The 55,451-nt window shown below is 50.6% G+C and carries 70 protein-coding genes and 1 other annotated feature (1 of these 71 running past the window's edge); of the genes, 3 read left to right on the forward strand and 67 right to left on the reverse strand.

Annotated elements, in window-relative coordinates:
- Positions 1-257 precede the first annotated feature (257 nt).
- Together PXY01_RS18000 and PXY01_RS18005 are read right to left on the reverse strand one after the other, a co-directional pair.
- Entirely contained in the window at positions 258-479 is a 222-nt protein-coding gene (locus PXY01_RS18000; RefSeq protein WP_127571837.1) for a hypothetical protein, read from the reverse strand.
- Between the two features lie 119 nt (positions 480-598).
- Positions 599-1,216 carry a stage II sporulation protein M gene (locus tag PXY01_RS18005; protein WP_127571839.1) on the reverse strand — a complete coding sequence of 206 codons (618 nt, stop codon included), beginning with the start codon at positions 1,214-1,216 and terminating at the stop codon, positions 599-601.
- A gap of 104 nt (positions 1,217-1,320) precedes the next feature.
- Between PXY01_RS18005 and pdaB the strand changes: the two genes are divergently transcribed.
- The gene (pdaB, locus tag PXY01_RS18010; RefSeq protein ID WP_127571841.1) at positions 1,321-2,091 is read left to right on the forward strand and encodes a polysaccharide deacetylase family sporulation protein PdaB; all 771 of its coding nucleotides are present in this window, start codon (positions 1,321-1,323) and stop codon (positions 2,089-2,091) included.
- A 37-nt stretch (positions 2,092-2,128) separates the two neighbouring features.
- Here the strand turns inward: pdaB and PXY01_RS18015 are convergent, their stop codons facing one another.
- Complete coding sequence (locus PXY01_RS18015; RefSeq protein WP_127571843.1) at positions 2,129-2,761, reverse strand: KinB-signaling pathway activation protein; 633 nt, start codon at positions 2,759-2,761, stop codon at positions 2,129-2,131.
- 232 nt (positions 2,762-2,993) lie between these two features.
- Here PXY01_RS18015 and gerD point away from each other — a divergent pair, with 232 nt between their 5' ends.
- Positions 2,994-3,686: a spore germination lipoprotein GerD gene (gerD, locus tag PXY01_RS18020; RefSeq protein ID WP_127571844.1), complete on the forward strand. Its 693-nt coding sequence runs from the start codon at positions 2,994-2,996 to the stop codon at positions 3,684-3,686.
- Between the two features lie 73 nt (positions 3,687-3,759).
- Here the strand turns inward: gerD and salA are convergent, their stop codons facing one another.
- The 4 genes from salA to cysD form a co-directional block, all read right to left on the reverse strand.
- On the reverse strand, positions 3,760-4,827 hold the full coding sequence (gene salA / locus PXY01_RS18025; RefSeq protein ID WP_127571845.1) for an iron-sulfur carrier protein/transcriptional regulator SalA: 1,068 nt from the start codon (positions 4,825-4,827) through the stop codon (positions 3,760-3,762).
- Positions 4,828-4,937: 110 nt separating this feature from the next.
- Positions 4,938-5,720 (reverse strand): N-acetylmuramoyl-L-alanine amidase CwlD, encoded by a 783-nt coding sequence (gene cwlD / locus PXY01_RS18030; protein ID WP_127571846.1) that lies wholly within the window; start codon positions 5,718-5,720, stop codon positions 4,938-4,940.
- Between the two features lie 104 nt (positions 5,721-5,824).
- Positions 5,825-7,429: a sulfate adenylyltransferase subunit 1 gene (locus PXY01_RS18035; protein WP_127571847.1), complete on the reverse strand. Its 1,605-nt coding sequence runs from the start codon at positions 7,427-7,429 to the stop codon at positions 5,825-5,827.
- Positions 7,429-8,325: a sulfate adenylyltransferase subunit CysD gene (gene cysD / locus PXY01_RS18040; protein ID WP_127571848.1), complete on the reverse strand. Its 897-nt coding sequence runs from the start codon at positions 8,323-8,325 to the stop codon at positions 7,429-7,431. The genes PXY01_RS18035 and cysD overlap by 1 nt, the downstream gene beginning before the upstream one ends.
- Positions 8,326-8,592: 267 nt before the next feature.
- Here cysD and PXY01_RS18045 point away from each other — a divergent pair, with 267 nt between their 5' ends.
- Positions 8,593-9,615 carry a LacI family DNA-binding transcriptional regulator gene (locus PXY01_RS18045; RefSeq protein WP_127571849.1) on the forward strand — a complete coding sequence of 341 codons (1,023 nt, stop codon included), beginning with the start codon at positions 8,593-8,595 and terminating at the stop codon, positions 9,613-9,615.
- Between the two features lie 93 nt (positions 9,616-9,708).
- Here PXY01_RS18045 and PXY01_RS18050 read toward each other — a convergent pair whose 3' ends face one another.
- The 60 genes from PXY01_RS18050 to PXY01_RS18345 all read right to left on the reverse strand — a co-directional run.
- Positions 9,709-10,404 (reverse strand): phosphoadenylyl-sulfate reductase, encoded by a 696-nt coding sequence (locus tag PXY01_RS18050; protein ID WP_127571850.1) that lies wholly within the window; start codon positions 10,402-10,404, stop codon positions 9,709-9,711.
- 208 nt (positions 10,405-10,612) lie between these two features.
- Positions 10,613-11,005, reverse strand: a complete 393-nt coding sequence (rpsI, locus tag PXY01_RS18055) for a 30S ribosomal protein S9 (protein ID WP_127571851.1) — start codon at positions 11,003-11,005, stop codon at positions 10,613-10,615.
- Positions 11,006-11,023: 18 nt separating this feature from the next.
- Positions 11,024-11,461, reverse strand: coding sequence for a 50S ribosomal protein L13 (gene rplM, locus PXY01_RS18060; protein ID WP_127571853.1), 438 nt, complete (start codon positions 11,459-11,461; stop codon positions 11,024-11,026).
- A 230-nt stretch (positions 11,462-11,691) separates the two neighbouring features.
- Positions 11,692-12,483: a tRNA pseudouridine(38-40) synthase TruA gene (gene truA / locus PXY01_RS18065; RefSeq protein WP_127571855.1), complete on the reverse strand. Its 792-nt coding sequence runs from the start codon at positions 12,481-12,483 to the stop codon at positions 11,692-11,694.
- A gap of 843 nt (positions 12,484-13,326) precedes the next feature.
- Positions 13,327-13,692 (reverse strand): 50S ribosomal protein L17, encoded by a 366-nt coding sequence (gene rplQ, locus PXY01_RS18070; RefSeq protein WP_042171395.1) that lies wholly within the window; start codon positions 13,690-13,692, stop codon positions 13,327-13,329.
- A gap of 43 nt (positions 13,693-13,735) precedes the next feature.
- Positions 13,736-14,680: a DNA-directed RNA polymerase subunit alpha gene (locus tag PXY01_RS18075; protein WP_127532405.1), complete on the reverse strand. Its 945-nt coding sequence runs from the start codon at positions 14,678-14,680 to the stop codon at positions 13,736-13,738.
- A 128-nt stretch (positions 14,681-14,808) separates the two neighbouring features.
- Positions 14,809-15,204 (reverse strand): 30S ribosomal protein S11, encoded by a 396-nt coding sequence (gene rpsK, locus PXY01_RS18080; RefSeq protein WP_127571856.1) that lies wholly within the window; start codon positions 15,202-15,204, stop codon positions 14,809-14,811.
- A gap of 19 nt (positions 15,205-15,223) precedes the next feature.
- Positions 15,224-15,592 (reverse strand): 30S ribosomal protein S13, encoded by a 369-nt coding sequence (gene rpsM / locus PXY01_RS18085; protein ID WP_127571858.1) that lies wholly within the window; start codon positions 15,590-15,592, stop codon positions 15,224-15,226.
- 22 nt (positions 15,593-15,614) lie between these two features.
- Positions 15,615-15,728, reverse strand: a complete 114-nt coding sequence (gene rpmJ, locus PXY01_RS18090; RefSeq protein ID WP_003333770.1) for a 50S ribosomal protein L36 — start codon at positions 15,726-15,728, stop codon at positions 15,615-15,617.
- 41 nt (positions 15,729-15,769) lie between these two features.
- Positions 15,770-15,985: a translation initiation factor IF-1 gene (infA, locus tag PXY01_RS18095; protein WP_015847200.1), complete on the reverse strand. Its 216-nt coding sequence runs from the start codon at positions 15,983-15,985 to the stop codon at positions 15,770-15,772.
- A gap of 2 nt (positions 15,986-15,987) precedes the next feature.
- Positions 15,988-16,275: a KOW domain-containing RNA-binding protein gene (locus PXY01_RS18100; RefSeq protein ID WP_127571860.1), complete on the reverse strand. Its 288-nt coding sequence runs from the start codon at positions 16,273-16,275 to the stop codon at positions 15,988-15,990.
- On the reverse strand, positions 16,275-17,036 hold the full coding sequence (gene map / locus PXY01_RS18105; RefSeq protein ID WP_127571862.1) for a type I methionyl aminopeptidase: 762 nt from the start codon (positions 17,034-17,036) through the stop codon (positions 16,275-16,277). The genes PXY01_RS18100 and map overlap by 1 nt, the downstream gene beginning before the upstream one ends.
- A complete protein-coding gene (locus tag PXY01_RS18110; RefSeq protein ID WP_127571864.1) occupies positions 17,036-17,686 on the reverse strand; it encodes an adenylate kinase in 651 nt (216 codons plus the stop codon). Before PXY01_RS18110 ends, map begins: the two co-directional genes overlap by 1 nt.
- A gap of 80 nt (positions 17,687-17,766) precedes the next feature.
- Complete coding sequence (gene secY, locus PXY01_RS18115; RefSeq protein ID WP_127571866.1) at positions 17,767-19,065, reverse strand: preprotein translocase subunit SecY; 1,299 nt, start codon at positions 19,063-19,065, stop codon at positions 17,767-17,769.
- Positions 19,065-19,505: a 50S ribosomal protein L15 gene (rplO, locus tag PXY01_RS18120; protein WP_127571868.1), complete on the reverse strand. Its 441-nt coding sequence runs from the start codon at positions 19,503-19,505 to the stop codon at positions 19,065-19,067. Before rplO ends, secY begins: the two co-directional genes overlap by 1 nt.
- A gap of 50 nt (positions 19,506-19,555) precedes the next feature.
- Entirely contained in the window at positions 19,556-19,735 is a 180-nt protein-coding gene (gene rpmD / locus PXY01_RS18125) for a 50S ribosomal protein L30 (RefSeq protein WP_127571870.1), read from the reverse strand.
- 13 nt (positions 19,736-19,748) lie between these two features.
- Positions 19,749-20,246, reverse strand: a complete 498-nt coding sequence (gene rpsE, locus PXY01_RS18130) for a 30S ribosomal protein S5 (RefSeq protein ID WP_127571872.1) — start codon at positions 20,244-20,246, stop codon at positions 19,749-19,751.
- Positions 20,247-20,276: 30 nt separating this feature from the next.
- The gene (gene rplR / locus PXY01_RS18135) at positions 20,277-20,642 is read right to left on the reverse strand and encodes a 50S ribosomal protein L18 (RefSeq protein ID WP_127571874.1); all 366 of its coding nucleotides are present in this window, start codon (positions 20,640-20,642) and stop codon (positions 20,277-20,279) included.
- A gap of 63 nt (positions 20,643-20,705) precedes the next feature.
- The gene (gene rplF, locus PXY01_RS18140) at positions 20,706-21,248 is read right to left on the reverse strand and encodes a 50S ribosomal protein L6 (protein ID WP_127571876.1); all 543 of its coding nucleotides are present in this window, start codon (positions 21,246-21,248) and stop codon (positions 20,706-20,708) included.
- A gap of 29 nt (positions 21,249-21,277) precedes the next feature.
- The gene (gene rpsH, locus PXY01_RS18145) at positions 21,278-21,676 is read right to left on the reverse strand and encodes a 30S ribosomal protein S8 (RefSeq protein WP_127571878.1); all 399 of its coding nucleotides are present in this window, start codon (positions 21,674-21,676) and stop codon (positions 21,278-21,280) included.
- 32 nt (positions 21,677-21,708) lie between these two features.
- Positions 21,709-21,894 (reverse strand): type Z 30S ribosomal protein S14, encoded by a 186-nt coding sequence (locus PXY01_RS18150; protein ID WP_013312154.1) that lies wholly within the window; start codon positions 21,892-21,894, stop codon positions 21,709-21,711.
- A 21-nt stretch (positions 21,895-21,915) separates the two neighbouring features.
- Positions 21,916-22,458 (reverse strand): 50S ribosomal protein L5, encoded by a 543-nt coding sequence (gene rplE / locus PXY01_RS18155; RefSeq protein WP_127571880.1) that lies wholly within the window; start codon positions 22,456-22,458, stop codon positions 21,916-21,918.
- Positions 22,459-22,491: 33 nt separating this feature from the next.
- Positions 22,492-22,845, reverse strand: coding sequence for a 50S ribosomal protein L24 (gene rplX / locus PXY01_RS18160; protein WP_127571882.1), 354 nt, complete (start codon positions 22,843-22,845; stop codon positions 22,492-22,494).
- 68 nt (positions 22,846-22,913) lie between these two features.
- Positions 22,914-23,282, reverse strand: coding sequence for a 50S ribosomal protein L14 (gene rplN, locus PXY01_RS18165; RefSeq protein WP_127532419.1), 369 nt, complete (start codon positions 23,280-23,282; stop codon positions 22,914-22,916).
- Between the two features lie 49 nt (positions 23,283-23,331).
- Positions 23,332-23,595, reverse strand: a complete 264-nt coding sequence (gene rpsQ / locus PXY01_RS18170; protein ID WP_127571884.1) for a 30S ribosomal protein S17 — start codon at positions 23,593-23,595, stop codon at positions 23,332-23,334.
- 51 nt (positions 23,596-23,646) lie between these two features.
- Complete coding sequence (rpmC, locus tag PXY01_RS18175; protein WP_127571886.1) at positions 23,647-23,847, reverse strand: 50S ribosomal protein L29; 201 nt, start codon at positions 23,845-23,847, stop codon at positions 23,647-23,649.
- A complete protein-coding gene (rplP, locus tag PXY01_RS18180; RefSeq protein WP_127571888.1) occupies positions 23,837-24,271 on the reverse strand; it encodes a 50S ribosomal protein L16 in 435 nt (144 codons plus the stop codon). Before rplP ends, rpmC begins: the two co-directional genes overlap by 11 nt.
- Before the next feature lie 2 nt (positions 24,272-24,273).
- Entirely contained in the window at positions 24,274-24,939 is a 666-nt protein-coding gene (gene rpsC, locus PXY01_RS18185) for a 30S ribosomal protein S3 (RefSeq protein WP_127571890.1), read from the reverse strand.
- 13 nt (positions 24,940-24,952) lie between these two features.
- Complete coding sequence (gene rplV / locus PXY01_RS18190; protein WP_127571892.1) at positions 24,953-25,288, reverse strand: 50S ribosomal protein L22; 336 nt, start codon at positions 25,286-25,288, stop codon at positions 24,953-24,955.
- Between the two features lie 39 nt (positions 25,289-25,327).
- Positions 25,328-25,609 carry a 30S ribosomal protein S19 gene (rpsS, locus tag PXY01_RS18195; RefSeq protein ID WP_127571894.1) on the reverse strand — a complete coding sequence of 94 codons (282 nt, stop codon included), beginning with the start codon at positions 25,607-25,609 and terminating at the stop codon, positions 25,328-25,330.
- A gap of 68 nt (positions 25,610-25,677) precedes the next feature.
- Entirely contained in the window at positions 25,678-26,508 is an 831-nt protein-coding gene (gene rplB, locus PXY01_RS18200) for a 50S ribosomal protein L2 (RefSeq protein WP_127571896.1), read from the reverse strand.
- A 23-nt stretch (positions 26,509-26,531) separates the two neighbouring features.
- Positions 26,532-26,825, reverse strand: a complete 294-nt coding sequence (gene rplW, locus PXY01_RS18205; protein WP_127571898.1) for a 50S ribosomal protein L23 — start codon at positions 26,823-26,825, stop codon at positions 26,532-26,534.
- A complete protein-coding gene (rplD, locus tag PXY01_RS18210) occupies positions 26,825-27,448 on the reverse strand; it encodes a 50S ribosomal protein L4 (protein ID WP_127571900.1) in 624 nt (207 codons plus the stop codon). Before rplD ends, rplW begins: the two co-directional genes overlap by 1 nt.
- Before the next feature lie 28 nt (positions 27,449-27,476).
- On the reverse strand, positions 27,477-28,100 hold the full coding sequence (gene rplC, locus PXY01_RS18215) for a 50S ribosomal protein L3 (RefSeq protein ID WP_127571902.1): 624 nt from the start codon (positions 28,098-28,100) through the stop codon (positions 27,477-27,479).
- 40 nt (positions 28,101-28,140) lie between these two features.
- Positions 28,141-28,449 carry a 30S ribosomal protein S10 gene (rpsJ, locus tag PXY01_RS18220; protein WP_006037947.1) on the reverse strand — a complete coding sequence of 103 codons (309 nt, stop codon included), beginning with the start codon at positions 28,447-28,449 and terminating at the stop codon, positions 28,141-28,143.
- A gap of 456 nt (positions 28,450-28,905) precedes the next feature.
- Complete coding sequence (gene tuf, locus PXY01_RS18225) at positions 28,906-30,096, reverse strand: elongation factor Tu (protein ID WP_127571904.1); 1,191 nt, start codon at positions 30,094-30,096, stop codon at positions 28,906-28,908.
- Positions 30,097-30,230: 134 nt separating this feature from the next.
- Positions 30,231-32,306 carry an elongation factor G gene (gene fusA, locus PXY01_RS18230; protein WP_127571906.1) on the reverse strand — a complete coding sequence of 692 codons (2,076 nt, stop codon included), beginning with the start codon at positions 32,304-32,306 and terminating at the stop codon, positions 30,231-30,233.
- A 35-nt stretch (positions 32,307-32,341) separates the two neighbouring features.
- The gene (rpsG, locus tag PXY01_RS18235; protein WP_127571908.1) at positions 32,342-32,812 is read right to left on the reverse strand and encodes a 30S ribosomal protein S7; all 471 of its coding nucleotides are present in this window, start codon (positions 32,810-32,812) and stop codon (positions 32,342-32,344) included.
- Positions 32,813-32,901: 89 nt separating this feature from the next.
- Entirely contained in the window at positions 32,902-33,321 is a 420-nt protein-coding gene (gene rpsL / locus PXY01_RS18240) for a 30S ribosomal protein S12 (protein WP_127571911.1), read from the reverse strand.
- A 144-nt stretch (positions 33,322-33,465) separates the two neighbouring features.
- On the reverse strand, positions 33,466-33,705 hold the full coding sequence (locus tag PXY01_RS18245; protein ID WP_127571913.1) for a ribosomal L7Ae/L30e/S12e/Gadd45 family protein: 240 nt from the start codon (positions 33,703-33,705) through the stop codon (positions 33,466-33,468).
- 237 nt (positions 33,706-33,942) lie between these two features.
- The gene (gene rpoC / locus PXY01_RS18250) at positions 33,943-37,569 is read right to left on the reverse strand and encodes a DNA-directed RNA polymerase subunit beta' (RefSeq protein ID WP_127571915.1); all 3,627 of its coding nucleotides are present in this window, start codon (positions 37,567-37,569) and stop codon (positions 33,943-33,945) included.
- 28 nt (positions 37,570-37,597) lie between these two features.
- On the reverse strand, positions 37,598-41,143 hold the full coding sequence (gene rpoB, locus PXY01_RS18255) for a DNA-directed RNA polymerase subunit beta (protein ID WP_127571917.1): 3,546 nt from the start codon (positions 41,141-41,143) through the stop codon (positions 37,598-37,600).
- Between the two features lie 560 nt (positions 41,144-41,703).
- Complete coding sequence (locus PXY01_RS18260; protein ID WP_127571919.1) at positions 41,704-42,303, reverse strand: class I SAM-dependent methyltransferase; 600 nt, start codon at positions 42,301-42,303, stop codon at positions 41,704-41,706.
- Between the two features lie 94 nt (positions 42,304-42,397).
- Entirely contained in the window at positions 42,398-42,760 is a 363-nt protein-coding gene (gene rplL / locus PXY01_RS18265) for a 50S ribosomal protein L7/L12 (protein WP_127571921.1), read from the reverse strand.
- 74 nt (positions 42,761-42,834) lie between these two features.
- Positions 42,835-43,338 (reverse strand): 50S ribosomal protein L10, encoded by a 504-nt coding sequence (gene rplJ, locus PXY01_RS18270; RefSeq protein ID WP_127571923.1) that lies wholly within the window; start codon positions 43,336-43,338, stop codon positions 42,835-42,837.
- A gap of 55 nt (positions 43,339-43,393) precedes the next feature.
- Positions 43,394-43,545: a sequence feature (ribosomal protein L10 leader region), on the reverse strand.
- A gap of 11 nt (positions 43,546-43,556) precedes the next feature.
- Positions 43,557-44,249 carry a 50S ribosomal protein L1 gene (gene rplA, locus PXY01_RS18275; protein WP_127571925.1) on the reverse strand — a complete coding sequence of 231 codons (693 nt, stop codon included), beginning with the start codon at positions 44,247-44,249 and terminating at the stop codon, positions 43,557-43,559.
- Positions 44,250-44,380: 131 nt separating this feature from the next.
- A complete protein-coding gene (gene rplK / locus PXY01_RS18280; RefSeq protein WP_127571927.1) occupies positions 44,381-44,806 on the reverse strand; it encodes a 50S ribosomal protein L11 in 426 nt (141 codons plus the stop codon).
- Positions 44,807-44,897: 91 nt separating this feature from the next.
- Positions 44,898-45,431 (reverse strand): transcription termination/antitermination protein NusG, encoded by a 534-nt coding sequence (gene nusG, locus PXY01_RS18285; protein ID WP_127571929.1) that lies wholly within the window; start codon positions 45,429-45,431, stop codon positions 44,898-44,900.
- Positions 45,432-45,454: 23 nt separating this feature from the next.
- Positions 45,455-45,664 (reverse strand): preprotein translocase subunit SecE, encoded by a 210-nt coding sequence (gene secE, locus PXY01_RS18290; protein WP_127532441.1) that lies wholly within the window; start codon positions 45,662-45,664, stop codon positions 45,455-45,457.
- A gap of 18 nt (positions 45,665-45,682) precedes the next feature.
- Positions 45,683-45,832 (reverse strand): 50S ribosomal protein L33, encoded by a 150-nt coding sequence (gene rpmG, locus PXY01_RS18295; protein WP_127532442.1) that lies wholly within the window; start codon positions 45,830-45,832, stop codon positions 45,683-45,685.
- A 464-nt stretch (positions 45,833-46,296) separates the two neighbouring features.
- Positions 46,297-46,947, reverse strand: a complete 651-nt coding sequence (gene sigH / locus PXY01_RS18300; RefSeq protein WP_127532443.1) for an RNA polymerase sporulation sigma factor SigH — start codon at positions 46,945-46,947, stop codon at positions 46,297-46,299.
- A 210-nt stretch (positions 46,948-47,157) separates the two neighbouring features.
- Positions 47,158-47,688 (reverse strand): NYN domain-containing protein, encoded by a 531-nt coding sequence (locus tag PXY01_RS18305; RefSeq protein WP_127571931.1) that lies wholly within the window; start codon positions 47,686-47,688, stop codon positions 47,158-47,160.
- Between the two features lie 2 nt (positions 47,689-47,690).
- Positions 47,691-48,527, reverse strand: coding sequence for a 23S rRNA (guanosine(2251)-2'-O)-methyltransferase RlmB (gene rlmB, locus PXY01_RS18310; protein WP_127571966.1), 837 nt, complete (start codon positions 48,525-48,527; stop codon positions 47,691-47,693).
- Positions 48,527-48,988 (reverse strand): Mini-ribonuclease 3, encoded by a 462-nt coding sequence (locus tag PXY01_RS18315; protein ID WP_127571933.1) that lies wholly within the window; start codon positions 48,986-48,988, stop codon positions 48,527-48,529. Before PXY01_RS18315 ends, rlmB begins: the two co-directional genes overlap by 1 nt.
- Positions 48,985-50,412, reverse strand: coding sequence for a cysteine--tRNA ligase (gene cysS, locus PXY01_RS18320; RefSeq protein ID WP_127571935.1), 1,428 nt, complete (start codon positions 50,410-50,412; stop codon positions 48,985-48,987). The genes PXY01_RS18315 and cysS overlap by 4 nt, the downstream gene beginning before the upstream one ends.
- Positions 50,409-51,098 (reverse strand): serine O-acetyltransferase, encoded by a 690-nt coding sequence (cysE, locus tag PXY01_RS18325; RefSeq protein WP_127571937.1) that lies wholly within the window; start codon positions 51,096-51,098, stop codon positions 50,409-50,411. The genes cysS and cysE overlap by 4 nt, the downstream gene beginning before the upstream one ends.
- A gap of 708 nt (positions 51,099-51,806) precedes the next feature.
- A complete protein-coding gene (gene gltX, locus PXY01_RS18330; protein ID WP_127571939.1) occupies positions 51,807-53,270 on the reverse strand; it encodes a glutamate--tRNA ligase in 1,464 nt (487 codons plus the stop codon).
- 35 nt (positions 53,271-53,305) lie between these two features.
- A complete protein-coding gene (gene ispF, locus PXY01_RS18335) occupies positions 53,306-53,797 on the reverse strand; it encodes a 2-C-methyl-D-erythritol 2,4-cyclodiphosphate synthase (protein ID WP_127571941.1) in 492 nt (163 codons plus the stop codon).
- 14 nt (positions 53,798-53,811) lie between these two features.
- Positions 53,812-54,525, reverse strand: coding sequence for a 2-C-methyl-D-erythritol 4-phosphate cytidylyltransferase (ispD, locus tag PXY01_RS18340; protein WP_127571943.1), 714 nt, complete (start codon positions 54,523-54,525; stop codon positions 53,812-53,814).
- 49 nt (positions 54,526-54,574) lie between these two features.
- A protein-coding gene (locus tag PXY01_RS18345; protein ID WP_127571944.1) for a PIN/TRAM domain-containing protein crosses the window boundary here: on the reverse strand, positions 54,575-55,451 show its 3' portion. Its footprint extends 218 nt past the window's final position; 877 of the gene's 1,095 nt are visible here — the last part of the coding sequence; the start codon falls outside the window, past its right edge; the stop codon is at positions 54,575-54,577.

Below are 55,451 nucleotides of genomic sequence, written 5' to 3' on the forward strand. Positions count from 1 at the left end.
CGACAACGTTTAACATCTTATCACATGATGTTCAGTTGTGCAAGCTTTTTTTCGAATCTTTTCTTCAACTCAGTCGATTACTCAAACTCGCATTTCGCTTGCCGGCTTTGTTCATCTCGGCCGGAATTAGAATATACCACAGCTTGTCCACAATGCGCAACTGTTTTTTGAAAAAAGTTATTTCATTATTCACAACGCCTATCCATTCAAGCATCGTCATACGGGCCGCACAAGCACTCGGCAGCCCGCGGTTCGCATTAGCGGTAATTGCGCATATTCAATGCATAGCGCGATAGCTCCTTCGGCGTTGCAATTCTTGCGAACATCCGGAAGATGATCTTGTATCGTTTCGCAATAGCTTGCTTAATATCATCATCTAGCCGGGAATCATGAAGGTCGAGCATCATTTCATCCAATTCTTTGCGGAGGACGTAGTCGAATTCTTTGCATTCTTTTTCATTGAACAAAATTCCGAGCATAACCGTAGTCGGCCTCCTTACAATGTGCATTAACGGGGTTAAAGAAAAAAGCGTCCCGCTTCGTTCGCGTCGGACGCTTTCTTCCGCTTTATTGTTATGCTCAAATAATGGTAAATTTATTACTTCCCTAACAAGATGGGCGTCACCAGACTTTCGATTAACGAGGCGGCAAACAGCAGAACGGCAACACCGATCACGATCGGCACGGTTGCTTTTACATAAGCCCCCGCTTCATGAGACAGCTTCGCGTCTCTGACGAATATTTGTCCCAGCAGTCGAAAAGCGAAAGAACCAGCTTTCATCCCATACGCCGCTGCAATAATAAGAACCGGAATTTCAATGATTCCGTGTGGCAGCAAGCCTCTTACTACAAGATCAAAAGCTGCCTCTCCTCCGTTAACTAGCGCGTACTTATGAACGAAATAACCGAGGACCAGTCCATTGATCACGATGAAGTAAATAGGGAACAGCCCGAAGAAAAAGCCTAAATAAATGACCATTGCCCCTTTGATCGCGTTGTTAAAGAAGATGACGATAATCATCAGCAATGTCGGATTAGACGATTTGTCTATTGCCTCCGCCAAGCTGCGAATTCCTTCAAGCTGGCTGTTCATGTAATCATTAAGCCCCGGAGTCGAGGTTCCCGCAACGATACCTGCTACGAATAGAACGAAAGCTACTGCAATATAAGTGCCCATTGACCGAAATTGGTCAAGCCATACTGAAAGTCGAGACATGGTTGTAATCCTTTCCGCTTAGGTTCAATTTGGATGAATATCCATCGTGTACGAGCATAGATTGTACTAGAACAAGCCCTTTAACGAGAGGAGCGCCTAGTCCAATGAATAGCTTTTATGTGTTGAACGGCAAACGGTTGAAACGATATTTGCTCGCCTCGGTAGCTGTCATATTCTCCGTCGGGATCATTTACGCCGAGCGAGACAATATTACCGTATTTGCGCCTCAGACGCCAGCTGCTATCTACAGCATTCCAACCGAGAAGAAAGTGGTCGCCCTCACCTTCGATATTAGCTGGGGCGATAAACGTGCCGAGCCGATACTCGAAATATTGAAAGAGAAAAATGTTAAGAACGTAACGTTCTTCCTCTCCTCCCCATGGAGCCAGTCTCATCCGGAAATCGTCAAAAAAATTGCAGCCGCTGGATACGAGATCGGAAGCCATGGCCACAAGCACGACAATTACAGCAAATACGGCGACGAAGAAATCCGCACCCAAATTACAACCGCTCATACGATTTTATCAAGCATTACGGGCAAATCGCCAACTTTGATCCGGCTGCCGAACGGTGATTTCGATAAACGTGTACTGCGTATCGCTGAGGAGCTGAATTACAAGGTCATTCAATGGGATACCGACTCGCAGGACTGGCTGAACATCGGTACGGCCAAAATTATCGACCGCGTCGTTAACCGCGCCCACCCGGGAGATATCATTCTGATGCATGCAAGCGACTCCGTCAAACAGACGCATGAAGCTCTCCCCGTCATTATCGACCAACTCCGCGCCAAAGGATACGAGTTCGTCACCGTTACCCAATTGATCGGGCAGACGGAGGTTCAAGGTAAAACCGTCCATTTACCACTGCTTTAGAATACAAAAAACAAGGGCTAATGTCGCCCTTGTTCGATTACGAGGCCGGTTTCGCGATTGTCGCGGAATCGGCTTCCTGCTTGCTGCTGCCCACAAGCCGATGAAGCATAAAAATAAGATACGTGTTGCACACGAACAACGGCGTTACCATAAAGATCACGGATACGACATTCGTCTCTCCGCTAATGCTCGGCCAAGCCTCCAGCACGGTTACAACGAACATGAAGAACACGGTCGGTACAAATCCGCTTCTATTCGTCTGCTTAACCTTGAGCATCGCAACGACAACCGAGCCGACGGCCAGCACAAGCGGCAGCACCCAGTACAGCCAATCGCCCAGCTTGTCCTTATAGCCATACAGCATATATCCGAGCGCTGCAACAGCGAATACAGACGTGTAGCCCTGGAGCGTCGTCCACATAAACTTTTGCCGAGTCATACTTAGTGCAATGTAATTCAGCGTCAGATAGGCGAAAAAGCCCATCATGGCAAATACGCCAATCATTAAGCCGCTGATAGCCATCATCAATGCGTTGTAACCCGTCTCCTCCACTTTAAGAAAGCCATAGGACTGGTCAGTAAATTGAAGCGCCAGCCCGAGCACAAGGCATACTGCAGCACCGATTGCCATACTGCTCCAGAATAAGAAAAATAATTTGCGCAATGTCATGCTTTCGTCTCATCCTCCCACAGCTTAACGGAAAACGTCGATTATTGATGGATATGCATATTTGTCATACTGTCCTTTATTTTACCATGTCCGAATTAAAAAGCTAACCTCCACTCATGATAATCAGGTGAACTTTGTGCATACTAACATTAATAACCGGTATAGGCTCGCGACTGACAGCTTTCGCTCTTTCGTTGAGCCGTGTGAAGTGATGGAAGGAGACTGACGAATCATGGTCATCCGATGGCGATTGGGACAAGTCGGAGCCGCGCTGGCTGCTATAATCACGCTGACGTCTTGCGGCGCCGAGCCGGCCCCTCAGAACGAGTCAATGAGCTACAAAGATATGAAATCGATGGTGATCGATATTCTGAAGACCGAGGATGCACAGAAGGCGATCCAGGAATCGACAAGCCAAATGTCTGGCGGCTCCGGGCTCAACTCCAAGCTGCTATCCGTACAGGATCAGGAGCAGGTTCGTATGGCGGTCAAAGAGGTGCTCGTATCACCCGAATACGATAAAGTGATCAAGCAGCTGATGACGGACCCTCGGTTCGCAGGCGAATTTGCCAAAACCGTCAACTCACAAAATAAACAGATCCATAAAGACTTGTTAAAGGACCCTGCTTATCAGAAGGATTTGATTTCAGTCTTGAAGTCGCCAGAGGTCGATAAAATGATTCTGGAGGTGCTGCAGGGCCCGGAATACCGTAAAACGGTCATGTCCCTCATGCAGGACGCCATGCAAAATCCGCTGTTCAAGCTTGAGGTGCTCAATCTGTTGAAAAAAGCGGTGCAGGAAGAGCTCAAGCCATCTGAGTCTGGAGATAAGCAGAGTCAAAGCGGCGGTGAGGGCGGCGGCGAGGGCGAATCGTCCAAGGAATCCGAAGGCGGTGGCAGCGAGGAGGAAGGCTCCCCACTCTAACAATGTACCAACAAACAACACCCAGCCATGCATTCATGACGGATGCGGCTGGGTGTTGTTCGTTCGGGTTCTCTTAAAATTTCGCGATGACACGGCTGGCAAGCTCGGCATACAGTTGACCGGTCTCACTGTCCGCTTTATAGACCGACGGAGAGAAGTCCGGCTCGGATACATGGTTGTCCGGCGCTCCGAGCGGAACTTGGGCCAGCAGCTCCGCATTGAGCTGCTCCGCGAGGCGGGCGCCGCCTCCGCGGCCGAACACATACTCCTTCTCGCCGCTGTGGCGATTGTAGTAATAAGACATATTCTCTACAACGCCAATAATGTTATGCTCCGTCTTGATCGCCATCGCGCCTGCACGCGCCGCGACGAAAGCGGCTGTCGCATGCGGTGTAGTAACGATAATTTCCTGGCTTTGGGGAATAATCTGATGCACATCGAGCGCAATATCGCCCGTTCCCGGCGGAAGATCAAGCAGCATATAGTCGAGCTCGCCCCACTCCACTTCAGCGAAGAAGTTGCGAAGCATTTTGCCAAGCATTGGCCCGCGCCATACAACCGGGCTGTTATCCTCGACGAAGAAGCCCATCGACATGACCTTCACCCCGAAACGCTCGATCGGAATGATGCGATCATCCACTACCTGCGGCCTCTCCTCAATTCCCATCATATCCGGCACACTAAAGCCATAAATATCGGCATCAATCAAACCGACACGCTTGCCTGCACGCGACAGAGCGACGGCCAAATTGACCGTAACCGTCGACTTACCGACCCCGCCCTTACCGCTGGCAATGGCAATAAATTTCGTACCGCTCTCCGGAGACAGCAGCGTCGTCGGTTCAATCAGCCCTCCATGTCCCTTCACAGGACCGCTTTGCCCCGCTGTACCTGTCTCAGGCTGAGCTGCTCCCGCTTCCGTACGGAAACGAAAATGAACGGTCTGGACGCCTTCAGAAGCTAGCGCACTGCGCAGCGCTGGCTCCAATGCGGTTTGATCATCGGCTTTAGCAGTCAATACCGTCATGGAAATGCCGCTCTCTTTGACTACAACGTCACGGAACTGCGCTGCCTTGCCTGCTTCCCCCTGTCCATCCGCTGCTTTGCGGACAATCTCGATGATCTGTTCTCGGGTTAACATCGTTCTCATTCCACCTTCTTAGCTATATACGTTACCGAAATTGGCGTTCGAATTTCGAATATTATGGTTCTGACTGCTATTATAACATAGTCACTGACGCGTTGTTCGATTCACGAAAGAGGAGCAGCCGATGAGGCGGTTCCAAGCTTCTCTCCACTGCTAAAGCGCAGAATCCCTTGATAGATCGCAGCGGCGACAGCTCGCTGATAGTTCCCGTCCGCAAGCCTCCGAGCCTCATCCGGATTGGATAAAAATCCGACCTCAACTAGCGCCATCGGAATGTCCGTTATCTGCTTCATCAGATACACCTCATTTTTAATAACGGAAGCGACTCGGCTCGTAGTGGCCAGCTTGTTTTTGATTTCGTCTTGAATAAGAGCTGCAATCTGAGCATTGCTTTCATTACTCGGATAGAAAAAGGTTTGCGCTCCTGACCATTTCGGAGACGGAATGCTGTTCATGTGGATACTAATGACTAGGTGCGGCTTAGCCTGCTTGATGAACTCCGCACGCTTGACCAGATCCTCCGTCTTTCTTCTTGCGACGGCTTTCGTATCTTTCCCCGCCAAGTCGTAATCGCCTTCACGGGTCATGACAACGAGCGCACCCGCCTGCTGCAAATAATCGCGCAAATAAATAGCGATCGCTAAATTCAAATCCTTCTCAATATCCCCCTGCTTGCTGACGGCTCCGCCATCAATTCCGCCGTGACCGGCATCAATAACGACTGTCTTGCCTGACAAAGGAAGCGACCAGGTCGACATGGTCCGTGTAGATGGCAAATCGTTCAGAATCAGCGCAGCAGCCGCAATGATAATGAGTGCACCGATTGCAATTCGCACCGCCCCCTTGTAATTCAGCCAGACAACAATCCGGTTTCGATACCGCCGCATAAAAAAACCACCTCGTCCCATGCGATTGGTAAGCGGGCTTGCAGCAAAGCCTGTACTTTACCATCCTTATGGGACTAGGTGATCGAATATGACTCGGTTATAGTTTATCCTTTATTTCGAACAAGAATTTTACGGTATTTGCCGAAGGCTCCGGTTGTACCGTTACCCGCTTCTAGACCATTCACGTCAAGTATAGGCAATTGTGGATCACGAGCGCCGAAGCCTGTAAATATGCCGCCACGGATATTAGCGAAGCCGACATCCGACTGCAGATCGAAATCGGAAGGATATGCGCATTGCTCACTTTGTAGAGGAAGCATATCTCCCTTATTGTACGTAACCGCTGGATGTTTGTCCCGCAGCACCATATTCATCTCCGGCTCAAACCAGAAGCTGTCAAATAGATTGACTTGCAGCTTAGTATCTCCGTCCTGTAAATATACGCCATCTTGATTCTCGCTGCCTACGGATACTACAACACCGCATGCCGCTGTAGCATGTGTGACACGGTCAATGAGAATTAGCGCGCCCATCGTTTTGTGTTGAAGAAACTCATCGACAACGAGCGGTTCAGACACGACGATATCGCAGCTGATAAGCTCGTTCTTAACCGCAGTAGAAGTAGCAAGCAGGCTGCCGGTGTTGACGTCTACCTTATGGTGCAAGTCTGTCACGACGGCTGGAAGCAGCCTCGTGCCCAGCTTAATCCAATATTCCTTGCTCGGAACGAGCTGCTGTTCATCCATCCACAAGATCGTCGTCGTAATCGTAGTCGCCGTCTTCAAGCCTGCATCCTTAGTGAGCACGCAGCCGCGCGAAATGTCGACCTCACGATCCAGCTGAATCGTCACCGGCTGCCCGGCGACAGCGCTGCCCGCCTTCTTATCTCCAATGTGAATGGACTTCACGATTGCCGTTTCGCCGCTTGGCAGAATCGTTAGCATCTCGCCGACTTCAATCTTACCGGCCTCAATCTGTCCCTGGAAGCCGCGGAAGCTATGATCTGGGCGGCTTACACGCTGAACCGGCATGTAGAAGCCGCTCTCGGCGGCATCCGTCGAAATATCGACCGTTTCCAGATGCTCTAGCAGTGCCGGACCGTTATACCATTCCATATTGGAGGAACGCTGCGTCACGTTGTCGCCCTCCGTTGCCGAGACCGGAATAATAACGGTATTCTCCAGACGAAGCTCCTTGCACAGTTGCTGAATATCCTCGGTAATGCTCAGAAACCGTTGTTTATCGTAGCCGACAAGGTCGATTTTATTCACTGCGAATATAAAATGCTTAATTCCCATCAACGCGCATATACGAGCGTGGCGACGAGTTTGTACCAGAACGCCTTTCTTGGCGTCGATCAAAATAATGGCTAAATCAGCAAAAGATGCGCCGACGGCCATGTTACGCGTATATTCTTCATGCCCTGGCGTATCGGCGACGATAAAGCTGCGCTTAGCGGTGTTGAAGTAGCGGTAGGCAACGTCAATCGTAATGCCTTGCTCCCGCTCCGCCATCAGACCGTCAAGCAGCAGCGAATAATCGATCGCTCCGTTGCGGCTGCCAACCTGACTGTCCAGCATGAGAGCCTGCTCCTGATCGGCATACAGCATTTTGGAATCGTATAGAATATGACCGATAAGCGTGGACTTGCCGTCGTCAACGCTGCCGCAAGTTATAAATTTAAGAAGACCGCTCGCTGTCTGACTCATTAGAAATATCCCTCCCGTTTGCGCCGCTCCATGCTGCCTGCCGCTTCCTTATCGATAACGCGGCTTGTTCGTTCGGAGGTTGTTGCGGACAGCGTCTCTGCAATAACCTCATCCAGCGTATCAGCCTCCGACTCAATCCCGCCGGTGAGAGGGTAACAGCCTAACGTACGGAAACGTACCTTCTTCATCTCGGGAGTTTCTCCCGGCATCAGCCGCATACGGCTGTCATCTACCATGATAATATTGCCATCGCGATAAACTACCGGACGCTCAGCGGCAAAATACAGCGGGACGATCTCAATATTCTCGCGTTTAATATATTGCCATATATCCTTCTCCGTCCAGTTGGAGATCGGAAATACGCGCATGCTCTCGCCCTTTTGGATACGGGTGTTATAGAGCTTCCACATCTCAGGACGCTGGTTTTTAGGGTCCCATGTATGCTGTTCATTCCGGAATGAGAAGATACGCTCCTTAGCACGGGACTTCTCCTCGTCACGCCGTCCGCCTCCGAAAGCGGCGGTGAACTGATATTTCGTCAGCGCTTCTTTGAGCGCCTGTGTCTTCATAATGTCCGTATATGCTGAACCGTGATCGAATGGATTGATGCCCTGAGCGATAGCAGCTTCGTTGCGATGAACGATAAGGTCGACGCCAAGCTCTTGCGTTTTACGGTTACAGAACTCATTCATTTCGCGGAATTTCCAACCCGTATCGATTCGAAGCAGCGGAAATGGCGGCTTCTCCGGGTAAAAAGCTTTCAGAGCGAGATGAAGCATGACCGATGAATCTTTACCTATCGAATAAAGCATAACCGGGCGCTCACATTCTGCAGCAACCTCCCGGAAAATGTAGATCGCTTCTGCCTCAAGCTTATCCAAGTGTGTCAGCGACAAGTGTATCACTCCTGTATGGCTAAGTTTAATCGCAGCTGACTACGATATAGCGATGTGATAATATCATTCCTTCGACATAGCCAACCCAAAATCAGCACAATGTTGATCTAAGTATATGTTTTTTCGATTTGAAAGACTAGCATTGATTACGCAAACGTTTTACTTGAATTTATCGAAAAATTGCGTTCCATTTGCGCAAATCCACTTCTTTTTTGCGTTAAAACAAGCTATCATACTCAGTAAACATGCACACATGGGGGATGTCTGATGACTTTAAAGCAGATCGCCAATATGGCAGGTGTATCCATTTCAACGGTATCGCGCATTTTAAATTCCCCTGACAATAGCTTTGCAACGAAAGAAGTTCGCGACAAGGTGTGGAGGTTTGCAAGAGAAATCGGCTATGTACCGAATCAGAATGCCAGAGAGCTCAAGCTTGGTAAACGAATCTCCCGCAAATCGTCCCCTCCTTCCATCTCTTGCATATTGGGACGCACCAGACAACTAGATGACGATCCTTTCTTTGCGCAGATGTCGCGTGCGATCGAACAGCAAGCGCTGGATTTGGGCTATGCCGTTCGTCATTCTTATTCGCTCTTCGATATTGAGACCGATACACTGCTTGATCAGATCGAAGCATCGCATACGGACGGCGCTATTATATTAGGTCGCTTCAGTAACGACAGCATGAGCTTCCTTGAGAAGCATTATAAGAGCCTGGTCTATGTAGGACGAAACTTCATCTCTGCTAGCTGTGATCAGGTCATTTGTGACGGGTATGAGGCTACGCAAATTGCAATGATGCACTTGATTGAGCATGGACACCAACGAATCGGATATATTGGAGAGACGAAGAATGAGGTTAGGTATGAAGCCTACTGCGATATCATTCGCAAATACGGGCTGGAATACTCAGAGAAATGGGTGAGTAACTGCCCGCAGAACGGTCCTGGCGGTTATCAGGGGGCTGATGCACTTCTGGCGAAGGCCTCTACACTCCCGACTGCCGTATTTTGCGCAACCGACATTGCTGCCATAGCCGCGTTAAGACGATTCTCGGAAGCAAAAATTAAAGTTCCTGAGCAGCTGTCGATTATTAGCATGGACAATATCGAGCTCTCCGGCTATGTCTCTCCAATGCTGACGACTGTAGGAATGCCAATAATCGAAATGGGAAATTGGGCCGTTCAGCTCTTAATTAATCGGCTTAGCAAGCGTCACCAGCTGCCGGCCAAAGTGCTGCTGCCCAACAAGCTGATTATTCGAGAAAGCGTTGCAGCTCGAAATTAATGAAAAATTTTGATGGAAAGGCAGTAAAAATAATTCGGCCGTGCGAAGCACCTGATGGCGCTTTGCACGGCCGAAAGTCTTATCCGAAGCTTATTATTTGTGCAGACCACACTCTGTTTTCTCGTTGCCCGACCAGCGGCCCGCACGCGGGTCTTCGCCTGGCATGACAGGACGCGTGCAATGCTCGCAGCCTATCGACGGGTAATGTTGATCATGCAGCTTGTTGTAAGGGACATTGTTCGCACGAATGTAATTCCACACGTCCTCACTCGTCCAGCTGGCAAGCGGATTGAATTTCATGAGACCGAACTTGTAGTCGTACTCAATCTTCTTCGCGTTCGCGCGAGTAGGCGCTTGATCGCGGCGAATACCTGTAATCCAGCACTCATACTTGCTCAATATTTGCGTCAGCGGCTGAACCTTCCGAATGTTGCAGCATTGGTTCGGGTCGCTTTTCCACAGCTCTTCACCATATTGTGCCGCTTGCTCCTCCGGAGTAATGGCTGGCTTCACTTGCACATAACGAATATTCGGATAACGCGCTGCAAGCGCATCGCGGGTTTCAAGTGTTTCTTTGAAGTGGAAGTCCGTATCCAGATAGAAAATATCGATATTCGGGTTTATCTTTTGGATCATATCGACGAGCACCACGTCTTCAGCGCCGAAGCTGCATGCGAACGTGATGTTCGGGAACGTTTCAATTGCGTACTGAATGATCGCTTCCGGTGATGCATGTTCTAGCTCTTCAGCCTTCTGAGCAGCCAGTGCTTCCTTTTCTAACAAGTTCATATTATAGACCTCCGTACCTTATTCATTCCAAGTAAAATGCTAGGTGTTACTCGATTATACGTCTTCACATTCATTTATTCAATGTATTAAATTTGTTTCCACGCATAGTAGCGCTTGGAATTACCCGCTGCTGCAGTCAGACTGTCCTTTAAATGCAAAAATGCCTCTTCCGAGCACGGTGTGCAAAGAAGAGGCATTGATGAAAAAATTAACGTTTCGAGAATTGTGGAGCGCGACGTGCAGCCTTGAGACCGTATTTCTTACGTTCTTTCATGCGTGGGTCACGCGTCAGGAATCCTGCACGTTTCAGAGATGCACGGAACTCTGGGTCTGCTTTCAGCAGAGCGCGGGAGATACCGTGGCGGATAGCGCCTGCTTGACCAGAGATACCGCCGCCGTTAGCGATGACGATAACGTCGTACTTGTTCGTCGTATCCGTCAGCGTAAGCGGTTGTTTTACGATCAATTTCAGCGTTTCCAGACCGAAATATTCGTTCAGGTCGCGTTTGTTAATAGTGATTCGTCCTTCACCCGGCACGAGACGAACGCGTGCTACGGAGTGTTTACGACGACCGGTTCCATAGTATTGAACTTGTGCCATGAAACTGTCCTCCTTTTATTAACCGCGAAGCTCGTACACTTCAGGGTTTTGTGCTTGATGCGGATGGTTCGGACCTGCATATACGTTAAGTTTCGTTCTCAGCTTGTCGCCAAGACGGTTCTTAGGAAGCATGCCGTGAATAGCCGCTTCGATAACGCGCTCTGGATGCTTGTTCAGCATTTCTTGAGCGGAGATCACTTTCAAGCCGCCTGGATACAGCGAGTGACGATAGTAGTTTTTGTTTTGGAGCTTTTTGCCCGTCAGGTGCACTTTCTCAGCGTTGATGATGACCACGAAGTCACCCGTATCAACGTGAGGCGTAAATTGTGGTTTGTGTTTGCCGCGGATCAGGGCAGCTGCTTCGCTGGCCAGACGACCCAACGTTTTGCCTTCCGCATCGATTACATACCATTTGCGCTCGACTTCGTTAGGCTTTGCCATAAAGGTTGTACGCATGGGTGTTCCTCCTTAAATTGATTCAGCAATCCATTTATAATGAAACGTTCGGTTGCGTTTCACGCATTCAATTTCTTCGTTAATGTTGCGTTCAATGTTACAGTTGGTTGGACATTTCTAATCGGGGCTGTGGGATAGCCATTAAAAATGCACAAGTAATATACTACTATAAATAATGGGCTTTAGCAAGAGGTTTTACCTGTAAAATGGCGTTAAATTGCATAATCCCATTAACCGTTCAACCCATCTGCTGCCGGAGCAGCCAGACGGCATTCCTCCGGCGGATATTCTACGCTCCACAACACTAAGCCGTGCGCCATTGCAGTGGGTCCGGAGCGCGTCCGATCCTTAGCAGCAAGCATAGATGGTATATCATCCGGTGAAATTTTACCCTCGCCTACCCACATCAACGTGCCCGCGATTATGCGGACCATATTATAAAGGAAGCCACTTCCTGTTACGAACAGATGAAGCAAATGTCCTTCCTCTACAATACGCGTCTCAAAAATGGTACGAACATGGCTCGGCTGCGTCGATTGAATCGACGTAAACGTCGTAAAGTCATGTTCGCCAACCAAATGCGAGAATGCTTCACGCATCGCCGCTACATCAAGACGAGTCGGGTGATGGAAGGCATAATGGCGTCCGAATACATCCGGGAACTTACTCCGATCGATCGTATAACGATACGTCTTGCGCTTCGCGGAATGACGAGCGTGGAATGTCTCAGGCGCTTCCCACGCCTCCAATACGACGATATCGTCCGGCAGACGCGTATTAATCGCAAGCGCCCAACGTTCCGCAGGAATACGCGATTCCGTATGAAAGTTAAACACCTGGCCGCGTGCATGAACACCGGCATCCGTACGTCCGGACCCAATAATGCGCAGCTGCTCGCCGGTCAGCGTCTTTATCGCCGCCTCTATCACGTCTTGGATCGTATTGCCGCTCGGCTGCGATTGAAAGCCGCTGTATGTCGTTCCGTCATAGCTGACGACCATTACGATGTTTCGAGTCACCATGTTTACCTCCCCATTTCCGACACCCTCAGGGATTCGACACCCTCCTAAATCCTCCCTCTGCCAGAGGGAGGACCCTAGAGAGCTCCCGCCCTCTGGACTCCGGAAGAACTCACCTAACCACTACCCAACGCCCCCGCCGCTTTACGTCCCTTACGGAACAACGCTCCCTATGGATCTCTCTAGCCCCTATCGAACGTTCGCATCCCGATTCGATTCTTCGAAGCCGCCGAGTACTATAAGCCGCTTTCGTCCCTTACAGGACACGCTCCCCGTCTGCGTTCTTCCCCTTTAGCGCGCACGCGCGCTGTAAGCCAATGGAGAACAAAAAACACAAAGGTCCTCACTATCCACAGCATTCGCAGAGCGCTATCCCCAAATCCACATGCTTCCCCACAGTTTCCACAGACAATACACGGTTATGTGTGGTTAGTTGTTCTATCCACAAGTGAACAAGTGCCATAAACGCATGAAATCCACATGTGGATTGTTGGTCTGTGCGTTTCATGCTCCTGTGGATAGGCTGACAATGTGGCTGCAAAAGGCCCGAAAATACCGGCTCAGTATTAGAGCCGGCTTTTTCGATTATATCAAATGGAACGCGGGAGGTGCATGGAGAGCTGCGATAGGTTCGCGAGTTTACGTCCGACTTTTGAAGTGATGTTCCCGTCCTATTGAAATTGTTCCAAGGAACATCACTTCAACGGGAGGCGCGGGCCTGTCGCATGCTCGGAATGCGCGGGCGCAGCCGTTCAGTCGAAACCACGTGCCCGCGCGTTCCATAACACGCCAAGAAAAAAAGGTGGCCGCGAGGGTCCACCCTTTCTCATCCGATCATCCGGTCGATTACGCGCGATCTACCAGTTCCAGATACACCATTGGTGCTGAATCACCGCGGCGCGGTCCCAGTTTCAGAATCCGCGTGTATCCGCCCGCACGTTCCGAGTAACGGGTGGCCAGTTCGGAGAACAGCTTTTGGATTGCGTCTTGTTCGCCGTCAATCGTTTCACGACGTACGAAAGCTGCCACTTGGCGACGAGCGTGAAGATCACCTTTTTTCGCCTTCGTGATAAGCTTCTCAGCGATCGAACGAACCTCTTTCGCTTTCGCTTCCGTCGTTTGGATGCGCTCATACAGGAACAGATCCGTTACGAGGTCGCGAAACAGCGCTTTACGCGCGCTCGCATCACGGCCCAACTTTTGGTATGCCATCGATTTCTCCTCCTTCTGCTAGATTGCCTTTTACATGTATGCTCTACTCTTCCATGCGGAGGCCCAAACCGAGTTCTTCAAGCTTCTCTTGAACTTCCTCCAAAGATTTGCGACCAAGGTTGCGCACCTTCATCATGTCTTCTTCGGTTTTCGTAATCAGCTCTTGCACGGTATTGATGCCTGCACGTTTCAAGCAGTTGTAAGAACGAACGGAAAGATCCAGTTCCTCGATCGTCATCTCGAGTACTTTCTCTTTCTTATCTTCTTCTTTCTCGACCATGATTTCCGCGTCTTTGGCTTCATCGGTCAATCCGACGAACAGGTCCAAATGCTCGGTCAAAATTTTAGCGCCGAGGCTTACCGCCTCTTCCGGTCGAATACTTCCATCAGTCCAAACCTCTAAGGTGAGCTTGTCATAGTTGGTTACTTGGCCGACACGAGTATTTTCTACGCTGTAATTGACACGGGTAATGGGCGTGTAAATCGAATCAATGGGAATTACGCCAATCGGTTGATCTTCTTTCTTATTCCGATCCGCAGGGACGTACCCGCGTCCCCTATTGGCGAATACCCGCATATGGAGCCGCGCACCGGAGGCTAAGGTCGCGATATGAAGATCGGGATTCAAAATCTCAACATCGCTGTCCGCGCGAATGTCGCCCGCCGTTACGTTCCCTTCACCTTCTGCGTCGATTTCCAGCACCTTTTCTTCATCGGAGTGGATTTTCAACGACAGGCCTTTCAGGTTCAATATGATCTCGGTAACGTCCTCGATCACTCCGGGAACCGTAGAAAATTCATGAAGCACACCATCGATTTGTACCGAGGTAACAGCTGCGCCTGGCAGCGACGACAGCAAAATTCGGCGAAGCGAATTGCCCAGCGTCGTACCATAACCGCGTTCCAGCGGCTCGACGACAAAACGTCCGTATGTGCCATTATCATTGAGCTCTACGGTTTCGATTTTCGGTTTTTCGATCTCAATCACTAGTAGTACCCTCCTTCAAAACGTCGCTCCGTTCACCGTACGTATTCAGTCGAATCTTGTAGTATGCCAAACCTTCACAACCATTATTCACAAGTTGCTGTAATTTGATACCACAGCGAGGAGCTGAATTATACGCGGCGACGTTTTGGTGGACGGCAACCGTTGTGCGGAACAGGCGTTACGTCTTTAATCAGGTTAACTTCGAGACCAGCAGCTTGCAGGGAGCGGATTGCCGCTTCGCGGCCAGCACCTGGTCCTTTAACCATAACTTCGACAACTTTCATGCCATGCTCCATTGCAGCTTTGGCAGCTGTTTCAGCAGCCATTTGTGCTGCGAAAGGCGTGCTTTTACGGGAACCTTTGAAGCCGAGGTTACCGGAGCTTGCCCAAGAGATTGCATTGCCGTGCGGATCCGTGATCGTTACGATCGTGTTGTTGAACGTCGAGCGGATGTGCGCTACGCCGGAATCAACGTTTTTACGGTCGCGGCGTTTAGTACGTACGACTTTTTTAGGTTTAGCCATTGTCTGTTATCCTCCCTTCTTATTTCTTCTTATTCGCTACAGTACGACGAGGACCTTTACGCGTACGAGCATTCGTTTTCGTACGTTGACCGCGAACTGGCAGTCCACGACGATGACGAACACCACGGTAGCAGCCGATTTCGATCAGACGTTTAATGTTAAGCGAAATTTCACGACGGAGGTCGCCTTCCACTTTAACCGTTTTGTCGATCGTTTCACGAAGACGGCTTACTTCGTCTTCCGTCAGATCACGAACGCGAGTATTTGCGTTAACGTTAGTCGCTGCAAGAATCTTCTTAGCCGTCGTTTGGCCAATACCGAAGATATATTGAAGCGCGATCTCAACGCGTTTGTCACGCGGCAAGTCAACACCAGCAATACGTGCCATATGCCTTGTTCCCCTCCTTTAACTAGCCTTGTTTTTGTTTGTGTTTAGGATTTTCACAAATCACCATAACGTTGCCTTTGCGACGAATGACTTTGCATTTCTCGCAGATAGGCTTAACCGAAGGTCTAACCTTCATTGTGATTACCTCCCGAATCCTTCGGCGCAAGCACGAAAGGCTTACTTCCGATAGGTAATGCGTCCTCTAGATAAATCATACGGCGACAGCTGGATCACTACTTTATCTCCCGTAAGAATCCGGATAAAATGCATGCGCAGCTTACCCGATACGTGAGCCAAAATTTGATGTCCGTTCTCCAGCTCAACCTTGAACATTGCATTAGGTAGCGGCTCGATTACCGTACCTTCGACTTCAATGACGTCTTCCTTAGCCACCGTCATTCTCCTTTCGCTTGCACGAACTTCTCAATCGCGTAGCGCAGCTTAGCATTCGTCACCCGGCCGGTCTCTCTCATGCTGTTTACCACTTCGTTGCTGACGACCGGCTGCAGCTCAAGGTGCGCGATGTTCTTCTTCTTCGGCCGATCGAACCTCTTCTTATCGCCATCGGCGATTAAGACAAAGCGATCGTCGACGATACCGATTATGACCGCATAACCGCCTTCATCCTTGCCTCGAAGCACGAATACGATCTGACCGATCTGCGGCAACGCATCCACGTGCATCAACCCGCCTTGGCGTCCGATTGGGTTAGGATCTCATAACCATCTTCCGTTACGGCGACTGTATGCTCGAAATGCGCGCACCACGAGCCGTCGACCGTGACGACCGTCCAGTTGTCCTCTAACGTTCGAACATACCGTTCACCAATGTTGACCATCGGCTCGATGCAAAGAACCATGCCTGGTTTTAGACGCGGTCCTCGATCAGGTATGCCATAGTTCGGAATTTGTGGTTCTTCGTGAAGCTTCGTGCCGATGCCGTGACCGACATACTCACGAACTACCGAGAACCCCGCGTTCTCAACAACCTTCTGTACGGCATGCGATATCGTATAAAGTCGAACATCCGGCTTAATCAGTTCCAGCCCAGCGTATAGAGATTGTTCCGTCACATCGAGCAGCCGCTGCACTTCATCAGAAATGTTACCTACGCCGTACGTCCATGCGGAGTCGCCATGGTAGCCTTGATATTGTGCACCGATGTCGATGCTGATGATGTCTCCATCCGCCAGCTTCTGATTGCCCGGAATGCCATGCACCAGCTGATCGTTAACAGATGTGCATATGCTGCCAGGAAATTGATTGTAACCTTTAAAAGATGGAACGGCGCCACGACTTCGAATATACTTCTCGGCAATCTGATCCAGCTCATGGGTCGTAATACCGGGCTGTAATGATTGTTTCAACAGCCGATGCGTGTCGGCGACAATCCGCCCTGCTTCCCTCATCAGACGTAGCTCCGCTTCCGACTTGCAAATGATCATTAGCGTGAACCCCGCAGAATAGAAGCAATCTCAGCAGTTACAGCATCAATATCCTGTTCCCCGTCAACTTCGCGAAGCAGCGATTTGCCTTCGTAATACGTAAGCAGTGGTGCAGTCTTAGAGCTGTACTCGTCCAGACGCGTTCCAACACTATGTTCGTTGTCATCCGAGCGCTGATACAGTTCGCCTCCGCACTTATCGCAGACGCCTTCTTGTTTCGGCGGGTTATTCAAGACGTGGTACGTGGATCCGCACGATTTGCAAATGCGGCGGCCCGTAAGACGGGCAAGCAGCAATCCGCGGTCGACCTTCAAGTTAATGACATGGTCGATCGAGCGGCCCATCTCCGCAAGCATAGCATCAAGCGCTTCGGCTTGCTGCAGCGTGCGTGGGAAGCCATCGAGCAGAAAACCTTTGGAGCAGTCGTCCTGCAATAGCCGGTCGCGAACGATTCCGTTCGTAATCTCATCCGGAACGAGCTTTCCTTGGTCGACGTACTCTTTAGCTTTTTGTCCGAGGGGCGTTCCTTGTTTCATGGCAAGACGGAAAGCATCACCTGTCGAAATGTGCGGTATCGCAAATTGATCGACAATACGTTCAGCTTGTGTCCCTTTGCCGGCTCCTGGAGGTCCCATGAATAGAATGTTCATTCTGTGTTCCTCGCTTTAAGCACAATAGGCCCGTTCGGGATCCGTATGCGCATGCGCCCGGAACCCGATATGAACCTATCTTATTTATTAATAAACCCTTTGTAGTGACGTTTGATCAACTGGCTCTCAATTTGCTTCATCGTGTCGAGTGCGACACCGATGACGATCAGGAGCGAAGTTCCGCCCAAACTAACACTTTGTGGCAGGTCAGCCGCTTTGCTGAAAGCAACCGGAAGCAATGAAATCACCGAGAGGAAGAGAGCGCCCGCCAGCGTGAGACGAGTCATTACTTTCGTAATGTACGAAGCAGTTGGCTTACCCGGACGAATGCCTGGGATATAACCGCCGTTCTTCTTCATCTGATCCGCCATTTGCACCGGATTGATTTGAACAAAGGTATAGAAGAAAGTGAAGCCGATGATCAAGATGACATACAATACCATGCCAAGCGGCATGTCGTACATCAGATTCTCGATAACCCATTGCGCCCAGTCCTTGTTAGCCCAGAACTGTGCTATCGTAACAGGGAACATGAGCAGCGAGATCGCGAAGATTACCGGGATAACGCCTGCGCCGTTAACCTTCAGCGGAATGTGCGTCGACTGTCCTCCATACATTTTCCGTCCTACTACGCGTTTAGCATATTGAACCGGAATTTTACGGATGCCTTGCTGAACGAAGATAGCGCCCACGATAATCGCGATTACTACCAGTACGATCAGCACGACCTTCAGAATGTTCCAGAAGAGCATGTCACCTGGGTTTTCGAATTCTGAAGCGTACATATCGCGAATGGCTCCAGGGATACCTGCAATGATACCCGCGAAGATCAGAATCGAGATACCGTTGCCGATACCGCGCTCTGTTATTTGCTCACCGAGCCACATCAAGAAAGCTGTACCAGCTGTCAAGACGATAGCGATCATCGCGTACGTCGCAAACGAAGCATCAATGACCATCTCGTAAGCATACTTACGGTTAAAGCCCACAGCCGTACCAAAGCCTTGGATCAAACCAAGGATGATTGTGCCGTAACGGGTAATTTGCGCAAGCTTACGTTTACCATTCTCGCCTTCCTTCGCCCATTCCGTAAATTTCGGAATAACGTCCATCGACAGGAGCTGCACGATGATCGAGGAAGTAATGTAAGGCATAATCCCGATCGCGAAGATCGAGAAGTTAAACAATGCGCCGCCCGAGAACGTGTTCAGTAAGCCAAACAGGTCTTGACCTGCATTGACTTGCTTGAACACATCCGTATTAATATTCGGAACCGGGATAAACGAACCGATTCGGTAAACAAGCAAGATGAAAAGGGTAAATAGGATCTTCTTACGAAGGTCTTCCACTCTCCAAATGTTGGACACCGTCTTGAACATTAGATCACCTCGGTTTTACCGCCGGCAGCCTGGATTTTCTCTACCGCAGATTGAGAGAATTTGTTCGCCTTAACAGTCAGTTGAACCTTGATTTCGCCGTTACCGAGAACTTTAATGCCGCTCTGTGGATTCTTGACGATTCCTTTCTCCAGAAGAACTTCTGGAGTAACCTCCGTTCCTGCTGCAAAGCTATTCAATTCTTCAATGTTGACAACCGCATATTCCTTACGGAATGGGTTGTTAAAGCCGCGTTTCGGAAGACGACGGTACAATGGGTTTTGACCGCCCTCGAAGCCAGGACGAACGCCGCCACCGGAGCGAGCGTTTTGACCTTTGTGACCACGAGCAGCCGTTTTGCCGTTACCGGAACCGATACCGCGACCGACGCGCTTGCGCTCTTTACGGGAGCCTTCTGCAGGTTGAAGCTCATGCAGTTTCATCGTTCGTAGCACCTCCTTAATTGGTTTGCCTATTAGAAACGTTCGGGAAGTTATACTTCTTCGACTTTAACGAGGTGGCTAACAGCGTTAACCATGCCGCGAATAGCCGGACTGTCGTTCAGGACAACCGATTGGTGAAGCTTGCGCAGACCAAACGATTCAACCGTAGCGCGTTGTTTCTCGTTACGGCCGATCAGGCTGCGAACAAGCGTAATTTGCAATTTCGCCATCGTGTTTTCCTCCTTAACCCAGAAGCTCTTGCACGGTTTTACCGCGAAGCTTCGCCACGTCCTCAGCGCGTTTCAGGCGGGAAAGGCCTTCAAGCGTCGCGTTAACCATGTTCATGGAGTTCGAGGAACCAAGCGATTTCGTCAGGATATCGCCTACACCAGCAAGTTCGAGCACCGCACGAACCGGGCCGCCTGCGATAACACCGGTACCTTCGGAAGCAGGCTTAAGAAGAACTTCGCCAGCGCCGAAGTGGCCGATGACTTGATGCGGGATCGTCGTTCCCACGAGTGGAACGTGTACCAGATTTTTCTTCGCGTCTTCGATACCTTTGCGAATTGCATCTGGAACCTCGGCAGCTTTACCGATACCAGCGCCTACATAGCCTTTGCCGTCGCCGACAACAACCAGTGCGCTGAAGCTGAACCGACGTCCGCCTTTAACTACTTTGGATACACGGTTGATGTGAACAACCTTCTCTGTCAGTTCTAACGTATTCGGATCTACACGCAAGTCGTTTTACCTCCTTATTAGAAAATTAGATTAGAATTCGAGCCCTGCTTCACGAGCTGCTTCAGCCAGTGCTTGAATCCGTCCGTGGTACAGGTAACCGCCGCGATCGAAAACGACTGCAGATACGCCTTTCGCTTTAGCGCGAGCTGCGATCAGTTCGCCGACTTTCTTAGCCGCTTCAACGTTACCGCCGTTGCCGATGCCCGTAATTTCTTTATCCATCGTAGATGCTGCAGCGATCGTTACGCCATTGACGTCATCGATCAGCTGTGCATACATATGTTTCGAAGAACGGAATACGGACAAACGCGGACGCGCCGTCGTACCGTTGATTTTCTTACGTACACGCAGGTGACGTTTCAGACGAGCTTTGTTTTTATCGCCCTTCGTAATCATTCGGAATACACTCCTTTCCGTTTGCCTTATGAAGCTATCGGGATAAGCCGGTTGTTAAGCGGCTTATTTTTTCTTACCTGCTTTACCCTCTTTGCGGAGGATACGTTCGTTCTCGTACTTGATACCTTTGCCTTTGTAAGGCTCTGGCTCGCGTACCGCACGGATTTTCGCTGCCGTTGCACCAACAAGCTCTTTGTCGATGCCGCGAACGATAATTTTCGTTTGGGACGGCAGTTCGAACTCGATGCCTTTGTCAGGAGCAAACTCAACAGGGTGAGAGTAACCTACGCTAAGGACGACTTTATCGCCAGTCTTATTCGCACGGTAACCTACGCCGACGAGCTCAAGCGTTTTTGCGAAACCTTCCGTTACACCGCTAACCATGTTCGAAATGACGCTACGCGTCGTTCCGTGCAGGGAGCGGTGCAGTTTATTATCAGATGGACGTTCAACCACGATCTCGTTCTCCGAAACAGTGACTTTCATGTCTTTGTGCAGAGCGCGGGACAGCGTGCCTTTCGGTCCTTTTACAGTGATGATGCTGTCGTTCAGGCTGATGCTAACACCAGCTGGAACAGCGATCGGTTTGCGACCAATACGGGACATTCGTTACACCTCCAATCGTTGACGAGTTATTACCAAACGTAGCAGACGACTTCGCCGCCAGCTTTCGACTGACGAGCTTCTTTATCGGTCATAATCCCTTTGGACGTGGAAATGATGGCGATACCGAGACCACCAAGTACACGTGGGATTTCATTCGATTTCGTGTAAACACGAAGACCTGGTTTGCTAATGCGTTTCAGACCCGTGATTACGCGCTCGTTGTTCGCTCCGTATTTCAGGAAAACACGGATGATCCCTTGCTTGTTATCATCGATATATTCTGCATCGCGGATAAAGCCCTCGCGTTTCAAAATCTCAGCGATTTGCTTCTTCACTTTCGAAGCAGGCATTTCCACGGTCTCGTGACGAACGACATTCGCATTGCGAATACGTGTCAGCATATCTGCGATCGGATCAGACATAACCATTTATGTGAACCTCCTTCCCGAACTAAGACTGATTACCAGCTTGCTTTTTTGACGCCAGGAATCTGGCCCTTATATGCTAACTCACGGAAACAAATCCGGCAAATTTTAAACTTTTGCAATACGGAATGCGGACGACCGCAGCGCTCGCAGCGCGTATATGCACGCACTTTGAACTTCGGAGTACGCTGCTGTTTCACTTTCATCGAAGTTTTTGCCACTTGGTAAACACCTCCCGTGGATTACTTCGTGAACGGCATGCCCAGTTGGGTGAGCAGCTCACGAGATTCTTCGTCCGTTTTGGCCGTCGTAACGATAACGATGTCCATACCGCGAACTTTATCAACTTTATCGTACTCGATCTCTGGGAAGATCACTTGTTCTTTCAAGCCCAGCGTGTAGTTACCACGACCGTCGAATGCTTTCGTCGAAACACCGCGGAAGTCGCGTACACGCGGAAGCGTGATGTTGAACAGTTTGTCGAGGAAGTAATACATGCGCTCGCCGCGCAGCGTTACTTTCGCCCCGATAGGCATATTCTCACGAAGCTTGAAGCCTGCGATCGACTTCTTAGCACGCGTGATAACTGGCTTTTGACCAGCGATCAATTGAAGCTCAGCTACTGCAGAGTCCAAAACCTTCGAGTTCGCAACCGCTTCGCCGACACCCATGTTGATGACGACCTTCTCGATTTTTGGCACTTGCATTACTGTCGTATAGTTAAACTTCTGCATCAGAGCAGGTGTAATTTCGTTCAGGTAACGATCTTTCAATCTTGCTGCCATGATTCAATGGACCTCCTTTCCGTCTCGGATCAATTAGTCGATCTCAACGCCGGACCGTTTAGCAATCCGGACTTTTTTGCCGTTGTCGAGCACTTTGTAACCGATACGCGTTACTTTACCGCTCTTCGGATCAATGTGCATAACGTTCGATACGTGAATCGGAGCTTCTTGCTCGATGATTCCGCCTTGCGGATTCGCTTGGGACGGACGAGTATGCTTCTTCACGATGTTTACGCCTTCGACCAGGACACGGTTTTCACGAGGGTAAGCTGCGATAACGCGGCCTTTTTTACCTTTGTCTTTACCGCTGATAACGATGACGTTATCGTCTTTCTTCACGTGAAGCTTGTTGTTGTGCGATTCAAGAACTTTTTTGAGACGTGGCATGAGTACACCTCCTGCATGCTTGATCACTTACTTATATTTCACCCTCGCGCAGCGCGCGGCGCGGGCAATTAGATAACTTCCGGTGCGAGCGAGACGATCTTCATGAAGTCTTTATCACGAAGCTCACGAGCAACTGGTCCGAAGATACGTGTGCCGCGTGGGCTCTTATCTTCCTTCACGATTACCGCTGCGTTCTCGTCGAATGCGATGTAAGAACCGTCTTTACGACGAACCGAACGTTTCGTACGAACGATAACAGCTTTAACCACGTCGCCCTTTTTGACAACGCCGCCTGGTGTTGCTTGTTTGACGGAGCAGATGATCAGGTCTCCGATGTGGCCAACACGACGTCCCGTGCCGCCAAGCACGCGAATGCACATCAGTTCTTTAGCGCCGGAGTTGTCAGCAACAGCCAAACGCGTAAATGGTTGAATCATTTGTACGTCCTCCTTTCGGAAAAATGCTCATTACACGATAGACCGTATCTTAAAGGATAACCGCTTCTTCAACGATTTCTACGAGTCTGAAGCGCTTGTCTTTGGAAAGCGGACGAGTCTCCATGATTTTCACGACGTCGCCGATTTTCGCCTGATTGTTCTCATCATGCGCTTTGAATTTTTTCGTGTACTTAATGCGTTTATGGTACAACTCGTGTTTTTTGTACGTTTCAACAGCAACCACGATCGTTTTGTCCATTTTGTCACTAACTACTTTGCCGATTTGAACCTTGCGGGCATTGCGTTCGCTCATGTTCTTCCTCCTTCCTTAAGCCATATCGTCGGCTTATCCGCAGTGTGAATATTAACCGCTGATTCCGAGTTCTCTTTCACGCAAAACGGTTTTGGCACGAGCTATTTCCTTCCGCACATCACGAATGCGAGTCGGATTGTCCAGCTGACCCGTTGCCAATTGGAAACGAAGGTTGAAAAGTTCTTCTTTGAAGCCTGCGACTTTTTGTTCAATCTCTGCAGAGGTTAGGTTGCGAAATTCACTAGCTTTCATTTGCTTCACCACCCACTTCTTCGCGTTTCACGAACTTCGTCTTAACAGGGAGTTTGTGAGCAGCGAGGCGCATTGCTTCACGTGCGACTTCTTCCGGAACGCCGGCAAGCTCGAACATGATTTTACCTGGTTTAACAACCGCTACCCATTTCTCAACGTTACCTTTACCGCTACCCATCCGTACTTCAAGCGGCTTTTGCGTAATTGGTTTGTGAGGGAAGATCTTGATCCACACTTTACCGCCACGTTTGATGTAACGAGTCATTGCAATACGAGCCGCTTCGATTTGACGGTTCGTAATCCATGATGGCTCAAGAGCTTGAAGACCGTATTCGCCGAAAGCGACTTCCGTACCGCCTTTTGCTCTACCTCTCATGTTACCGCGTTGTTGCTTACGGTGTTTGACGCGCTTTGGTACCAACATGTTTAGTTGCCTCCTTCCGTAGCAGCTTTCTTCTTAGCAGTTGGAAGGATTTCACCGCGATAGATCCACACTTTTACGCCAATGCGGCCGTACGTCGTGTGCGCTTCAGCTGTGCCGTAATCGATGTCAGCGCGCAGCGTGTGAAGCGGAACTGTACCTTCGCTGTAACCTTCCGTACGTGCGATCTCTGCGCCGCCGAGGCGACCGCTAACCGACGTTTTGATACCTTTAGCGCCCGCACGCATCGTGCGTTGGATCGCTTGTTTCAGTGCGCGGCGGAACGAAGTCCGGCGCTCAAGCTGTTGTGCGATGCTCTCTGCTACGAGGATAGCGTCCAGATCAGCTTGTTTAATTTCCGTAATGTTAATATGAACTTTTTTGCCGTTCGTGATTTTAGCCAGTTGGTTGCGGAGGTTTTCAACTTCCGAACCGCCTTTGCCGATGACCATGCCTGGTTTCGCCGTATTGATCGTTACGTTGACGCGATTAGCTGCACGTTCGATCTCGATGCGGGAAACGGCTGCGTCTTTCAGCTTGTTTTTCAGGAAGTCACGAATTTTGACGTCTTCGATAAGAAGATCGCCGAAATCTTTACCAGCAAACCATTTGGATTCCCAATCCCGGATGATCCCCACACGGAGACCGTTCGGATTTACCTTTTGACCCACACGTTTTCCCTCCTTATTTCTCGGATACGATCAAAGTGATATGGCTCGTACGTTTATTGATACGGCTTGCGCGGCCCATTGCGCGCGGACGGAACCGTTTCAACGTAGGACCTTGGTTCACATATACTTGCTCGACAACCAGCTTGTTAACGTCCAGCTGGTAGTTATGCTCCGCATTGGCAATTGCGGAGTTCAGAAGCTTCTCCACGATTGGGGAAGCGGATTTTGGCGTGTGACGCAAAATCGCGATCGCTTCGCCGACCTTCTTGCCGCGAATCAAATCAACGACGAGTTGGGCCTTACGAGGTGCGATACGAACGAAATTAAGTTGCGCTTTCGCTTGTGCCATGGATGAACCTCCTCTCGTAACGTAGAGTCAAGCCGTTAATTAACGGCGACCCGTTTTCTTATCATCGTCGCTGTGGCCTTTGTACGTACGCGTTGGTGCGAACTCGCCTAGCTTATGTCCGACCATGTCCTCCGTAACGTATACCGGTACGTGTTTACGACCGTCATACACAGCCAGCGTATGGCCGATGAATTGTGGGAAAATAGTCGAGCGACGGGACCACGTCTTGATCACGACTTTCTTGTTCGCTGCGTTCAGCTCTTCAACTTTCTTGAGCAGGTAACCGTCGATAAACGGACCTTTCTTCAAACTGCGACCCATGGATGATCCTCCCTTCACTTAACGTGCGCGTGACGGTCACCCGTCACGCAGATCTCATCAAGCACTCATTACTTCGTACGGCGACGAATAATGTATTGGCTCGAAGCTTTTTTCTTCTTGCGGGTTTTGAAGCCCAGCGTCGGTTTGCCCCATGGGGACATTGGCGATTTGCGACCGATTGGAGCGCGGCCTTCGCCACCGCCGTGCGGGTGATCATTCGGGTTCATGACGACACCGCGAACTTCAGGACGCTTGCCGAGCCAACGGGAACGGCCTGCTTTACCGATTTTCACGAGTTCATGATCTTCGTTGCCTACCGTACCAACCGTAGCGCGGCACTTCTTGAGAATACGGCGCGTTTCGCCGGACGTCAGACGAATAACTGCGTACTCATCCTCTTTACCGAGCAATTGAGCTTCCGTACCTGCTGCACGCACGAGTTGTCCGCCTTTGCCAGGCTTCAGCTCGATGTTGTGGATAACAGTACCGACCGGAATGTTCTCAAGCGGCAGCGAGTTACCGATCTTGATATCCGCTTCTGGGCCGGACATAACTTGGTCGCCAACTTTCAGACCTTTAGGCGCGATAATGTAACGTTTCTCGCCGTCTGCATAGTTGATCAATGCGATGTTCGACGTACGGTTTGGATCGTACTCGATCGTCGCTACGCGGCCAACAATGCCATCCTTGTTACGTTTGAAGTCGATGATGCGATATTTACGTTTGTGTCCGCCGCCATGGTGACGAACCGTAATTTTACCTTGGTTGTTGCGGCCTGCTTTCTTCGAAAGCGGAGCAAGCAACGATTTCTCCGGTACGCTTGTCGTGATCTCTTCGAATGTCGAGACGGACATAGCGCGGCGTGCCGGAGATGTCGGTTTATACTTCTTAATTGGCACTTGGTTTCCCTCCTATCTTCAAGTTATACAGACGCCTCGAAGAACTCGAGCTCTTTGCTGTCAGCGCTCAGTTGAACGATCGCCTTTTTCCATTCAGATGTATATCCGTTATGACGGCCATAACGCTTCGGTTTAGCCGGTACGCGCAACGTGTTCACGCTGTCGACCTTCACTTTGAAGATTTGCTCGACTGCGCTTTTGATTTCCGTTTTATTAGCACGGATGTCAACTTCAAAGACATAACGTTTGTTAGCCATGAAGTCGCTGGTGCGTTCCGTAATAACCGGGCGCTTGATAATATCGCGTGGGTTTTTCATTACGCAAGCACCTCCTGAACTTTCTCTACGGCTTCTTTCGTGATGATCAGCTTGTCATGCTGCAGTACGTCAAGCACGTTAATGCCGTCCGCTGCAACAAACTTCACACCCGGAATGTTACGCGCCGACAACGCTACGTTGTCCTCATAGTTAGCCGTAACTACGAGCGCTTTGCGAGCCACCTTCAGGTTGTTCAGGATAGCTGCGAATTCCTTCGTTTTTGGAGCTGCCATCGTCAGTTGATCCAGAACGACGATTTCGTTACCGATCACTTTCGTGGACAGAGCCGATTTGATCGCCAGACGGCGAACTTTTCTTGGAAGCTTGAATGCGTAGCTGCGTGGAGTCGGTCCGAATACCGTACCACCGCCAACCCATTGCGGAGCGCGAATCGAGCCTTGACGAGCACGACCCGTGCCTTTTTGTTTCCAAGGCTTGCGGCCGCCGCCGCGAACTTCCGAACGTCCTTTAGTCTTGTGCGTACCGCGGCGTTCTGCAGCCTGTTGCAGAAGCACTGCGCTGTGCAGTACGTGCGTGTTCGGTTGGATACCGAATACGCTGTCCGCGAGCTCAACTTCGCCTACTTGCGAGCCGCTCACGTTGTAAAGAGCTACTTTAGGCATAGCTAGTTCCTCCTTTCTTTAGAAACGATTATTTCTTCACTGTCAATTTGACTTTAACGAGTGCATTCTTAGGACCTGGAACCGAACCTTTAACCAGAATGACGTTGCGCTCTGCATCTACGCGCACAACTTCGAGGTTCTGGATCGTGACCGTTTCGGAACCCATGTGACCTGGCAGGTGTTTACCTTTAGGTACGCGGTTCGCTTGGATGGAACCCATCGAACCTGGACCACGGTGATAACGCGAGCCGTGGGACATAGGACCCGTGCTTTGTCCCCAACGTTTAATGGAGCCTTGGAATCCTTTACCTTTCGAAACGCCCGTTACGTCAACAAATTCGCCTTCCGTGAACAGGTCAGCCTTAATCACTTGGCCAACTTCATATTCGCCGAGGTTAATACCGCGAATTTCACGAATGTAGCGCTTAGGAGCCGTATTGGCTTTTTTCGCATGGCCGATTGCCGGCTTCGTTGCGTTCTTTTCTTTCTTATCCACAAAACCAAGCTGAACAGCTTCGTAGCCGTCATTCTCTTGGTCTTTCTTTTGCAGGACGACGTTCGGACCAGCTTCGATAACCGTTACAGGAATAACGTTACCTTCAGGCGTGAACACTTGCGTCATGCCAAGTTTTTTACCTAAGATACCTTTCATGTTGACACCTCTTTTCCTTTGTTACTCTATCATTTAGGTCTTACAGTTTAATTTCGATATCTACACCGGATGGCAGGTCGAGTCGCATCAGTGCATCAACCGTTTGCGGCGTTGGGTTTACAATATCGATCAGACGCTTGTGTGTACGCATTTCGAATTGCTCCCGGGAATCCTTGTACTTGTGTACCGCGCGGAGAACGGTGATGATTTGCTTTTCCGTAGGAAGCGGAATCGGACCGGATACACCTGCACCGGAACGCTTTGCTGTTTCCACGATTTTCTCAGCGGATTGGTCAAGAATTCTATGATCGTATGCTTTCAAGCGAATACGAATCTTTTGCTTTGCCATATGAGTCCCTCCTTCTATCGCCCAATTTTTTATCGGACATACTCCGTGAGAAAACCCGAGCACGTGCCCCATGGCAAAGGGGCCGGGTGTGTCGGCAACCTCTCACATCATCGCAACGTCACAGACCAACATTCAATATTATATCGGAATAAACGGGCGAATGCAACATAAAGTTATTCATTCGAACGATTCCATTTCATGCAATACGCCGTCAATGTTGTATCTGCATCTTCTCATGTTGACCGTTCCTTAATCCATATGCAACTATACCTCATTCAGAAGATTAATTGCAATAACTATAAATGGCATTAGTTCGATTACCGCTTTACTTTTAATTAATCTTAATTAACGTACGATCCAGCTGCCTGATTAATAAGCATGAATCATGCAGAAAGCCTCAAGTCAAAATGACTTGAGGCTTTCATTAACGCGTAACGGCGTTACCGCCGTCCGGCATTATTTTTGGATCGTTGCAACTGCGCCAGCGCCTACCGTACGGCCGCCTTCGCGGATAGCGAAACGCGTACCTTCTTCGATAGCGATTGGAGCGATCAGTTCAACCGTAACCGTAACGTTATCGCCTGGCATTACCATTTCCGTACCTTCTGGCAGGTTGATGATACCCGTAACGTCCGTTGTACGGAAGTAGAATTGTGGACGGTAGCCCGTGAAGAAAGGCTTGTGACGGCCACCTTCTTCTTTCGTCAGAACGTAGATGGAAGCCGTGAAGTTCGTGTGTGGTTTAACGGAACCTGGCTTAGCCAAGACTTGACCACGCTCGATGTCTTTACGGTCAACACCACGAAGCAGTGCACCGATGTTGTCGCCTGCTTGAGCGGAGTCAAGCAGTTTACGGAACATTTCAACGCCCGTAACAACGGATTTTCTGATTTCTTCTTGCAGACCGATGATTTCTACCTCGTCGGATACTTTGATCGTACCGCGTTCTACGCGACCCGTAGCAACCGTACCACGGCCCGTGATCGTGAACACGTCCTCGACTGGCATGAGGAAAGGTTTGTCCGTGTCGCGCTCAGGCGTAGGGATGTACGTATCGATGTGTTCGAACAGTTCGACGATTTTGTCTGCCCATTCGCCGTCTGGGTTTTGCAGAGCTTCACGAGCTGCGCCACGCACGATTGGCGTGTCGTCGCCTGGGAACTCATACTCGTTAAGAAGGTCGCGAACTTCCATCTCTACGAGCTCGAGGAGCTCTTCGTCTTCAACCATGTCGCATTTGTTCAGGAATACGACGATGTAAGGTACGCCTACTTGGCGGGAGAGCAGGATGTGCTCACGCGTTTGTGGCATTGGGCCGTCAGCTGCGGATACGACGAGGATAGCGCCGTCCATTTGTGCTGCACCCGTGATCATGTTTTTAACGTAGTCGGCGTGACCTGGGCAGTCAACGTGAGCGTAGTGACGGTTAGGCGTCTCATACTCAACGTGAGCTGTCGAGATCGTGATACCGCGCTCGCGCTCTTCTGGAGCTTTGTCGATTTGGTCGAATGCTACTGCTGCACCGCCGTATTTTTTCGACAGAACCGTCGTGATTGCTGCCGTCAGCGTCGTTTTGCCGTGGTCGACGTGACCGATCGTACCAATGTTAACGTGCGGTTTATTACGTTCAAATTTAGCCTTAGCCATTGAACTTGTGCCTCCTTAAATAAATAAATTTGATGTTGTGTATGTGGTAGTATCCGCGGCTTACGAATCGTCGCGCAAGCCGCAAGACAACCATGTAAACCTTATATTAAGCGATTACCCTGGGAACGTTAAGCTTAAGCGCCTTTGTTCTTCGAGATAATAGCCTCGGCGATCGAGCGTGGAACTTCCTCATAGTGGGAGAGCTCCATCGAGAATACGCCGCGTCCTTGCGTACCCGAACGGAGAACCGTCGAGTAGCCGAACATTTCTGCAAGAGGTACCTTCGCACGAACGATCAGGGAGCCGTGTTTCGTATCGGAACCTTCGATGCGGCCGCGACGGGAGCTGAGCATACCCATTACGTCACCCATGTATTCTTCCGGAACGCTAACTTCGACTTTCATGATTGGCTCGAGCAGTACTGGATCACATTTGTCCTTCGCTGCTTTGAGAGCCATCGAACCTGCGATTTTAAACGCCATCTCCGAGGAGTCGACGTCATGGTACGAGCCGTCGAATACCGTAGCTTTGATATCGACCATCGGGAAGCCGGCGAGGACACCGTTCTTCATCGCTTCTTCGATACCCGCTTGGATTGGAGCAATGTATTCACGTGGAATAGCACCGCCGACGACTTTATTCTCGAACGTGAAGCCTGCGCCTGGCTCTTGTGGTTCGAACTCAACCCAGCAATGACCAAATTGGCCACGGCCGCCGGATTGGCGAACGAACTTACCTTCTACCTTAGCAGCAGTTCTGAACGTCTCACGGTAAGCAACCTGAGGAGCGCCTACGTTCGTTTCAACTTTAAATTCACGAAGCATACGGTCTACGAGGATCTCCAAGTGAAGCTCGCCCATACCCGCGATGATCGTTTGGCCGGTTTCTTCGTCCGTGTGAGCGCGGAACGTTGGATCTTCTTCAGCCAGCTTCTGAAGAGCGATAGCCATCTTGTCTTGGTCAGCCTTCGTCTTAGGCTCAACCGCGAGTTGGATAACAGGCTCAGGGAAGTTCATGGACTCAAGAATTACCGGATGCTTCTCGTCACACAGCGTGTCGCCAGTCGTCGTATCTTTCAGACCTACTGCAGCCGCGATGTCACCGGAGTATACTTCGGTAATCTCTTGACGGCTGTTCGCATGCATCTGAAGGATACGGCCGATCCGTTCACGTTTGTTTTTCGTTGCGTTAATAACGTACGAACCGGAATTCAGAACGCCGGAATATACGCGGAAGAACGTCAACTTACCAACAAACGGGTCGGTCATGATCTTGAATGCCAGCGCTGAGAACGGCTCATCGTCTGACGATTTACGCGTCGTCTCCGTGCCATCTTCCAGTGTCCCCTTAATGTCAGGAACATCAACTGGAGAAGGAAGGTAGTCGACTACTGCGTCCAGCATCAGCTGTACGCCTTTGTTGCGGTACGAGGAGCCGCATACAACCGGGAAGATCTTAACTTCACAAACGCCTTTGCGGAGCGTTGCTTTCAGTTCCTCGATCGTGATTTCTTCGCCTTCGAGGTACTTCATCGTCAGTTCTTCGTCGAGTTCTGCGACTTTCTCAACCAAATCCGTACGAAGCTCTTCGACTTTGTCAGCCAGCTCCGCAGGAATATCGATGACTTCAGGCTCTTTGCCAAGGTCATCTTTATATTTATACGCTTTGCGCTCAATGATATCGATCATGCCGATGAAGTCATTCTCGGCACCGATTGGCAATTGAATCGCAACGGCATTCGCTTGCAGACGCTCGCGCATGTCATTAACGACATTGAGGAAGTCTGCACCGATGATGTCCATCTTGTTAACATATGCGATCCGCGGTACGCCATAGCGGTCAGCTTGGCGCCATACGGTTTCGGACTGAGGCTCAACGCCTTCTTTTGCACTGAATACACCGACAGCCCCGTCCAATACGCGCAGGGAACGTTCAACTTCAACCGTGAAGTCAACGTGACCTGGGGTGTCGATAATATTGATGCGATGACCTTTCCACTGAGCCGTCGTCGCAGCAGACGTAATCGTAATGCCGCGCTCCTGCTCTTGCTCCATCCAGTCCATCGTCGCCGCACCCTCGTGCACCTCGCCGATTTTGTGGGTACGGCCTGTATAGAACAGGATCCGTTCAGTAGTGGTCGTTTTACCCGCATCAATATGCGCCATGATCCCGATGTTACGCGTATTTTTCAAGGAGAACTCTCTTGCCATGATCTTGTCTCCTTCCAGTTATACGATTGTGTATCCTACCAACGATAGTGTGCGAACGCTTTGTTAGCTTCTGCCATTTTGTGCGTGTCTTCGCGTTTCTTAACAGCTGCACCCGTGTTGTTCGATGCGTCCAGAATTTCAGCAGCCAGACGTTCAACCATCGTTTTCTCACCGCGGTTGCGAGCGTAGTTTACGAGCCAACGAAGACCAAGCGACGTACGGCGCTCTGGCTTCACTTCGATCGGTACTTGATAGTTGGAACCGCCTACGCGGCGAGCTTTAACTTCAAGGACAGGCATGATGTTTTTAAGCGCTGCTTCAAAAACCTCCATCGGATCTTTACCCGAACGTTCTTGAATCAATTTAAAAGCATCATACAGCAGCGTTTGAGCAACGCCGCGTTTGCCGTCGATCATAATACGGTTGATGAGGCGCGTTACCAGTTTGCTGTTATAAACCGGATCCGGCAGCACATCACGTTTCGTTACAGGACCTTTGCGTGGCATGAGGATGTCCCCCTTTCTTCTTTAATCAATTATTCTGCCTCTTTCGAATCTACCCATTCCTGAGTTACATCGAAATCAGCATTACTTTATTACTTTTTATCTTTCGGACGTTTCGTACCGTATTTGGAACGAGCTTGTTTACGGTTGTTGACACCTGCAGTATCAAGCGCACCGCGAACGATGTGATAACGTACACCCGGAAGGTCTTTTACACGACCACCACGGATCAGTACGACGCTGTGCTCTTGCAGGTTGTGACCGATACCTGGGATGTATGCTGTTACCTCGATTTTGTTCGTCAGACGTACACGAGCATATTTCCGGAGTGCGGAGTTCGGTTTTTTCGGAGTCATCGTACCTACACGAGTGCAGACACCGCGCTTCTGAGGAGCGCTGATGTTCGTAGCTTCACGTTTCAGTGCGTTGAAACCTCTTTGCAGAGCTGGCGATTTCGATTTAACGACTTTCGCTTGACGGCCTTTACGGACCAATTGGTTAATTGTTGGCATGTTGCCACCCCCTTCCCATATTTGTACCGCTTATGATCTTGCTAACATTAAGCCCACAGATCCAGGCGATTCATAAAGAAACAAAGAAAAATTTCTGTCAGCCCGTCCATCATAAAACAAACTGCCGACAAAAATAACGATTCTCTATTCGTTATCTGAAGAGTCTGGTACGACCGCTGCCATCGCAGCTCCGACATCGATCCCGCAGGTTTCTCCGAGATCCTTCATCGTCTTCACCCATGCGACTTCAATCCCTTTCTCTCCACATAACCGGACGATACGGTCCGTCATTCGCGGATCTGCATCTTGAGCGACATAGACGAGTACGGCTTTGCATAGCTCTACCATCTTCGTCGTTTGCTTCGTGCCGATCTTGTACTGCATGCAATCACCTTTCTTCATCCAAGCGGACAGGGATTACACAAACAGGCACACTTCGATATATTAGCACCTGACGCCTATTCGTGTCAAGGCGAATCACTTCAATAATTCATAAAATATTACTGTAAAATTAAGGCTATTCATAAGAAACGGAACCTGTAGACGTCGGTAGAACCGTAAAAGCCTTCCGCTCCGTCTACAGCTTCCGTATACTTCTAAACTTCCAATTGTTAACGACGATTAAGATTCAATCGCAACTGATTGATTCTCTTCCGCGTTGTCGTTCTCGGTCACTTCCTCTTCCAAGCCTGCGAAGCGAATGTTCCGATAACGAGTCATACCTGTACCAGCCGGAATGAGCTTGCCGATAATGACATTCTCTTTCAGACCGAGCAATTGGTCGACTTTACCTTTGATGGCTGCGTCGGTCAATACGCGCGTCGTTTCTTGGAACGATGCGGCCGACAGGAACGAATCCGTCTCAAGAGACGCTTTCGTAATACCGAGGAGAACCGGCTTCGCAACAGCTGGCTCAAGGCCGGCAAGAATTGCGGTACGGTTAGCTGCCTCATATTCATGAATGTCGACGAACGAGCCAGGCAGAAGCGGCGTATCGCCCGCATCGACGATGCGGATTTTGCGAAGCATCTGCTTGATCATAACTTCGACGTGTTTGTCATTGATTTCTACACCTTGGTTCCGGTATACGCGTTGAACCTCTTGAAGAATATAGTTCTGCACGCCGCGGATACCTTTGATGCGCAGCATCTCTTTCGGGTCGATCGAACCGTCCGTCAGCTCATCACCAGCATCAAGCTTCACGCCCTCGCTTACGCGCAGACGGGAACCGTAAGGTACGCTGTATACTTTCGTCTCAGCTTCGCCTTGCACCTCGATCTCGCGGCGATCCTTCGCATCCCGAACTTCTTTAACGACGCCGTCAATTTCACTGATCGTCGCTTGACCTTTCGGGTTACGCGCCTCGAAGAGCTCTTGGATACGCGGCAAACCTTGCGTAATATCGTCGCCGGCAACGCCGCCGGTATGGAATGTACGCATGGTGAGCTGCGTGCCTGGCTCACCGATCGATTGAGCAGCGATGATGCCGACTGCTTCGCCGATTTCAACGAATTTGCCCGTTGCCAGGTTGCGGCCATAGCACATTTTGCAGACGCCATGACGTGCGCGGCAGCTGAGTACGGAACGGATTTGAAGCTGCTCGACACCTGCAGCGACGATCTGCTCCGCTTTATTCGAATCGATCAACTCGTTACGGCGGGCAATGATCTCGCGCGTCACTGGGTGACGTACAGTCTCAAAGCAGTAACGACCTTCAATACGATCGTACAGATCCTCGATAACCTCTTTGCCGTCGCGGATCTGGCTGACAGTAAAGCCTTTATCCGTTCCACAGTCGTCTTCGCGAACGATAACGTCCTGAGCAACGTCGACGAGACGGCGGGTCAAATAACCCGAGTCCGCTGTCCGAAGCGCCGTATCGGCAAGACCTTTACGTGCACCGTGCGTCGAGATGAAGTACTCGAGAACGGACAGACCGTCACGGAAGTTCGATTTAATCGGAATTTCAAAAATCCGGCCGGACGGTGTAGCCATCAGACCGCGCATACCGCCAAGCTGCGTAATCTGCGATTTGTTACCCCGTGCTTTGGAGTCCACCATCATCATGATCGAGTTCGTGCGTTCCATCGATTTCATGAGTGCGTCCGTTACACGGTCTTTTGCTTTACTCCAAATTTCAATGACACGGTCGTAACGTTCCTCGTCCGTAATGAGACCACGGCGATATTGGTTCGTTACCAATCTAACCTTCTCATCGGATTCCGCCATGATGTCCACTTTCTCAGCTGGAATCGTAACGTCCGCTACTGCCACCGTAATGCCGGCACGCGTCGAATACGTGAAGCCAAGCTTCTTGATTTGGTCAAGAATCATCGACGTTTTCGTCGTCTCATAGACGCGGAAGCATTCTGCAATGATGTTACCGAGATACTCTTTACCTACTGCCGCAGCCATAGGGAGAGCGTCCGAGAACGCCTGCAGGTCAGCGCCCTTCTCGTATACGAAATATTTATCCGGCGTTCCGTTCAGAAGATTCGTTTTGGAAGCTTCATTGATGTACGGGAACGTATCCGGGAAAATTTCATTGAAAATGATTTTACCGACTGTAGTCGATAAAAGCGCGTTCTGCTGTTGCTCGGTGAACGACTTCTTGCCCAGCACACGAGCAGGAATGAACACGCGAGCATGGAGCTCAGCCGCGCCGCGCTGGTACGCGGATACCGCTTCGTTAACCGATGCGAAGACGAGGCCGCTGCCTTTGGCGTTCTTGTTGTCGAAAGTCAGATAGTAACTGCCGAGAACCATATCCTGGGACGGAGTTACGACTGGCTTACCGTCTTTCGGGTTCAAAATGTTACCCGATGCAAGCATCAGCAGGCGTGCTTCCGCTTGCGCCTCTGCCGACAACGGAACGTGAACAGCCATCTGGTCACCGTCAAAGTCAGCGTTGTACGCCGTACAGACGAGCGGATGCAGACGAATCGCTTTACCTTCAACAAGAATCGGCTCGAACGCTTGGATACCAAGACGGTGAAGCGTCGGTGCACGGTTCAGCAGAACCGGATGCTCCTTAATGACTTCTTCGAGAACGTCCCATACTTCCGCGCTTACACGTTCGACTTTGCGCTTCGCGCTCTTGATATTATGCGCAAGACCTTTGTTCACAAGCTCTTTCATAACGAAAGGCTTGAACAGCTCAAGCGCCATATCTTTCGGCAGACCGCATTGATACATCTTAAGGTAAGGTCCTACGACGATAACGGAACGGCCGGAATAGTCAACCCGTTTACCGAGCAGGTTTTGACGGAAACGTCCTTGTTTACCTTTAAGCATATGGCTGAGCGATTTAAGCGGACGGTTGCCCGGGCCCGTAACTGGACGGCCGCGACGGCCGTTGTCGATCAACGCGTCGACAGCTTCCTGCAGCATCCGCTTCTCGTTCTGCACGATAATGTCCGGAGCGCCCAGATCAAGAAGACGCTTCAGACGGTTGTTCCGATTAATAACACGACGATAGAGATCATTCAGGTCGGACGTTGCGAAGCGTCCACCGTCGAGCTGAACCATCGGACGAAGCTCCGGCGGAATGACCGGAAGTACGTCGAGAATCATCCAATCCGGACGGTTACCCGAGCTCTTGAAAGCTTCGATAACTTCCAGACGCTTAATCGCACGGTTGCGGCGCTGCCCTTGAGCCGTACGAAGCTCTTCTTTCAGCGTTTCGAGCTCCTTCTCCAGATCGATATCTTGAAGCAGCTTCTTAACAGCTTCTGCACCCATTCCTGCTTGGAAGCCATAGCCATACTTCTCACGATAGCTGCGATATTCCTTCTCGGACAGCAGCTGTTTCTTCTCAAGCGGCGTATCGCCTGGATCTGTTACGACATAGGATGCGAAATAAATGATCTCCTCCAGCGAACGAGGCGACATATCGAGCGCCAAGCCCATCCGGCTAGGAATCCCTTTGAAATACCAGATGTGCGATACCGGAGCAGCGAGCTCAATATGGCCCATCCGCTCACGGCGCACTTTGGAGCGCGTTACTTCGACGCCGCAGCGATCGCAGACGACACCTTTGTAACGTACCCGTTTATATTTACCGCAATGGCATTCCCAGTCCTTCGTCGGTCCGAAAATCTTCTCGCAGAAGAGCCCTTCTTTCTCCGGCTTCAACGTCCTATAGTTGATAGTTTCCGGTTTTTTAACTTCTCCGCGGGACCACGATCGAATTTTATCGGGAGATGCCAGCCCGATCTTCATGTATTCGAAGTTGTTCACGTCCAACAAGGAGCAACCCTCCTTCGTCAAGTATCGCTTATTCGATTCCAGCTTCGGCGCCTTCCAAGTTCAAATTGAGCTTGTCGCCTGTGCCGTCTTCTTCGTCGTCGATTTCCAACATTTCGATTTCTTGCTCATCCTCAGACAAAATCTTCACGTCCATACCCAAGCTTTGAAGCTCCTTAATCAATACTTTGAATGATTCAGGAACGCCTGGCTCTGGAACATTCTCGCCTTTGACGATCGACTCGTAAGTCTTCACGCGGCCTACAACGTCATCCGACTTGACGGTCAGGATCTCTTGGAGCGTATAGGCTGCGCCGTACGCTTCAAGCGCCCATACTTCCATCTCACCGAAGCGCTGACCGCCGAATTGCGCTTTACCACCAAGCGGCTGCTGCGTAACGAGCGAGTAAGGTCCCGTCGAGCGGGCATGGATTTTATCGTCAACCATGTGCGCGAGCTTAATCATATACATGACGCCGACCGTTACTTCACGTTCAAATTGCTCGCCCGTGCGGCCGTCGTACAGGATTGTCTTACCGTTGCGCTGCATACCTGCTTCTTCCATAGCGTTGAACACGTCATTCTCGCGTGCTCCATCGAATACCGGTGTAGCAGCGTGAATGCCGAGACGTTTGCACGCCATACCAAGGTGAACCTCGAGTACCTGACCGATGTTCATCCGCGAAGGTACGCCCAGTGGGTTCAGTACGACTTCAACCGGTGTTCCGTCCGGCAGGAACGGCATATCCTCTTCCGGCATAATGCGCGCGATGACACCCTTGTTACCGTGGCGTCCTGCCATCTTGTCGCCCTCGGAAATTTTACGCTTCTGAGCGATGTAAGCACGAACGAGCTGGTTAACGCCCGGAGGCAGCTCATCGCCGTTCTCACGGGTAAATACTTTAACGTCCACAACAATGCCGTCTGTACCATGTGGCACGCGCAAGCTGGTATCGCGTACTTCACGAGCCTTCTCACCGAAGATTGCATGCAGGAGCCGCTCTTCAGCAGTCAGCTCAGTTACGCCCTTAGGCGTTACTTTACCGACGAGAATGTCGCCAGCACTAATCTCAGCACCAACACGAATAATTCCGCGCTCGTCAAGGTTCTTCAGCGCTTCTTCGCCGACGTTCGGGATATCACGCGTAATTTCTTCTGGTCCGAGCTTCGTGTCACGTGCTTCAGACTCATACTCTTCAATATGAATCGACGTATAGACATCTTCTTTCACAAGCTTCTCGCTAAGGAGAATCGCGTCCTCGTAGTTGTAGCCTTCCCAAGTCATGAAGGCAACGACAACGTTACGGCCCAGCGCCAATTCGCCTTGCTCCGTCGAAGGACCGTCAGCGAGAATATCGCCTTTGCGGATCACATCGCCTTTGTGAACGATCGGACGCTGGTTAATGCACGTTCCTTGGTTGGAACGCATAAATTTGTGCAGTTTATGTTTAACAAGATCTCCTTGCACCGGCTTGCCATCAACCATTTCAACCCGGCGAAGCAAAATCTCATTTGCTGTTACCCGTTCAATGACACCGTCATATTTGGATACAATACATACTCCGGAGTCTTTAGCTGACTTATGCTCCATTCCTGTTCCTACCAGCGGAGCCTTCGGAATAAGAAGCGGAACGGCTTGCCGCTGCATGTTGGAACCCATGAGCGCGCGGTTCGAGTCATCGTTCTCAAGGAACGGAATGAGCGCCGTAGCGACGGATACAACCTGCTTAGGCGAAACGTCCATATAGTCAACGCGATCGCTAGGCATCGTCAGAATGTTATCGCGCTGTTTGTTGTAACGAACGAGTACGATATCTTCTGCGAATTTGCCTTCTTCCGTCAGCTTAGCGTTCGCCTGTGCAACGACGTAGTTATCTTCTTCATCAGCCGTCATGTAATCGATCTGATCCGATACAATGCCTGTCTTAGGATCAACCCGACGATACGGAGCTTCGATAAAGCCGTACTCGTTAATACGGGCGAACGTAGACAGGGAGTTGATCAAGCCAATGTTCGGTCCCTCTGGCGTCTCGATTGGGCACATCCGGCCATAGTGGGAAGGATGCACGTCACGAACCTCGAAGCCCGCGCGTTCGCGTGTCAGACCGCCCGGTCCGAGTGCCGATAGACGACGTTTATGCGTCAATTCAGCAAGCGGGTTCGTCTGATCCATGAACTGAGACAGCTGAGACGAACCGAAGAACTCTTTGATCGATGCAATAACCGGACGAATGTTAATTAGCGCCTGAGGCGTAATGGCATTCGCATCCTGTATGGACATACGTTCGCGAACGACGCGCTCCATACGGGACAGACCGATACGGAATTGGTTCTGAAGCAGCTCGCCAACGGAACGGAGACGACGGTTACCCAGGTGATCGATGTCATCCGTGTTGCCGATGCCGTGCAGCAGGTTAATAAAATAGTTGATCGATGCGATAATATCTGCCGGAGTAATATGCTTAACCGACTTATCGATAATACCGTTCGATACGAGCTTCACGACTTTACCGTCCTCGATCGGCGAGAATACGTTAATCGTCTGCAGAGGAATCTCATCAGCGTTCAGAACACCATTCGATACATGGTAGGTCTTGAAGCCGACATTGCTCTCTAGACGCGGCAAGATTTCATCCAGAAGGCGGCGATCAACAAGCTGGCCAGCCTCTGCAATAATTTCGCCCGTAGCCGGATCGACAAGCGTTTCAGCTAGGCGCTGATTGAACAGACGGTTCTTAATGTGCAGCTTTTTGTTGATTTTGTAACGACCTACGTTCGCAAGATCATAACGCTTCGGATCGAAGAAGCGCGCGACGAGCAAGCTCTTCGCATTCTCGAGTGTAGGCGGTTCACCTGGACGAAGACGCTCGTAAATTTCGATGAGCGCTTTCTCCGTCGAATCGGTGTTGTCTTTGTCCAGCGTATTGCGTATATATTCATCTTGCCCGAGCAGGTCCAAAATTTCGGCATCCGTACCAAAGCCCAGAGCGCGGAGCAATACCGTAACCGGAATTTTACGAGTACGGTCGATACGGACATAAATGATGTCCTTAGCATCCGTCTCAAGCTCCAGCCATGCACCGCGGTTCGGGATAACCGTCGCCGTGTAGGTACGCTTAGCGTTCTTATCGACCTTCGTGCTGAAGTAGACGCTAGGGGAGCGGACCAACTGGCTGACGATTACCCGTTCTGCACCGTTGATAATAAACGTGCCCGTCTCGGTCATAAGCGGGAAATCGCCCATGAACACTTCTTGTTCTTTAACTTCGCCCGTTTCCTTGTTAAGGAGACGCACTTTCACACGAAGTGGAGCCGCGTACGTAACGTCGCGTTCTTTTGACTCATCAACTGAATACTTAGGCTCACCTAAGCTATAGTCAATAAATTCGAGTGACAGATTGCCCGTAAAGTCCTGAATCGGCGAAATGTCCTGGAACAGCTCAAGTAAGTCGGTTTCCAGAAACTTCTCGTACGATTTTTGTTGGATTTCAATCAGGTTCGGAACCTCGAGCACTTCGTTAATGCGCGCATAACTTCTCCGCGTGCGTCGACCATACTGAACAAGTTGTCCTGCCAACTTAACCTCACCCCTCATGTCTGCTTCACAGCTTACGTATCGTAAAACAATAAAAACTTCCGCGACGGTCGCTGCATCAACCTGATGCTTTCCGTCTATCTGAGGAAGTTTTCAGACCGTCAAGCGAAGCTAATGTCCGCCTTTCACAGACCCAGCTTCGCTTGACGACTTTAAATCTTTGTGAGTTACAACTCCTTACGGCACCTTCTACAAAGGAAGGTCCGGGCGGCGCTTTTCCTCGCGAGATAAGGAGGCGTTGATTATTGCTTGATCGCTTTCTTATCTCGTAAGGAAAAGGCTCGATCCCGAAATGATTTCGATGAAAGAGCAACCAGCCGGAGCATGATAGACCGAATCACAGCATAGAGGCTCATACTACAGTAATTTTGCCCAAAACGTAAACATTATACGTCATCTTGTTATTTTCTATGCATGATGCGGTCGAATTTTGTTCTTGACATTTTAGCTGGCTAAAGAGAAATAGCCCAGTCTAATACTGACATTTTATAATAATATCACAACCGAAATGTCAAGTCAACAATTAGTTACGATTGTTCTTATCATTCGTGAGTCGCTTTAAAAATACGGTACCCTTTGTCCTTCGTTACTTCTTCGACTGTTCCGAAAAGCTGCGCAAGCTTTGCTTCAGCTGAAGGAGCGCCCTGCTTTTTCTGTATGACGACCCACATCGTTCCTCCAGACTTCAGCAGCTCGTACCCTTCCTCGAATATTTGATGTACGACCGCCTTACCTGCCCTTATCGGTGGATTCGTTACAATAACGTCATACCTCTCGTCTCGCACAGCTTCATAGATGTCACTCTGCAGCAGTGTAACATTGCCTATGCCGTTGAGCTTAGCATTCTCTTTCGCAAGCTGGACTGCACGTTCGTTAATATCGATCATCGTAACATGCCCGCGAGCAGCAAGCTTAGCGCACGTTAAGCCAATTGGACCGTACCCGCACCCAACGTCGAGAACTTTGGCATCAGGAGGGATGTCGATCGTTTCGATTAATACTCGGCTTCCGTAATCGATTCCCGATTTGGAGAATACGCCGGCATCAGTTATGAACTTGAATCGGAAACCGCGCAGCTCCGTCTCATGTACTTTGCGGTCATGCGCCGCCTCAGGCGTCCTCGAGTAATAATGATTTGACACGGTCGTCTCTCCTAACTCCTAATAGAGTTGCATAACAGGAACGAACCCCTCGAAGCCGTTAAGCTCCAAGGGGTTCGCCATCTCGTAAACGAGATTATTTTACTTCTACCGTAGCGCCTGCTTCTTCCAGCTTAGCTTTGATCGTTTCAGCTTCTTCTTTCGAAACTTTTTCTTTCAGCGCTTTAGGAGCGTTGTCTACAACTTCTTTCGCTTCTTTCAGGCCGAGACCCGTCAGTTCGCGAACAACTTTGATTACGTTGATTTTGGACGCGCCAGCGTTCGTCAGGATTACGTCGAATTCGGATTGCTCAGCTGCTTCAGCTGCGCCGCCGCCTGCTACTACTGCTACTGGAGCTGCAGCCGTTACGCCGAATTCTTCTTCAATTGCTTTTACCAGATCGTTCAGTTCGAGAACTGTCATAGCCTTGATGGCTTCCAAGATTTGCTCTTTAGACATGGTTAAACCTCCATAAAATTAAGTTATTGGTATGGTGTTGCTATGCCGTCCTCATTAGGCGGCAGGACATTTCATTAAGCTTGTGCTTCTTGCTTCTCCGATACGGCTTTGACTGCCAGTGCGAAGTTGCGAACTGGAGCTTGGAGCACGCTGAGGAGCATGGACAACAAACCTTCGCGGGACGGAAGCTCCGCCAGCGCTTTGATTTGGTCAACGCCTACAACACGGCCTTCAACAACGCCGCCTTTAATCTTAAGAGCTTCGTTCTTCTTGGCGAAGCTATTCAGAATTTTGGCAGGAGCAACAGCGTCGTTAACGCCGAACGCGATTGCCGTTGGACCCGTAAGAACAGCGTCCAGTTCCGTAAGCTCAGCGGATGCCGTTGCACGACGAACGAGCGAGTTCTTCAATACTTGGAACTCAACGCCAGCTTCACGAAGCTCTTTACGAAGCTCCGTAACTTGCGCTACGTTCAAACCACGGTAGTCCGCTACAACTGTAGTCGAGCTGTTGCGAAGCTTCGCAGCGATTTCATCAACAACCAGTTGTTTCTCTTGGATGATTTTTGCGTTTGCCATTCTGTACACCTCCCGTAAAATATTGCACATTCCGTCTTTTGCGTTTCCCCGTCCGTGATGCATGAGAAAGGCCCTCGCAGACGATGCGAAGGCCATGATGGTCTGTTTATTCCTAAGCGGAAGAGACAAACACTATATCATAACACCTCGGTAGGAAATTAAGCCGTTCCCGGCACCTACTGTCTACGGTATGCGTATTCGAAGTTAGCGCGAATCTCTTAACGGAACGATGCTACGTTCAGACGAGCGCCAGGGCCCATCGTCGAAGAGATTGCAATGTTTTTCAGGTACACGCCTTTAGCCGATGCTGGTTTAGCACGGTTCAGCGCATCGATCAACGTTTTGAGGTTCTCAGCGAGCTTCTCAGAGTCGAACGATACTTTGCCGATCGGAGCAAGGATTTGACCTGCGCGATCAAGACGGTACTCGATTTTACCAGCTTTGATTTCAGCAACTGCTTTAGCAACGTCGAACGTTACTGTACCAGCTTTAGGGTTAGGCATGAGGCCTTTACCACCGAGAATACGGCCGAGTTTACCGACTTCAGCCATCATGTCCGGCGTAGCTACGCAGACATCGAAGTCGAACCAACCTTGTTGGATTTTGTTGATCATGTCGGAATCACCAACATAATCTGCGCCGGCAGCTTCTGCTTCCTTTGCTTTTTCGCCTTTGGCGAATACGAGAACGCGTTTCGTTTTACCCGTGCCGTGAGGCAGGACTACAACGCCGCGAACTGCTTGGTCTTGTTTACGCGAGTCTACACCCAGACGTACCGCGACCTCAACCGTCTCGTCGAATTTCGCCGAAGCGGCTTTCTTCACGAGCTCGATTGCTTCGAGTGCTTCATAAGTTGCTTCGCTGTCAATCAGCTTAGCAGCTTCCACGTATTTCTTACCGCGTTTAGCCATTTTGGAATAACCTCCTGTGTGGTAGTAGCGGAATATCCTCCTTGCGGATGATCCTCCCACTGTCACGTGAGACGTACAACAACATCACACGCCGCCATTAGGCGCAATCCGTCACAATGTACGAATTGGAATTAGTCTTCGATAACAACGCCCATCGAGCGCGCCGTACCTTCGACCATGCGCATTGCCGCTTCCACGGATGCTGCATTCAAGTCTTGCATTTTTTGCTCAGCGATTTCACGCACTTTCGCACGTTTCACCGTTGCAACTTTCTTCTTGTTCGGTTCGCCGGATCCTTTGGAGATACCTGCTGCAACGCGAAGCAATACTGCTGCCGGCGGCGTCTTCGTCTCGAACGTAAACGAACGGTCTTCGAATACGCTGATTACGACAGGAATGATCAGGCCCGCTTGGTCAGCTGTACGAGCGTTGAATTCCTTACAGAACGCCATGATGTTTACGCCTGCTTGACCGAGTGCTGGACCGACCGGCGGTGCCGGATTAGCCTTGCCTGCTGGGATTTGCAGTTTAACCATCTTGATGACTTTCTTTGCCATTCTAAACACCTCCTTAAACCAGTAATGCCCTTATGCTCGGAGCTCGGCTCCGATTCGCCGGAGGCGCCGACGACTTTCGGAAACCAGATTATTATATCTTCTCCACCTGTGTATAATCAAGCTCAAGTGGGGTCTCCCTGCCAAACATGTTGACGTGTACCTTCAGTTTGCTCTTATCGAGCAAAATCTCTTCGATCGTGCCGACAAAGCCCGCGAAAGGCCCTACCTTCACGCTGACGGTTTCTTTCAGTTCGAACTCGATCTTCGGTTTCGGCTCCTCGATGCCCATGTGTCTCAAAATTTGATCCACTTCTTCCGGCATCAGCGGAGTCGGCTTAGATCCGGACCCTGTCGAACCGACGAAGCCCGTTACACCGGGAGTATTGCGAACGACATACCAGGAGTCATCCGTTTGAATCATTTCCACCAGGACGTAGCCGGGGTAAACTTTACGCATGACGGTCTTCTTCTTCCCGTCCTTGTTCACCACTTCTTCTTCCATCGGAACGAGCACGCGGAAGATCTTATCCTCCATGCCCATCGATTCGACTCGGCGTTCCAGGTTCGCCTTCACTTTGTTCTCATACCCAGAGTAAGTATGGACTACATACCACCGTTTTTCCATAGCCATCCACCTTCGGACTCTTCTTAAACAATCAGTTCAACCAATTCAGAGATCCCGATGTCAAGAACCCAAAAGTAGACTGTCACGAGCACAATTGTAACGAGTACAACAATCGTATAGCTTGTCAACTCTTTACGGCTCGGCCACTTTACTTTCTTCAGTTCTGCCCAACTGTCTGCGAAGAAACTGAACGTTGTTCCGAAGCCTTGCTTCATCTTAGCCAAAAAAGCCACGTTCACACCTCCAATAGACTATCTCGTCTCGCGATGAGGAGTATGCTCGTTACAAAACTTGCAAAACTTCTTCATCTCGATGCGGTCGGGGTGGTTGCGCTTGTTCTTGTTCGTTGCGTAGTTTCTTTGTTTGCAGTTCGTACAAGCCAACGTAATGATTACCCGCATTTGAAGTACACCTCCTGAGCTGTACTTGGTGCTGCTCATTTATGCTGAATCATGATTGATTCTTGAGCCAATAGGTTGAAAATTGCAGTTTTGGACCTACCCAAACAGATTATCATATCGCAATTTTCGTGTCAATGCCGATATATTCTACAGCATTCTCGGCCAAGAACAAGAGCAACCCCGCATCGTTACTAGCTTCCATGACAGTTAAGGTACATCAGATACTCTTGATGCAGTATGGCCAATTTTTGGTAAAATAGACATAGTTGCAATATTCTATCGCCTTCGCATGTCATTCAATCCAATCCCTCGCCATACAGCGCAAAATCTATTCTATGTGCGATCACGAATAACTCTACTATATCTTACACTTACAACATGACACCTAACAACTAAAAAGAGACGCTTCCGCGCCTCTTATAATTGCACTCTATCATAACATTCAGCATCCTGCGAGCTAGATGCTAGCTTCCGACATCCCGCAACTCTAAATAACGCTCCAGCTTGCGCTTGACGCGCTGCAGTGCATTATCAATCGACTTCACGTGTCGGTCAAGATCAACTGCAATCTCCTGGTACGACCTTCCGTCCAAATACAGCATGAGCACTTTACGCTCAAGATCGCTCAGTATCTCGGACATCTTGTCTTCGAGACCAACAAACTCTTCCTGATTAATTATCAGTTCTTCCGGATCAGACACCCTAGTGCCGCAAATAACGTCGAGCAGGGTACGATCGGAATCTTCATCGTATATCGGCTTATCCAGCGAGACGTATGAATTGAGAGGAATATGCTTCTGACGTGTGGCTGTCTTAATCGCCGTAATAATCTGCCGCGTAATGCACAGCTCGGCGAACGCCTTGAACGACGACAGCTTGTCCCCCTTGAAATCCCGAATCGACTTATATAAGCCAATCATGCCTTCCTGGACGATATCCTCCCGGTCGGCTCCGATCAGAAAATAAGAACGGGCTTTCGCGCGAACGAAATTACGGTACTTGTTAATCAAATACTCTAAAGCTTCGCTGTCGCCTTCGCGGACCGCCTCCACGATATCCTCGTCCGTTCTGCAGTCATATCCGTCCGTACTCGTTTCTTTGAGGTCGATGCTCACGAACTATCCCTCCGGCCTGCAAGGCGTGCACTGCTCGACTCAAACTCTATCAAGCATAGAAACAGTATACATTATGTAACTTCCAGACGTCAACCGAAACGAGCTTCCATTCGCTATTACAAAGTACTATTTTTGTAAGCATATGTAAATAAATTGCTAGCTATTTGTCATATATATGTCAGGGATGATGATACACCTCTGACATATATATTACACTTCCCCGCGCCGCATCCTTTCGAACTTCGCTCTCACGTCTAGAGACAGCGTCCCATCGAGCGTATTCCGCTTGGACGGCTTTGCTTCCACTTCCCGCAGTGTCGCTTGAATCAGCTTCCTTTTCTGCTCGACATCGATCAGAAGCTCTCGGGCTGATATTCTAAGCGCTCCTTTACCGAATGCGACATGCTGCTCCGTCATATCAGAGGTCGCAACATAGATGTCACGGCCTCTTATCGTTAATTCCGACACAAGCCGCTCGATGCATTCGTCCGCCGTTTCCTTCTCCCTCGTATAGACGACCATCAGCTTATGCTGCTTGAACTTAGCCCCTAATCCGGGAACTTGATGAGCGTCAAAGACGACGTACACCAGCATCCCGGTAAATCCTTGATAGTCCGCCAGCATATCGAGCAATGCATCCCGTGCATCCTCTAGATCCCGATCGCGGAGACGGTTCAGCACCGGCCATGCGCCGATTATATTGTAGCCGTCGACCAGAAGCACGTCTCCCTTCCGGTTCATCGTTATACGCCCCGACGCTGCCGCAGCACTTCGTACATGAGAACGCCAGCGGCTACCGATGCATTGAGCGAGTTCAGCTTGCCAGCCATAGGCAGCTTCACAAGGAAATCACACTTCTCTCGTATGAGGCGTCCCATCCCCTTGCCTTCGTTGCCAATAACCAGCGCAAGCGGCATATCGAACTTCGTACGATAGACGTCTTGTTCCGCCGCAACGTCCGTCCCCGCTACCCATACCCCTTGTTCCTTCAGCGATTCAATTGTCTGCGCCAGATTCGTTACCCGTGCAACCGGAACGTACTCAGCAGCTCCTGCTGACGTTTTCGCTACCGTCGCAGTGAGGCCGACTGAACGGCGCTTGGGAATGATAACGCCATGCACCCCTGTACATTCCGCCGTCCGAAGAATGGAACCGAGATTGTGCGGATCTTCAATCTCGTCCAGTAGCAGAAGGAACGGCGTCTCGCCCTTCGCCTTCGCCGCCTCAAGCAGCTCGTCCACTTCGTAGTAGCGATAAGGCGCCACCTGGGCAATAACTCCCTGATGGGCGACCTCCCCTGCCATCGAATCAAGCTTGCGCTTATCGGCGAATTGAACGATAATTCCCAACTGCTTGGCTTCCGCCACGATCGGAGCAGTCAAATGCTTCTGCGCGCCTTCAGCTATCCATATTTTATTAATTTCTCTGCCTGATCGCAGCGCCTCTAGAACGGGATGCTTGCCGGCAACGATTTCTTCGCCGCCTGTCAGCTCCTCTTCTCTAGCACGCTCAGTCGTACGGACCGATTGTCCATCGGAGCGGCGGCGTTCTTGTTTAAAAGGTTGACGGTGTTGTTTCATCATAATTCCTCCTGGGGCGACTTCAGCCCTTCTTCATCAAGTGCGACCGCCAGCAGCTCCCCGATTCTTGCCCCGCGCCGTTCATAGAACAAATAGCCGAACAGCGCTTCCAGCGCCGTTGCGTGCCGATAATCAGCGGGATCCGCGTTCTTCGGCGGCGAGCCTGACTTGGCATTGCGCCCTCTGCGCACAATGTCCGCCTCTTCTTCCGTCAACAGCGGCATTAGACGCTCAAGGGTTAGCCGCTGCGCCTTGGCCGACACTCGCCTGGTCGCTTCCCGATGCAGCTCATGCGATTTGTGATTCGGCTTCGATATCAAATATTGGCGGACGAGCAGCTCATACACTGCATCGCCCGCATAGGCGAGCACAACCGGATTCATTAGCCTTGCCGGTTTGGCTGGCTCATGAAAGAGCAGATCGTGCACTTCCAGCTTAGCTTCTCGTTCATTCCCGCTCATTTGCGCCGCCACTTAATGCCTTGCGGCGTGTCTTCGAGCACGATATTCTCCGCTGCAAGCAGATCACGAATTTCGTCAGCTCGCGCCCAATTCTTCGCTTTACGTGCTTCCGTACGTTCAGCGATCAGCTTCTCAATCTGCTCGTCGAGCAGATCCGCCGCATCGTCCTGAACCGGCAGCAAGCCAAGAATTCGATCAAACCTCTCGAACAGCGCAAGCAGCGCGTGAAGCTCACCGACAGACACGTCTTGCTTCAGCATTACGCCATTCGCTTCCGACACGAGCTCGAACAGTGCGGTTACTGCATCCGGTGTATTAAAGTCATCGTTCATCTTCGCGGTAAACCGTGCGTCGATCTCCTGCAGACGAGCATCGAGCTCATCATTGCCAGAGACCGAGCCTTGCCAAGACGTGCTGTCTGTACCGAGCGAAGCAAGCCGGTGGCGCAGGTTCGATACGCAGTTCGCGATACGCTCTACGCTGTTCTCCGCTTGCTTCACCGTGTCATCGCTAAAGTTCAGCGGACTGCGGTAGTGCGTCGTCAGCATGAAGTAACGAATGACATTCGGTTTGATACGTTTCAGCAGTTCCCGAACCGTAATGCCGTTACCGAGCGACTTCGACATTTTCTCATTATTGATATGAATATAACCGTTATGCATCCAGTAACGGGCAAGCGGCTTTCCTGTCAGCGATTCCGACTGCGCCACCTCACACTCATGGTGAGGGAACTGCAGGTCGTGGCCTCCGCCATGAATGTCGAGCGTATCGCCCAAATACTCGCGAGCCATCGCCGAGCACTCGATATGCCAGCCCGGACGGCCTTCTCCCCAAGGACTAGGCCAGCTGATTTCACCTGGCTTCGCCGTTTTCCACAAGACGAAGTCCTGCGCATTCTCTTTGCGCTCGCCAACCTCGATCCGAATGCCATGCTGCAGCTCTTCCGTATTCTGATGCGACAGCTTGCCGTACTCAGCGAACTTGCTCGTACGGAAATATACGTCCCCGCCGCTCTCGTATGCGATATCTTTCTCCACTAGTGCCTGGATAAAATCGACGATCAGCGGAATATGGTCCGTAACACGCGGATTGCGAGTCGCTTTATGAACGCCAAGCGCTTCAATGTCTTCGTTGAATGCAGCAATGAATGTATTGGCTACTTCCGGCACAGTAGTGCCAAGCTGCTCCGCTTTGCGAATCAGCTTATCGTCAACATCCGTGAAGTTGACGATATACGTCACTTCCTTGCCGAGTGCTTCTAGATAGCGTCTCACCACATCAAAAAAGATAACCGGACGCGCATTGCCGATATGAATATAGTCATATACGGTCGGTCCGCATACGTACATCTTCACTTTGCCCTGCTGCTGCGGCACGAATTCCTCCTTCGTGCGAGTCATCGTATTGTAAATAGATAGCGTCATTTGATCGATTCTCCTTCGAGTACGGGCACTTTCTCCTGGGACTTCCCCTGAAGCGCCCTCAATTCGCGCACCTCATGTCTGAGGTCTGTAATTTCCTTCTGCATCATACGCAGCATCTCGACGACTGGGTCCGGCAAGTTGGTATGATCAAGCCGGTCGTTTACCTTCTCGCCGTTACGTCTGACGATTCGCCCTGGAATGCCGACAACCGTGCTGTTCTCCGGCACAGCACGCAAGACGACCGAGTTCGCCCCGATATTGGAATTGTCGCCGACCTTGAACGAGCCGAGCACCTTCGCTCCGGATGCAATGACTACGTTATTGCCGATCGTCGGATGCCGTTTGCCCTTCTCCTTACCGGTTCCGCCGAGCGTCACCCCTTGATAGATAATAACGTCATCGCCTATCTCGCACGTTTCCCCAATGACGACACCCATGCCATGATCGATGAATAACCGTTTGCCGATCCGTGCTCCGGGATGAATCTCGATACCGGTCATGAAGCGACTGAATTGCGAGATACCTCGCGCGATAGTGAACCATCCTCGTTTATAAAAACGGTGCGCAATCCGATGTGCCCATATCGCGTGCAGACCCGAGTAAGTAAACACGACCTCCAGGCGGCTTCGAGCCGCAGGATCGTTATCGAATACCGCTTGAATATCCGAACGAATTTGCTTGAACACTCCGACTCCCCCTTCCTCTCATGTCCGGTTGTCCGGACCATGGTATGCCAACACCGTCATGTGTGTATTAGTGCAAAAATCAAAAGATCCGCTGCTATACCTCCTAAAGCCGTTTCAAAGGCATTCTTCAACGATCGCCAATACTTCCTTAGGTTCGTTATATGCAAAAAGCCTCCACAGTCCACATCGGACTGCAGAGGCGTATAATCGCGGTTCCACTCTGCCTGAACGCTCTTGCCATTGTACTGGCAGCTTGCTGGAAGTTAAATATAGCATGCGCGTTCATCTCATATGCCTGATAACGGTGGCATTCCGTTGCCGCCTACCCCGTCAGCATAACGTCCTTCCCTTAAGCTTGGCTGTTCGCCAAAATAAGATACGACGTATCAAATGCAGTCGGATCGGAGCAAGGCTCCCAGGTGCATCAGCATCGCGTCGGAACTAGACAACTTGCAGCCTTATACGTACCGCTCTCTCCATAAGATGAGCCTCCGCATGACGGTTGTCCTCTCTGCGAATTCCTATATTCACGTGCTTCTCCTGTTCCAAGCCTTTGTCGAATTAAATCGTGCAGGATCGAAGCCGAAACGATATATCCATTCCGCTTCGAACCAATCATCTTACGCTTAGTATAACGAATCGCCGCGGAAGTGACAAGGGAGCGGCATTGGCATGCAGCGCCTATTCCTTCCCCCATGTCCTCTTCGATCAGCGCCCGAGTCGCAGCTTCAGACGGTCTACTACCTTCTGTTTGCCGAGCAGCGCAATCGTCTGGTTCAAATCCGGACCGTGCGTCTGACCGGTCAGAGCCGCGCGGATCGGCATGAACAGCTGCTTGCCTTTACAGCCTGTCTCCTTCTGAACTGCCTTAATCAGCGCTTTCTGATCATCTGCGCTGAAGGACTCTGCCGCCTCTACCTGTGCAAGATAAGCGCTCAGCACGGCCGGTACCTGCTCCTCAGCCAGCACATCAGCAGCATCGCCTTCATCGACGACAGCGTCCTGGAAGAACAGCTCCGTAAGAGCAACGATGTCAGAGCCGCTGCGCAGCTTATCCTGATACAGCTTCACCAGGTCGGTTACCCATGCCCGCTCTTCTGCCGTCATCGACTCCGATACCCGGCCGGCTTGGCGAAGATGCGGCAGACACAGGTCTACAACCCGTTCCACATCCGCTTTCTTAATATATTCGTTGTTCATCCATGCAAGCTTGTTCGTATCGAACACAGCCGGGCTCTTGCTAAGGCGTGAAGCATTAAACACTTGAATAAGCTCCTCGCGCGTAAAAATCTCCTGCTCTCCCTCCGGAGACCAGCCGAGCAGCGCGATAAAGTTAAACAGCGCTTCCGGCAAGTAACCGAGCTGATCGTACTGCTCGATGAATTGAATAATTGACTCATCACGTTTGCTCAGCTTCTTGCGCGATTCATTAACGATCAGTGTCATATGGCCGAACTGAGGAGGCTCCCAGCCGAACGCTTCATAGATCATCAGCTGACGAGGCGTATTAGAGATGTGATCCTCGCCCCGCAGTACGTGCGAAATACGCATCAGATGATCATCGAGCACAACCGCGAAGTTATACGTTGGAATACCATCCTTCTTCACGATGACGAAGTCACCCATGCCTTCGGATTCAAAGCTGATCTCGCCCTTAACCATGTCGTTGAAGGTGTACGTCTTATTGTCCGGCACACGGAACCGAATGCTCGGAATACGTCCTTCCGCTTCATATGCAGCGCGCTGCTCCTCGGTCAGATTCCGGTGACGTCCGGAATAACGCGGCGTCTCACCGCGTTCGATCTGCTCCTCACGCTCTTTCTCCAATTCTTCCTCCGTGCAATAGCAGCGATATGCCAGACCGCGGTCGATCAAATCCTGCCAATATTCGCGGTAAATATCAAGGCGCTCCGTCTGGCGATAAGGACCGTATCCGCCGCCGATATCAACGCTCTCGTCCCAATCCATGCCAAGCCATTTCAAATATTTCAGCTGGCTCTCTTCACCGCCCGCTACGTTACGTTTCACGTCGGTATCTTCGATCCGAATAATAAACTTGCCGCCCAAGCTGCGTGCATATAAATAATTAAACAAAGCCGTTCTTGCATTGCCGATATGTAGATGTCCGGTTGGTGACGGCGCGTACCGGACGCGAATTTCTTGTTGTGTCATATCAATTGCTCCCCTCAACTCGTACTATATAATGCCTAAGATGATAGCATATCCTTCACAAGACAGACAACCGATTGCGCCGCGATTCCTTCGCCGCGTCCGGTAAATCCGAGCTGCTCGGTCGTCGTCGCTTTTACGTTCACTTGAGACAGGTCATCTGCCTCCAGCACGCGCGCGATTACTTCCACCATCTGCGGAATGTACGGCAGCATCTTCGGACGCTGCGCGATAATCGTATTGTCAATGTTTCCAAGCTTGTATCCCCGCTCCTTCGCCAGCAACCACACATGCTCCAGCAGCTTGACGCTGTCGGCATCCTTGAACGCCGGGTCGGTGTCCGGAAAGTGTTTACCAATATCGCCAAGACCCAACGCACCAAGCACAGCATCCGCTACCGAATGAAGCAGCACGTCCGCATCGGAATGGCCAAGCAGCCCTTTCTCGTATGGGATCGTTACACCGCCAATAATACATGGCCGCCCCTCTACCAGCTGATGCACGTCAAACCCTTGTCCTACTCGAATCATGTCCAAGCTCCCCCTTATCGTTGTTCCCGCTCTCTCATCTCCAGTAGAAAATGCGCATAGGGCAAATCCTCCGGCGTCGTAATCTTGATGTTCGTATATTCGCCCTCTGACACAACGACCGGAATGCCCATCCGCTCCACGACCATCGCATCGTCTGTTCCTAAGAACGATTCCGCTTCGGCCGCTTCATGTGCTTTTGTCAGCACAGCACGCCGAAAAGCTTGCGGCGTTTGGATCGCCCACAAGCTTCGGCGGTCAGGCGTCGCGACGATAACGCCCGAGTCATTCACCTGCTTAATCGTATCCTTCACGGGTACGGCAATAACCGCCGCTCCCATCTCTCCTCCGGCCATAGCCGCTTCGCAGCATGCACGGACAGCGCCAGGCGTGACGAGCGGCCGCACGCCATCATGCACCATCACCCATTCAAGCTGCGGAGGCAAAGCCTTCAGCCCCTTATGAACAGACTGCTGACGCTCTGCGCCGCCAGATACGATTGCGGTCACCTTCGTTAACCGGTAACGCTCTACCCATTCAGAGCATCTTGCAATATCGCCAGCTCCCACAACGAGCGCAATCGCCGCCGTCTCCTCCATCGACTGGAATAGCTCCAGCGTATGAACGAGAATCGGCTTATCCTTTAGCATCAAATACTGCTTACTCTCCGCCGTCCCCATCCGCGTGCCTTTGCCGGCTGCTACGATGACAACGCCCCATTCTGCTTTCATGATATCGCTACCCGCCTCGCCGTATAATCAATGTTACCATCATACCGCTTTATTGGGCTTTTTCCAACAGCTTCGGCTTCGCAAATATCATTCGACCTGCTGAGGTCTGCAGTACACTCGTCACGAGCACCTCCATCGTCGTGCCGATATAGTCGCGCCCGCCTTCGACGACGATCATCGTTCCATCATCGAGATAAGCGACTCCCTGACCATGCTCTTTACCATCCTTAATGACTTGCACAACGATTTCTTCACCTGGCAGCACGACTGGCTTGACCGCATTCGCCAAATCGTTAATGTTCAACACCGATACCCCCTGCAGCTCGCACACTTTGTTCAGATTAAAGTCGTTCGTTACAACCTTTCCTCCCAGCGCCTTCGCGAGCTTCACAAGCTTGCTGTCCACTTCGCCAATTTCCTCGAAATCACCTTCATATATCAGCACACGGACATCGAGCTCTTTTTGAATTTTGTTCAAAATATCAAGACCGCGCCGGCCACGGTTGCGCTTGAGCAGATCCGACGAATCTGCAATATGCTGAAGCTCCTCTAGCACGAACTCCGGTATGACAAGCGTACCTTCGATAAATCCGGTTTTGCAAATATCAGCAATACGTCCGTCGATAATAACGCTCGTATCCAAAATCTTATGCTCCTCATACCGTCGCTTGCCGTCCTCTTCAACTGCCGGGACTTTCCTTTGCAGCAATCCGCCAAGACCAGCCGCGAGCTCTTCCTTTTTTCCTAGGCCGAGCTGCAGCCCAACATAACCGAGCAGCAACGTCAGGATGACGGGAATAAGAATACCGATGCCGTCAATGCGCGCGACAGCCGGATACAGCAATGCTGAGAAAATAAGACCAGCCAGCATACCTGCCGTACCAGCGAGCAAGTCGTATGCAGGCAGCCCAGAAAGCCGTTGTACA

The organism is Paenibacillus xylaniclasticus (assembly GCF_004001065.1).
Lineage (GTDB): Bacteria > Bacillota > Bacilli > Paenibacillales > Paenibacillaceae > Paenibacillus_T > Paenibacillus_T xylaniclasticus.

Coding starts and splice junctions, on each gene's coding strand:
- PXY01_RS18000 (WP_127571837.1), bottom strand. CDS start 479: ATGCTCGGAATTTTGTTCAATGAAAAAGAATGCAAAGAATTCGACTAC.
- PXY01_RS18005 (WP_127571839.1), bottom strand. CDS start 1,216: ATGTCTCGACTTTCAGTATGGCTTGACCAATTTCGGTCAATGGGCACT.
- pdaB (WP_127571841.1), top strand. CDS start 1,321: ATGAATAGCTTTTATGTGTTGAACGGCAAACGGTTGAAACGATATTTG.
- PXY01_RS18015 (WP_127571843.1), bottom strand. CDS start 2,761: ATGACATTGCGCAAATTATTTTTCTTATTCTGGAGCAGTATGGCAATC.
- gerD (WP_127571844.1), top strand. CDS start 2,994: ATGGTCATCCGATGGCGATTGGGACAAGTCGGAGCCGCGCTGGCTGCT.
- salA (WP_127571845.1), bottom strand. CDS start 4,827: ATGTTAACCCGAGAACAGATCATCGAGATTGTCCGCAAAGCAGCGGAT.
- cwlD (WP_127571846.1), bottom strand. CDS start 5,720: ATGCGGCGGTATCGAAACCGGATTGTTGTCTGGCTGAATTACAAGGGG.
- PXY01_RS18035 (WP_127571847.1), bottom strand. CDS start 7,429: ATGAGTCAGACAGCGAGCGGTCTTCTTAAATTTATAACTTGCGGCAGC.
- PXY01_RS18045 (WP_127571849.1), top strand. CDS start 8,593: ATGACTTTAAAGCAGATCGCCAATATGGCAGGTGTATCCATTTCAACG.
- PXY01_RS18050 (WP_127571850.1), bottom strand. CDS start 10,404: ATGAACTTGTTAGAAAAGGAAGCACTGGCTGCTCAGAAGGCTGAAGAG.
- rpsI (WP_127571851.1), bottom strand. CDS start 11,005: ATGGCACAAGTTCAATACTATGGAACCGGTCGTCGTAAACACTCCGTA.
- rplM (WP_127571853.1), bottom strand. CDS start 11,461: ATGCGTACAACCTTTATGGCAAAGCCTAACGAAGTCGAGCGCAAATGG.
- truA (WP_127571855.1), bottom strand. CDS start 12,483: ATGGTGACTCGAAACATCGTAATGGTCGTCAGCTATGACGGAACGACA.
- rplQ (WP_042171395.1), bottom strand. CDS start 13,692: ATGGCATACCAAAAGTTGGGCCGTGATGCGAGCGCGCGTAAAGCGCTG.
- rpsK (WP_127571856.1), bottom strand. CDS start 15,204: ATGGCTAAACCTAAAAAAGTCGTACGTACTAAACGCCGCGACCGTAAA.
- rpsM (WP_127571858.1), bottom strand. CDS start 15,592: ATGGCACGTATTGCTGGTGTTGACTTGCCGCGTGACAAACGCGTTGAG.
- rpmJ (WP_003333770.1), bottom strand. CDS start 15,728: ATGAAGGTTAGACCTTCGGTTAAGCCTATCTGCGAGAAATGCAAAGTC.
- PXY01_RS18100 (WP_127571860.1), bottom strand. CDS start 16,275: ATGCACGTGGATGCGTTGCCGCAGATCGGTCAGATCGTATTCGTGCTT.
- map (WP_127571862.1), bottom strand. CDS start 17,036: ATGATCATTTGCAAGTCGGAAGCGGAGCTACGTCTGATGAGGGAAGCA.
- PXY01_RS18110 (WP_127571864.1), bottom strand. CDS start 17,686: ATGAACATTCTATTCATGGGACCTCCAGGAGCCGGCAAAGGGACACAA.
- secY (WP_127571866.1), bottom strand. CDS start 19,065: ATGTTCAAGACGGTGTCCAACATTTGGAGAGTGGAAGACCTTCGTAAG.
- rplO (WP_127571868.1), bottom strand. CDS start 19,505: ATGAAACTGCATGAGCTTCAACCTGCAGAAGGCTCCCGTAAAGAGCGC.
- rpmD (WP_127571870.1), bottom strand. CDS start 19,735: ATGGCGAAATTGCAAATTACGCTTGTTCGCAGCCTGATCGGCCGTAAC.
- rplR (WP_127571874.1), bottom strand. CDS start 20,642: ATGATTACGAAGGGCGATAAAAACAAAGCTCGTCTGAAACGTCACCTG.
- rplF (WP_127571876.1), bottom strand. CDS start 21,248: ATGTCCCGTATTGGTCGCAAACCGATCGCTGTTCCAGCTGGTGTTAGC.
- rpsH (WP_127571878.1), bottom strand. CDS start 21,676: ATGGTTATGTCTGATCCGATCGCAGATATGCTGACACGTATTCGCAAT.
- rplE (WP_127571880.1), bottom strand. CDS start 22,458: ATGGCAGCAAGATTGAAAGATCGTTACCTGAACGAAATTACACCTGCT.
- rplX (WP_127571882.1), bottom strand. CDS start 22,845: ATGCCACGTCTCAAAAAAGTTCTTGAATCGCACAACAACAAGCTTCAC.
- rplN (WP_127532419.1), bottom strand. CDS start 23,282: ATGATTCAACCATTTACGCGTTTGGCTGTTGCTGACAACTCCGGCGCT.
- rpsQ (WP_127571884.1), bottom strand. CDS start 23,595: ATGAGCGAACGCAATGCCCGCAAGGTTCAAATCGGCAAAGTAGTTAGT.
- rpmC (WP_127571886.1), bottom strand. CDS start 23,847: ATGAAAGCTAGTGAATTTCGCAACCTAACCTCTGCAGAGATTGAACAA.
- rplP (WP_127571888.1), bottom strand. CDS start 24,271: ATGTTGGTACCAAAGCGCGTCAAACACCGTAAGCAACAACGCGGTAAC.
- rplV (WP_127571892.1), bottom strand. CDS start 25,288: ATGGCACAAGCGAAAGCGCAACTTAATTTCGTTCGTATCGCACCTCGT.
- rpsS (WP_127571894.1), bottom strand. CDS start 25,609: ATGGGTCGCAGTTTGAAGAAAGGTCCGTTTATCGACGGTTACCTGCTC.
- rplW (WP_127571898.1), bottom strand. CDS start 26,825: ATGAAAAACCCACGCGATATTATCAAGCGCCCGGTTATTACGGAACGC.
- rplD (WP_127571900.1), bottom strand. CDS start 27,448: ATGCCTAAAGTAGCTCTTTACAACGTGAGCGGCTCGCAAGTAGGCGAA.
- rplC (WP_127571902.1), bottom strand. CDS start 28,100: ATGAAAGGTATCTTAGGTAAAAAACTTGGCATGACGCAAGTGTTCACG.
- rpsJ (WP_006037947.1), bottom strand. CDS start 28,449: ATGGCAAAGCAAAAGATTCGTATTCGCTTGAAAGCATACGATCATAGA.
- tuf (WP_127571904.1), bottom strand. CDS start 30,096: ATGGCTAAGGCTAAATTTGAACGTAATAAACCGCACGTTAACATTGGT.
- fusA (WP_127571906.1), bottom strand. CDS start 32,306: ATGGCAAGAGAGTTCTCCTTGAAAAATACGCGTAACATCGGGATCATG.
- rpsG (WP_127571908.1), bottom strand. CDS start 32,812: ATGCCACGCAAAGGTCCTGTAACGAAACGTGATGTGCTGCCGGATCCG.
- rpsL (WP_127571911.1), bottom strand. CDS start 33,321: ATGCCAACAATTAACCAATTGGTCCGTAAAGGCCGTCAAGCGAAAGTC.
- PXY01_RS18245 (WP_127571913.1), bottom strand. CDS start 33,705: ATGCAGTACAAGATCGGCACGAAGCAAACGACGAAGATGGTAGAGCTA.
- rplL (WP_127571921.1), bottom strand. CDS start 42,760: ATGTCTAAAGAGCAAATCTTGGAAGCCATCAAGGCTATGACAGTTCTC.
- rplJ (WP_127571923.1), bottom strand. CDS start 43,338: ATGGCAAACGCAAAAATCATCCAAGAGAAACAACTGGTTGTTGATGAA.
- rplA (WP_127571925.1), bottom strand. CDS start 44,249: ATGGCTAAACGCGGTAAGAAATACGTGGAAGCTGCTAAGCTGATTGAC.
- rplK (WP_127571927.1), bottom strand. CDS start 44,806: ATGGCAAAGAAAGTCATCAAGATGGTTAAACTGCAAATCCCAGCAGGC.
- nusG (WP_127571929.1), bottom strand. CDS start 45,431: ATGGAAAAACGGTGGTATGTAGTCCATACTTACTCTGGGTATGAGAAC.
- rpmG (WP_127532442.1), bottom strand. CDS start 45,832: ATGCGGGTAATCATTACGTTGGCTTGTACGAACTGCAAACAAAGAAAC.
- PXY01_RS18305 (WP_127571931.1), bottom strand. CDS start 47,688: ATGAACCGGAAGGGAGACGTGCTTCTGGTCGACGGCTACAATATAATC.
- rlmB (WP_127571966.1), bottom strand. CDS start 48,527: ATGAAACAACACCGTCAACCTTTTAAACAAGAACGCCGCCGCTCCGAT.
- PXY01_RS18315 (WP_127571933.1), bottom strand. CDS start 48,988: ATGAGCGGGAATGAACGAGAAGCTAAGCTGGAAGTGCACGATCTGCTC.
- cysS (WP_127571935.1), bottom strand. CDS start 50,412: ATGACGCTATCTATTTACAATACGATGACTCGCACGAAGGAGGAATTC.
- gltX (WP_127571939.1), bottom strand. CDS start 53,270: ATGACACAACAAGAAATTCGCGTCCGGTACGCGCCGTCACCAACCGGA.
- ispF (WP_127571941.1), bottom strand. CDS start 53,797: ATGATTCGAGTAGGACAAGGGTTTGACGTGCATCAGCTGGTAGAGGGG.
- ispD (WP_127571943.1), bottom strand. CDS start 54,525: ATGAAAGCAGAATGGGGCGTTGTCATCGTAGCAGCCGGCAAAGGCACG.